General features: G+C 61.5%; 37 protein-coding genes and 1 tRNA gene. 16 read left to right on the forward strand and 22 right to left on the reverse strand.

The window, feature by feature from the left end; all coding sequences use genetic code 11:
* The coding region (locus ACO6VD_RS06520; RefSeq protein WP_422417796.1) for a LysR substrate-binding domain-containing protein at nucleotides 1-918 on the reverse strand (918 nt) is incomplete at its 3' end.
* Between the two features lie 114 nt (nucleotides 919-1,032).
* On the opposite strand from ACO6VD_RS06520, the gene ACO6VD_RS06525 reads away from it, so the two are divergent.
* Together ACO6VD_RS06525 and ACO6VD_RS06530 are read left to right on the forward strand one after the other, a co-directional pair.
* A complete protein-coding gene (locus tag ACO6VD_RS06525) occupies nucleotides 1,033-2,670 on the forward strand; it encodes a 5-guanidino-2-oxopentanoate decarboxylase (RefSeq protein ID WP_422417797.1) in 1,638 nt (545 codons plus the stop codon).
* The gene (locus ACO6VD_RS06530; RefSeq protein ID WP_422417798.1) at nucleotides 2,667-4,106 is read left to right on the forward strand and encodes an aldehyde dehydrogenase family protein; all 1,440 of its coding nucleotides are present in this window, start codon (nucleotides 2,667-2,669) and stop codon (nucleotides 4,104-4,106) included. Before ACO6VD_RS06525 ends, ACO6VD_RS06530 begins: the two co-directional genes overlap by 4 nt.
* 80 nt (nucleotides 4,107-4,186) lie before the next feature.
* On the opposite strand, the gene ACO6VD_RS06535 is transcribed toward ACO6VD_RS06530, so the two are convergent.
* Nucleotides 4,187-5,095: an AraC family transcriptional regulator N-terminal domain-containing protein gene (locus ACO6VD_RS06535; RefSeq protein WP_422417799.1), complete on the reverse strand. Its 909-nt coding sequence runs from the start codon at nucleotides 5,093-5,095 to the stop codon at nucleotides 4,187-4,189.
* Nucleotides 5,096-5,297: 202 nt separating this feature from the next.
* On the opposite strand from ACO6VD_RS06535, the gene ACO6VD_RS06540 reads away from it, so the two are divergent.
* Together ACO6VD_RS06540 and ACO6VD_RS06545 are read left to right on the forward strand one after the other, a co-directional pair.
* Entirely contained in the window at nucleotides 5,298-5,606 is a 309-nt protein-coding gene (locus ACO6VD_RS06540) for an antibiotic biosynthesis monooxygenase family protein (RefSeq protein WP_422417800.1), read from the forward strand.
* Between the two features lie 38 nt (nucleotides 5,607-5,644).
* Nucleotides 5,645-5,875, forward strand: a complete 231-nt coding sequence (locus ACO6VD_RS06545) for a hypothetical protein (RefSeq protein ID WP_422417801.1) — start codon at nucleotides 5,645-5,647, stop codon at nucleotides 5,873-5,875.
* A gap of 1 nt (nucleotide 5,876) precedes the next feature.
* Here ACO6VD_RS06545 and ACO6VD_RS06550 read toward each other — a convergent pair whose 3' ends face one another.
* The 6 genes from ACO6VD_RS06550 to bglX all read right to left on the reverse strand — a co-directional run bounded on the left by ACO6VD_RS06550 (nucleotide 5,877) and on the right by bglX (nucleotide 14,168).
* Nucleotides 5,877-6,488 carry a flavin reductase family protein gene (locus tag ACO6VD_RS06550; protein ID WP_422417802.1) on the reverse strand — a complete coding sequence of 204 codons (612 nt, stop codon included), beginning with the start codon at nucleotides 6,486-6,488 and terminating at the stop codon, nucleotides 5,877-5,879.
* Nucleotides 6,489-6,601: 113 nt separating this feature from the next.
* The gene (locus ACO6VD_RS06555) at nucleotides 6,602-6,967 is read right to left on the reverse strand and encodes a heme utilization protein (protein ID WP_422417803.1); all 366 of its coding nucleotides are present in this window, start codon (nucleotides 6,965-6,967) and stop codon (nucleotides 6,602-6,604) included.
* A gap of 270 nt (nucleotides 6,968-7,237) precedes the next feature.
* Nucleotides 7,238-8,557: an MFS transporter gene (locus tag ACO6VD_RS06560; RefSeq protein ID WP_422417804.1), complete on the reverse strand. Its 1,320-nt coding sequence runs from the start codon at nucleotides 8,555-8,557 to the stop codon at nucleotides 7,238-7,240.
* A 164-nt stretch (nucleotides 8,558-8,721) separates the two neighbouring features.
* Nucleotides 8,722-10,065: a sigma-54-dependent transcriptional regulator gene (locus ACO6VD_RS06565; RefSeq protein WP_422417805.1), complete on the reverse strand. Its 1,344-nt coding sequence runs from the start codon at nucleotides 10,063-10,065 to the stop codon at nucleotides 8,722-8,724.
* Complete coding sequence (locus ACO6VD_RS06570; protein WP_422417806.1) at nucleotides 10,065-11,816, reverse strand: ATP-binding protein; 1,752 nt, start codon at nucleotides 11,814-11,816, stop codon at nucleotides 10,065-10,067. The genes ACO6VD_RS06565 and ACO6VD_RS06570 overlap by 1 nt, the downstream gene beginning before the upstream one ends.
* 60 nt (nucleotides 11,817-11,876) lie before the next feature.
* Nucleotides 11,877-14,168 carry a beta-glucosidase BglX gene (gene bglX / locus ACO6VD_RS06575; protein ID WP_422417808.1) on the reverse strand — a complete coding sequence of 764 codons (2,292 nt, stop codon included), beginning with the start codon at nucleotides 14,166-14,168 and terminating at the stop codon, nucleotides 11,877-11,879.
* Nucleotides 14,169-14,352: 184 nt separating this feature from the next.
* Between bglX and ACO6VD_RS06580 the strand changes: the two genes are divergently transcribed.
* The 4 genes from ACO6VD_RS06580 to ACO6VD_RS06595 all read left to right on the forward strand — a co-directional run bounded on the left by ACO6VD_RS06580 (nucleotide 14,353) and on the right by ACO6VD_RS06595 (nucleotide 17,701).
* Nucleotides 14,353-14,955: a LemA family protein gene (locus ACO6VD_RS06580; RefSeq protein ID WP_422417809.1), complete on the forward strand. Its 603-nt coding sequence runs from the start codon at nucleotides 14,353-14,355 to the stop codon at nucleotides 14,953-14,955.
* Nucleotides 14,955-15,704: a TPM domain-containing protein gene (locus ACO6VD_RS06585; RefSeq protein WP_422417810.1), complete on the forward strand. Its 750-nt coding sequence runs from the start codon at nucleotides 14,955-14,957 to the stop codon at nucleotides 15,702-15,704. Before ACO6VD_RS06580 ends, ACO6VD_RS06585 begins: the two co-directional genes overlap by 1 nt.
* A gap of 27 nt (nucleotides 15,705-15,731) precedes the next feature.
* A complete protein-coding gene (locus tag ACO6VD_RS06590) occupies nucleotides 15,732-16,349 on the forward strand; it encodes a TPM domain-containing protein (RefSeq protein WP_422417812.1) in 618 nt (205 codons plus the stop codon).
* 140 nt (nucleotides 16,350-16,489) lie between these two features.
* Nucleotides 16,490-17,701 (forward strand): class I SAM-dependent methyltransferase, encoded by a 1,212-nt coding sequence (locus ACO6VD_RS06595; RefSeq protein WP_422417813.1) that lies wholly within the window; start codon nucleotides 16,490-16,492, stop codon nucleotides 17,699-17,701.
* Here the strand turns inward: ACO6VD_RS06595 and ACO6VD_RS06600 are convergent.
* From ACO6VD_RS06600 to ACO6VD_RS06620, 5 genes are all read right to left on the reverse strand, one after another.
* On the reverse strand, nucleotides 17,638-18,603 hold the full coding sequence (locus ACO6VD_RS06600) for a DMT family transporter (RefSeq protein WP_422417814.1): 966 nt from the start codon (nucleotides 18,601-18,603) through the stop codon (nucleotides 17,638-17,640). The two genes, ACO6VD_RS06595 and ACO6VD_RS06600, sit on opposite strands and share 64 nt — an antisense overlap.
* Nucleotides 18,604-18,705: 102 nt before the next feature.
* The gene (locus ACO6VD_RS06605) at nucleotides 18,706-21,258 is read right to left on the reverse strand and encodes a TonB-dependent hemoglobin/transferrin/lactoferrin family receptor (protein WP_422417815.1); all 2,553 of its coding nucleotides are present in this window, start codon (nucleotides 21,256-21,258) and stop codon (nucleotides 18,706-18,708) included.
* A 116-nt stretch (nucleotides 21,259-21,374) separates the two neighbouring features.
* The gene (locus tag ACO6VD_RS06610) at nucleotides 21,375-22,325 is read right to left on the reverse strand and encodes a FecR family protein (protein WP_422417817.1); all 951 of its coding nucleotides are present in this window, start codon (nucleotides 22,323-22,325) and stop codon (nucleotides 21,375-21,377) included.
* Nucleotides 22,322-22,861, reverse strand: a complete 540-nt coding sequence (locus tag ACO6VD_RS06615) for an RNA polymerase sigma factor (RefSeq protein ID WP_422417819.1) — start codon at nucleotides 22,859-22,861, stop codon at nucleotides 22,322-22,324. Before ACO6VD_RS06615 ends, ACO6VD_RS06610 begins: the two co-directional genes overlap by 4 nt.
* 86 nt (nucleotides 22,862-22,947) lie before the next feature.
* Nucleotides 22,948-23,970 (reverse strand): DUF4917 family protein, encoded by a 1,023-nt coding sequence (locus ACO6VD_RS06620; RefSeq protein ID WP_422417820.1) that lies wholly within the window; start codon nucleotides 23,968-23,970, stop codon nucleotides 22,948-22,950.
* Between the two features lie 117 nt (nucleotides 23,971-24,087).
* Between ACO6VD_RS06620 and ACO6VD_RS06625 the strand changes: the two genes are divergently transcribed.
* The 4 genes from ACO6VD_RS06625 to ACO6VD_RS06640 all read left to right on the forward strand — a co-directional run bounded on the left by ACO6VD_RS06625 (nucleotide 24,088) and on the right by ACO6VD_RS06640 (nucleotide 28,613).
* A complete protein-coding gene (locus ACO6VD_RS06625; protein ID WP_422417842.1) occupies nucleotides 24,088-25,155 on the forward strand; it encodes a glycerophosphodiester phosphodiesterase in 1,068 nt (355 codons plus the stop codon).
* A 70-nt stretch (nucleotides 25,156-25,225) separates the two neighbouring features.
* Nucleotides 25,226-25,861 (forward strand): LysE family translocator, encoded by a 636-nt coding sequence (locus ACO6VD_RS06630; RefSeq protein WP_422417821.1) that lies wholly within the window; start codon nucleotides 25,226-25,228, stop codon nucleotides 25,859-25,861.
* A gap of 270 nt (nucleotides 25,862-26,131) precedes the next feature.
* The gene (locus ACO6VD_RS06635) at nucleotides 26,132-27,964 is read left to right on the forward strand and encodes a PAAR domain-containing protein (RefSeq protein ID WP_422417822.1); all 1,833 of its coding nucleotides are present in this window, start codon (nucleotides 26,132-26,134) and stop codon (nucleotides 27,962-27,964) included.
* Complete coding sequence (locus ACO6VD_RS06640) at nucleotides 27,957-28,613, forward strand: DUF2931 family protein (RefSeq protein ID WP_422417823.1); 657 nt, start codon at nucleotides 27,957-27,959, stop codon at nucleotides 28,611-28,613. The genes ACO6VD_RS06635 and ACO6VD_RS06640 overlap by 8 nt, the downstream gene beginning before the upstream one ends.
* A 109-nt stretch (nucleotides 28,614-28,722) precedes the next feature.
* Here ACO6VD_RS06640 and ACO6VD_RS06645 read toward each other — a convergent pair whose 3' ends face one another.
* The 3 genes from ACO6VD_RS06645 to ACO6VD_RS06655 all read right to left on the reverse strand — a co-directional run bounded on the left by ACO6VD_RS06645 (nucleotide 28,723) and on the right by ACO6VD_RS06655 (nucleotide 32,513).
* Entirely contained in the window at nucleotides 28,723-30,423 is a 1,701-nt protein-coding gene (locus ACO6VD_RS06645) for a SulP family inorganic anion transporter (protein WP_422417824.1), read from the reverse strand.
* A 110-nt stretch (nucleotides 30,424-30,533) separates the two neighbouring features.
* Nucleotides 30,534-31,502, reverse strand: coding sequence for a hypothetical protein (locus tag ACO6VD_RS06650; protein ID WP_422417825.1), 969 nt, complete (start codon nucleotides 31,500-31,502; stop codon nucleotides 30,534-30,536).
* Nucleotides 31,503-31,568: 66 nt separating this feature from the next.
* Complete coding sequence (locus tag ACO6VD_RS06655) at nucleotides 31,569-32,513, reverse strand: LysR family transcriptional regulator (protein WP_422417827.1); 945 nt, start codon at nucleotides 32,511-32,513, stop codon at nucleotides 31,569-31,571.
* Nucleotides 32,514-32,649: 136 nt separating this feature from the next.
* Here ACO6VD_RS06655 and ACO6VD_RS06660 point away from each other — a divergent pair, with 136 nt between their 5' ends.
* On the forward strand, nucleotides 32,650-33,951 hold the full coding sequence (locus tag ACO6VD_RS06660; RefSeq protein WP_422417828.1) for an NAD(P)/FAD-dependent oxidoreductase: 1,302 nt from the start codon (nucleotides 32,650-32,652) through the stop codon (nucleotides 33,949-33,951).
* A gap of 44 nt (nucleotides 33,952-33,995) precedes the next feature.
* The gene (locus ACO6VD_RS06665) at nucleotides 33,996-35,084 is read left to right on the forward strand and encodes a polyamine ABC transporter substrate-binding protein (protein WP_422417830.1); all 1,089 of its coding nucleotides are present in this window, start codon (nucleotides 33,996-33,998) and stop codon (nucleotides 35,082-35,084) included.
* Nucleotides 35,085-35,147: 63 nt separating this feature from the next.
* Here the strand turns inward: ACO6VD_RS06665 and ACO6VD_RS06670 are convergent.
* The 5 genes from ACO6VD_RS06670 to ACO6VD_RS06690 form a co-directional block, all read right to left on the reverse strand.
* Nucleotides 35,148-35,221 (reverse strand) — tRNA-Gly (locus tag ACO6VD_RS06670).
* Nucleotides 35,222-35,377: 156 nt separating this feature from the next.
* A complete protein-coding gene (locus ACO6VD_RS06675; protein ID WP_422417831.1) occupies nucleotides 35,378-36,262 on the reverse strand; it encodes an alpha/beta fold hydrolase in 885 nt (294 codons plus the stop codon).
* A gap of 319 nt (nucleotides 36,263-36,581) precedes the next feature.
* Nucleotides 36,582-37,274 carry a pseudouridine synthase gene (locus ACO6VD_RS06680; RefSeq protein ID WP_422417832.1) on the reverse strand — a complete coding sequence of 231 codons (693 nt, stop codon included), beginning with the start codon at nucleotides 37,272-37,274 and terminating at the stop codon, nucleotides 36,582-36,584.
* A gap of 27 nt (nucleotides 37,275-37,301) precedes the next feature.
* Nucleotides 37,302-37,523, reverse strand: coding sequence for a cysteine-rich CWC family protein (locus tag ACO6VD_RS06685; RefSeq protein ID WP_422417833.1), 222 nt, complete (start codon nucleotides 37,521-37,523; stop codon nucleotides 37,302-37,304).
* Entirely contained in the window at nucleotides 37,516-39,006 is a 1,491-nt protein-coding gene (locus ACO6VD_RS06690; protein WP_422417834.1) for a sensor domain-containing diguanylate cyclase, read from the reverse strand. The genes ACO6VD_RS06685 and ACO6VD_RS06690 overlap by 8 nt, the downstream gene beginning before the upstream one ends.
* Before the next feature lie 215 nt (nucleotides 39,007-39,221).
* Here ACO6VD_RS06690 and ACO6VD_RS06695 point away from each other — a divergent pair, with 215 nt between their 5' ends.
* Nucleotides 39,222-39,596, forward strand: coding sequence for a hypothetical protein (locus tag ACO6VD_RS06695; RefSeq protein WP_422417836.1), 375 nt, complete (start codon nucleotides 39,222-39,224; stop codon nucleotides 39,594-39,596).
* Between the two features lie 5 nt (nucleotides 39,597-39,601).
* On the opposite strand, the gene ACO6VD_RS06700 is transcribed toward ACO6VD_RS06695, so the two are convergent.
* The gene (locus tag ACO6VD_RS06700; RefSeq protein WP_422417838.1) at nucleotides 39,602-40,708 is read right to left on the reverse strand and encodes an enoyl-CoA hydratase/isomerase family protein; all 1,107 of its coding nucleotides are present in this window, start codon (nucleotides 40,706-40,708) and stop codon (nucleotides 39,602-39,604) included.
* Between the two features lie 127 nt (nucleotides 40,709-40,835).
* On the opposite strand from ACO6VD_RS06700, the gene ung reads away from it, so the two are divergent.
* Nucleotides 40,836-41,528 (forward strand): uracil-DNA glycosylase, encoded by a 693-nt coding sequence (ung, locus tag ACO6VD_RS06705; RefSeq protein WP_422417840.1) that lies wholly within the window; start codon nucleotides 40,836-40,838, stop codon nucleotides 41,526-41,528.
* Nucleotides 41,529-41,597: the final 69 nt, after the last annotated feature.

A 41,597-nucleotide genomic window follows, 5' to 3' on the forward strand; every position in this document is an offset into this window, starting at 1 on the left:
GGTCTCCGCCCCGGTTCCTTCCCTCCCCCCCACCCCCCACCCCCCCCACCCCCCCCCCCCCCACAGCCAGTCGAGCAATTCCTGCAAGGTCGATGAAGCTGAACCTTGCGGCCAGACCAGGTAATAGCCCTGGCCGGTGCTGACCCTGAGCGGGAAGGGCGCTACCAGCCGCCCGCAGGTCAGGTCATCACCGATCAGCGACCAGTCGCCGATGGCCACCCCGGTACCTTGGGAGGCCATGGACATGGCCATATCGAGGGTCTCGAAGTGCTGGCCTTTACCTTGCCGGGGCAGGGCGGCGCCGGCTGCGCCGAGCCAGGTATTCCAGTCGTGCTGGTCGCGGGTCGGGTGCAGCAGCATGTGTTGCTCCAGGTCCGCCAGCTGCTGCAAGGGTATGGGGCCGGCTAGCAACTGTGGTGCGCACACGGGGGTAAGTTGTTCATCGAACAGCTTGAGCCTGTGCAAGCCGTGATTAGGCGCTGCGCCATACACCACCGCCGCATCGAACACTTCACGACGAAAATCCACGCCGTGCTGCACCGTAGTGGTCAGCTCCACCGGCACATCCGGGCGCAATGCCTGCCATTCCATCAGCCGCGGCAGCAGCCAGCGCATCACACACGTAGGTGCCTTGAGTTGCAAGGTGGCGCTGCGTGCGCCGACGTGTTGCACGCCTTCCTCGATCAAGGCGAACACCTGCTGTACTCGTGGCAGCCAGTCCTGGCCTTCGCGGGTCAGGCTCAGGCCGCGGGCCTGGCGCAGAAACAGGGCATAACCCAGATGCTCCTCAAGACCGGCGATCTGCCGGCTGACGGCGCCCTGGGTGATATGCAGCACCTGCGCCGCGCGGGTGAAGTTGCAGCACTGGGCGGTAACCAGAAAAGTGTGCAGGGCGGGCAGCGGCGGCAAGCGTTTCATCGGGCATCAGCCATGATCTGTGGACATGGCTAGTATGAGCTTTTTTGCATTGTGCCGGTAGCGAGGCAGCGGTCCAATAAAGCCTGTTTTCAGCACAATAACAGGCAGACGAACATGGCAACTTGCGGTGAAGTACTGGTCAAACTCCTTGAAGGCTATGGCGTTGACCATGTCTTCGGAATTCCCGGCGTGCATACCGTCGAGCTCTACCGCGGGTTGGCGCGTTCCTCTATCCGGCACATCACGCCACGTCACGAGCAAGGCGCAGGCTTCATGGCTGATGGCTATTCGCGCACCCGTGGCAAGCCGGGCGTGTGCTTCATTATTACCGGCCCGGGGATGACCAACATCACCACGGCCATGGGCCAGGCCTACGCCGACTCGATCCCGATGCTGGTGATCTCCAGCGTCCAGTCGCGCAACCAGCTCGGTGGTGGGCGCGGCAAACTGCACGAGTTGCCGGCCCAAGGCAGTCTGGTCGCTGGCGTGGCGGCGTTCTCGCACACCCTGATGAGCGCTGACGACCTGCCGATGGTGCTGGCCCGTGCGTTCGCCGTGTTCGACGGCACGCGTCCACGCCCGGTGCATATCGAGATTCCATTGGATGTGCTGGTTGAAGACGCCGATCACCTGCTCGCCAGTGCTCCTGTGCGTGTTGTCCGCGCTGGCGCCGCACCGGCACCGGTAGCGCAAATGGCCGCGTTGCTGGCCAGTGCCCGACGTCCGCTGATTCTCGCTGGCGGTGGCGCCATCGATGCCAATGTAGTCCTGACCCGCCTGGCTGAATACCTGCAGGCACCGGTGGCACTGACCATCAACGCCAAGGGCGTGCTGCCGGCCAGCCATCCGCTGCAGATCGGTTCGACCCAGTCGCTGGTGGCAACCCGCGAACTGGTTGCCGAAGCCGACGTGGTACTGGCCATTGGTACCGAGCTTGCCGAAACCGACTACGACGTGACCTTCAAGGGTGGCTTCGAGATTCCTGGCCGCCTGCTGCGCATCGACATCGACCCGGACCAGACCGTGCGTAACTATCCGCCGGAGCTCGCCCTGGTGGCCGACGCTACAGTAGCCACCCAGGCGCTGCTGGTGGCGTTGGCCGAACAGCCCGCGCCGGTACGCGCCAGTGAGTGGGGCGCCTGCCGTGCCGCGCGCCTGCGTGAGCGCCTGCTGGCCGACTGGGATCTGCCGATGCACAGCCAGACGCGCATGCTCAAGACCTTGCTCGACACCTTGCCGAACGCGGTGCTGGTGGGCGACTCGACGCAACCGGTGTACACCGGCAACCTGACCCTGGACATGGATCAGCCGCGACGCTGGTTCAACGCTTCCACCGGCTACGGCACCCTCGGTTACGCCTTGCCGGCGGCCATGGGTGCCTGGTTGGGCAGTGCCGAAGCCATCGAAGACCGCGCACCAGTGATCTGCCTGATCGGCGACGGTGGTCTGCAGTTCACCCTGCCGGAACTGGCCAGTGCCACCGAGGCGCAGGTGCCCTTGATCGTCCTGTTGTGGAACAACCAGGGTTACGAGGAAATCAAGAAGTACATGGTCAACCGTGCCATCGAGCCGGTGGGCGTGGACATTCATACCCCGGATTTCATCGGCGTGGCCAAAGCCCTGGGCTGTGCGGCCCAGGCGGTCGGCGATGTCGAACAATTGCGTGAAGCGCTGCGCCAGGCCTGCGACCGCAAGGGCCCGAGCCTGATCGAAATCGACCAGAACCGCTGGATGCAGGCGGTGCCAGCATGATGAAGCTTCCGGGTGTCTACATCGATGGTGTCTGGCAGCACGGACCGCAGCCGCTCGCGGTGATCAACCCGAGCAATGAGCAGCAGCTGGCCGAAGTCGCCGGTGGTGATGGCGCAGCGGTAGAGCGCGCCACCCTGGCGGCGAAAGCGGCGTTCGCCGACTGGTCGAGCACTAGCGGTGCACAACGCGCCAGCGTGCTGCGGGCCATTGCCGAAGGTGTCGAAGCGCGCCGCGAGCGCCTGGTGTTCTTGCAGGCCAGCAACAACGGCAAGCCGCTCGCCGAAGCGCAGATGGATGTGGACGACGTGATCGCCACCTTCCGCTATTACGCTGAGTGTGCGGATCAGCTTGATGCCGGGCAGGACTGCCCGGTGGCGCTGCCCACTGATGATTTTGTCGCACGGCTGCGGCGTGAGCCTTGTGGCGTGGTCGGGCTGATCGTGCCGTGGAACTTCCCCATGGTCACCACGGCCTGGAAACTGGCCCCGGCATTGGCCGCCGGCTGTTGTGTGGTGCTCAAACCCTCGGAAGTGACGCCGCTGGCGGAGCTGGAACTGGCTAGTGTGATCGCTCAGGCCGGATTGCCGGATGGCGTGTTCAACCTGGTCTGCGGTACCGGTATTGCGGTGGGGGCGGCCCTGGCGGCGGACCCGCGGATCGCCAAGGTTTCCTTCACCGGCAGCAACGCCGTGGGTGTGCAGGTCATGCAGCGGGCGGCGGAGACCGTCAAAGGCGTGAGCCTGGAACTGGGCGGTAAATCCGCCTTGCTGGTGCTCGAAGCGGCAGACCTGGAACTGGCGGTGGAACTGGCCTGTATGGGCGGTTTCTTCAATGCCGGGCAGATGTGCTCGGCCACCAGCCGGGTACTGGTCGCCGAAGCTTTGTATCCGGACTTTATCGCACTGCTGAAGATGCGGGCCGAGGCGATCCGGGTGGGCGAGCCATTTGCTGGCGACAGCGAAATGGGTGCGCTGGTCAACCAGGCGCAATACCAGCGTGTACAGAAGCACATCGCTGTCGGTCTGCAAGCCGGTGCACAGCTGCTGTGCGGTGGATCACGGCCAGAGGCGTTGCCTTGTGGATACTTCATCAGCCCCACGGTATTTACCGAGGTGCCGCTGGAAAGTGCGTTGTGGCGTGAGGAAATCTTTGGCCCGGTGCTGTGCGTCCGGCCGGTGGCCAGCGAAGCTGAAGCAGTGGCTTTGGCCAACGACAGCGAATTCGGTCTGGTAGCCAGTGTCGTCAGTCGCGACCTGGACGCCGCCGAACGGGTGGCCAATGCCCTTGAGGCCGGTCTGGTGTGGATCAATGCGCCACAAGTGATCTTCCCGCAGACCGCCTGGGGCGGCTACAAGCAGAGCAGTATCGGACGGGAGCTTGGGCCTTGGGGGTTGAGTGCCTTTCAAGAGATCAAGCATGTAGTCAGGGCGGTGTAGGCCCAATCGCGGGGCAAGCCCGCTCCCACATACAAGTTCATCAGTACCCTGTGGGAGCGGGCTTGCCCCGCGAAAGCGTACTAAATCGCACTACGCAATCGCGCCAGGTCCCTCACCGGCGGCGCGCCATACAGCCGGCTGTACTCCCGGCTGAACTGCGACGGACTTTCATACCCCACCCGATACCCGGCCACCGCCGCTTCCAGTCCATCATTGAGCATCAGCCGTCGCGCCTCCTGCAGGCGCAGTTGCTTTTGATACTGCAGCGGACTCATGGACGTCACTGCTTTAAACCGATGGTGCAAGGTCGAACTGCTGAGGTTCACTTCCCGAGCCAGATCGTCAATGCGTAGTGGACGGTGGTAGTGCTGGTTAAGCCATTCGATGGCCTGGCAAACCCGGTGGGTCTGGCTGCTGGACATGGCTATTTCATACAGACGGTACCCCTGCGGGCCGCGCAGCAGGCGGTACAGAATCTCACGCCGGATCAACGGCGCCAGGACGGCGATGTCCTTGGGCGTATCGAGCAGGCGGATCAGGCGCAACAAGGCGTCGAGCAGTAATGGATCAGTGCGCTCGACATACAACCCGCGTCCCGACGGCAGCGCCGGTACGCCGATGGGGCCGGCCTCGGCAATCAGGTTGTTGATCTGCGCCGGGTCGATGTTCATCCGTATCCCGAGGCTCGGGTTCTGCGGGCTGGCTTCCAGCAGCACACCACTGATCGGCAATGCCACCGAGAGCACCATGTAGTGCAGCGGGTCATAGACGTAGCGTTCATCGCCCAGGCAGATCTCCTTGCTGCCATGGGCGAGGATGCACAAGGCCGGCTGCGCCAGTGCTGCCATGGAGCGCACGCTTTCCTCGTATTGCACCAGGTACAGGTCTTCGATGGCCGATTCGACGCTGATGGTTCGCGGTGCGTGACAGCGCACCAGATCAGCCAGCTCCTGGCGCTGTTGTTCCAGGGCGGGGTCGAGGGTAGTCATTGCAGCACTTCCGAATAAGGACCTGTGCAGCATAGGTATGTGCAAGCGGCGGCGCTAGCCGGATGCTGTCGTCTGCTTGCCTGATCCTGCCGCGCGCAGGATCAGGCAAGCGTGTGGCAGGAATGACCTAACGCCACGGGCGAGGCGTCGCCTAACCTGTGCAGCCTGGCAATAACAACTGGCTGCTCTAGGAGAGATGCTCATGACCTCGTCGCAATCGGTCACCCACCTTGCTTTTATCCGGGCCAGCAGCGGTCGTTCAGTGGAACTGGGCGAGCGCTTGCGCCAACTGCTCGAACCTTCACGCCAGGCGCCGGGCTGCCTGCACTTCAACCTGCAGCAGTCCCAGGCCGATGCCGATCTGTGGCTGCTCAGTGGTTTCTGGAGCGATCAGCAGGCGATGTGCGGTTACTTTGCCTCGCCCACCCTGGACCTGTTCGGCGAGCTGGTTCAGGCCCAGGTGGTCGCCAGCCTCGATCTGCATACCTTCGGCGAGCCGTCTGCGGGTTAGAATGGCGCTTTCAGGCAATCGATGTGGATCTGAGGCACATGGCACGTAAAGAGTTTTCGCAGTTCGAAGCCGTATCGGCCGCTGTTCGCGGCGAAGAGGGGTATTGCGCGGCGATTGCCGTCAAAGGCCTGGGTGCCAGTGGTGCACCGCGTTTTCACAAAGTGCTGGACGGGCAGACGTTCAAGACCGCCATGGCTGCTGACGAAGCGGCCTGTGCCGAGCTTGAACGCCTGCAGGGCGTCAACGACGACGCCGAGCTGGTCTGGTAATTCAGCCGTTGACCTGCGGCCGGGCCATTTTGAACAGATTGCCCAGCTCGAAATAATCCGCAGGACCACCGCCGCGCAAGATCGGTTGCGCGGCAGCCGTGTCGTAGATGCCATCCTTGAGCAGATGCTCGGCGATATGCACCGCCACCACTTCCCCGAGGATCAGCCAGCTCGGTACCAGCACCTGGTCCGCACGCTGTAGCTGGATGATCTGGGTCACTTTGCATTCGAACGACACCGGGCTTTCCTGCACCCGCGGCACCGCGATGACCTTCGAGGCCACTGGCGTCAGCCCGCTCAGGGCGAATTCATCGACCTCGGCCGGCACCGCTGCGCAGCTCTGGTTCATGGCCTCGGCCAGCGGGCGGGTTGCCAGGTTCCAGGCGAATTCGCCGGTTTTCTCGATGTTGTTCAGGCTGTCTTTGCGCCCGACGCTGGAGAAACCGATGATCGGCGGAATGTAGTTGAAGGCGTTGAAGAAACTGTAAGGCGCAAGGTTCAGGCGGCCTTCGTCATCCTGTGAAGAAATCCAGCCGATGGGGCGTGGACCGACGATGGCATTGAACGGGTCGTGAGGTAGGCCGTGGCCTTTTGCGGGTTCGTAGTAATACATCTGCGCTGGCCTTGTGGCCTTCCCTGTGAGTAGGTGCCTAGTGTGCCAAGGCTTTGCCGCGCTGAAAACGATTAAGCCCGGCCGAAGCCGGGCTGACTGCAGTGCATCAAGAGTTAGCTGATGCGGTGGGCCTGGGTGCGATCGAAGCCGTCTTCGGCGAATTTGGCACCGCCAGTGCGATCAAAACCATCTTCGGCGAATTTGGCGCCGCCGGTGCGATCGAAACCGTCTTCGGCAAATTTGGCGCCGCCGGTGCGATCGAAACCGTCTTCGGCAAATTTGGCGCCGCCAGTGCGATCGAAACCGTCTTCGGCGAATTTGGCACCGCCGGTGCGATCAAAACCATCTTCTGCATACGTAGCCGACTGGGTTTGCACGGCGCTGAAGTTGTGGCCGTTGGTGCGGTCGAATCCGTCTTCGGCGAAAGCGTTGGCAGCCAGTACCGAGAAGGCCAGGGTCAGGATCAGTTTGCTTTTCATGGTCGTTGCTCCGGGGTGGTGAGAGGTTGTTTGTTTCTATGGGTTTGATATTACGCTGATAAAATTGATTAAAAAGCGCAAAAAATGGCGTATAAAAATCGGATTATTAGATGTGTTTGGCGGCGGTAAGGGCCTCATCGCGGGGCAAGCCCGCTCCCACCGGATGTCGCGATGATGAAGATGACAAGACGGGATTAATGCGGCGTTAAACATGAAAAAAGGGGGCGTCCATTGCTGGACGCCCCCTTTCTGTTGACCTCAGGCCATGCCTCAGTCAGTGGTGATCCGCGAATGCGTGCGGGTGTCTTTCATGAACACATACACCAGCAGCGAGCAGGCAATACAGGCGGTCACGTACCAGTAGTAGCCGGTTTCCATGCCGATGCTCTTGAACCACAGCGCCACGTATTCAGCGGTGCCGCCGAAGATCGACACAGTCAGGGCGTAGGGCAGGCCGACACCCAGGGCGCGGATTTCGGTCGGGAACAGTTCGGCTTTGACCACGGCGTTGATCGAGGTGTAGCCGCTGACGATGATCAGCGCCGCCATGATCAGGAAGAACGCGCCCCACCAGGTCTGGATGGTGTGCAGGGTGGTCAGGATCGGCACCGTACACAGCGTACCCAGCACACCGAAGGCGATCAGGATCGGACGGCGGCCGATCTTGTCGGACAGGCTGCCGATCACCGGTTGCAGGCACATGAACAGGAACAGGGTCGCCGCCGAGATGGTGGTCGAGTCGCTGATGCTCATGCCCACCGTGTTCACCAGGTACTTCTGCATGTAGGTGGTGTAGGTGTAGAAGGCCAGGGTGCCGCCCATGGTCAGACCGACCACGGTTGCCAGTTCCTTGGGATGGCGCATCAGGGTGCGCATCAGGCTTTCCTTGGACTTTTCCTTCTTGGTGAAGGAGGCGGTTTCTTCCATGCCACGACGCAGGTACAGGGCCACGACCGCGCACAGGGCACCGATCACGAACGGTACGCGCCAGCCCCACGAGTACAGCTGCTCGGTGGTCAGGGTCTGCTGGAGGATGATCAGCACCGCCAGGGCGATGAGCTGGCCGGAGATCAGGGTCACGTACTGGAAGCTGGAGAAGAAGCCACGACGCTCCTTGGTCGCCATCTCACTCAGGTAGGTGGCCGAGGTACCGTATTCGCCACCGACCGACAGGCCTTGCATCAGGCGGGCGATCACCAGCAGGACGGGAGCGGCAACGCCGATGGTTTCATAGCCCGGGGTCAGGGCGATGACCAGCGAGCCTGCGCACATCAGCAGTACCGAGGCCATCAGGGCGGCTTTGCGGCCTTTGCGGTCGGCGTAGATACCCATCAGCCAGCCACCGATCGGGCGCATCAGGAAGCCCACGGCGAAGATGGCGGCAGTGTTCAAGAGTTGTGCGGTGGTGTCGCCGGCCGGGAAGAAGGCTTTGGCGAAGTACAGGGAGAATGCGGCGTAAACGTACCAGTCGTACCATTCGACCATGTTGCCGATCGAACCGCTGAAAATCGACTTGAGTCGGCTTCGGGTGGTTTTTTCCGCGGCGGGCGCAATGGCCGCCCCGGCGGGCAGGGTGCTGGAGTTATCCATCGAAGGGACCTTCATAGTTGTTTTTGTGGAGCGCGTCGAAACGCAACCTGACAGGGCTATAGCAGGAGCTGTGCCAGGTAGCGAAGGCCCGGTTTAGAAGGGTTGTCACAATTGAATGAGCGGAAATCCGCTCATTCATCGAGGGGTGATCGGCAAGAATCCGCTTATTGCGGGCGATCTACGTCGAGAAAATCTTCCCGCAGCAATCCATGGCGCTGCATTTTCTCGTTGAGGGTGCGGCGGGGCAGTTGCAGTTCTTCCATGACTGCTTTGATTTCGCCCTTGTGCCGGCTCAGGGCCGCGCGCAGGCATTGGGCTTCGAAGGCTTCTTGCTGAGCGGCAAGCGACTGGCCCGAGTCGACCCGGGCAATGCTTGGCTCACCCAGGCCAAGGGCGTGACGTTCGGCGGCATTGGCCAGTTCGCGGACGTTACCGGGCCAGTCGTGGCTGAGCAGATGACCCAGCTGCGCGCCGCTGAGCGGCGCGGCGCTGCGGCCGACGCGTTCGGCGGCCAGGCGGGCAAAGTGGGTGAACAGCAAGGGGATGTCTTCACGGCGGTCACGCAACGGCGCCAGGCGCAGTTCGGCGACGTTCAGGCGGTATGCCAGGTCTTCGCGAAAGCGCCCGGCGCGCGCTTCTTCGAGCAGGTCCGGCTTGGTCGCGGCGATGATGCGCAAGTCGACGCTGATGCTCTGGTTGGCGCCGAGGCGTTCCAGTTTCTGCTCCTGCAACACGCGCAGCAGCTTGGCTTGCTGGGCCAACGGCATGCTCTCGATCTCATCGAGGAACACCGTGCCGCCATTGGCGTATTCCAGCTTGCCAATGCGCTTGCCCTGAGCCCCGGTAAAAGCCCCGCTTTCATGACCGAACAGCTCGGCCTCGAACAGCGTTTCGGGGATCGCGGCGCAGTTGAGCGCCACGAACGCTTTGCCGGCCCGCGGCCCGAAGTCGTGCAGGCAGCGTGCGACCTGTTCCTTGCCGCTGCCGGTTTCACCGCGAATCAGCACATTGACCGGCAGGCTGGCCAGGTCCAACACTTGCCTGCGCAGCTGCTGCATGCCTTGGGACATGCCCAGCAGGTTCAGTTCCAGGCGTGCCTTGAGGTCGGCCTGTTCATGCAGGCGGCGGTTCTCCAGGACCAGCTGACGTTTCTCCAGGGCACGGCGCAGGCTGCCCAGCAGGCTTTCAGGACTAAAGGGCTTTTCCAGAAAGTCATAGGCGCCGTTGCGCATGGCGTCGACGGCCATGGGCACATCGCCATGGCCGGTCAGGAGAATCACCGGCAGGTCGGCATCGCGCGCCTGCAGCTGTTCCAGCAACGCCAGGCCGTCCATGCCGGGCATGCGCACATCGCTGAGGATCACCCCGGGAAAGTGTTCGGGTAACTGGTTCAGGCAGTCTTCGGCGCGGCTGAACAGCTGCACGCTGAAGCCGGACAGGCTCAGCCACTGCTCCACGGCAGTGCGGATGCTGGCTTCATCGTCGACGACCATTACCGAATTGAACATCAAGTCTCCAGATCGCAGGGCAGGGTAAGGCTGAAACAAGCGCCGCCCGGTTGATTATCGACCGTCAGGCGCCCACCGGCTTCATGAATGATGCCATAGGATATCGCCAGGCCCAGCCCCAAGCCTTCACCCACGGGTTTGGTGGTGAAGAACGGGTCGAAGACATTGGCCAGGTGTTCGGCGGCGATGCCACCGCCGCTGTCGAGGACACTCAGGCGCCACTGCTCGGCCTCGGCTTCGATACGGATTTCCAGACGCTTGTAGCTTTTCCCGGTCATGGCGTCGAGGGCGTTGCGCAGCAGGTTGATCAGCACCTGCTCCAGGCGGATGGCATCGCCGCGCACCCAGGCCGGACGGGCCAGGTACTGGGACACTTCCACCTGTTCGGCACGAATCCGCGCATCGAGCAACTGCAAGGCCTGATCGACCACGGTGGCCAGGTCCAGGCGCTCGCGCAGGCCGCTGGGGCTGTTGCGGGCGAAGGTCTTCAGGTGGCCGGTGAGCGCCGCCATGCGGGTCAGCATCTGTTCCAGTGGCTCAAGGGCCTGGCGCGCTTCATCGAAGCGCTGGTTGTCGAGCAGCAGGCGCAAGGTCGCCAATTGCATGCGCTGAGTAGTCAGCGGCTGATTGATCTCATGGGCCAGGGCTGCCGACATCTGTCCCAGCGCGGCCAGCTTGGCTGACTGCACCAGGCCTTCCTGAGCCGTGCGCAAATCGCGGGTACGTTCTTCGACCAGGCGCTTGAGTTCTTCCCGGCTGCGCTGGCGCATGCGTGCCAGGCGCAGTCGCTGGCTGATGAACAACAGGGCGAAGACCAGGCTCAGCCACACGGCTGCGGCGGCGAGGGCGGCATTGCGGCCATCATCGCTGACCTGTGGCTTGCGCAGCAGGTGAAGGGTCCAGCCCTCGGCTTCCAGAGGCAAACTCTCCCACAGGTATTCGGTGCTGCCTTCGGGCCTCTGGACGCGCATCAGGTTGCTGTTGTCGTCGAAATGGCTGAGTACCTGGTGTTGCAGAGGCACCAATTGTTGTTTGTCGTACTGGCGGGTCGCGGCCAGTTCGGCGTGATCGGCGCTGGTCAGGGGCTTGAGCTGGCGGTAACGCCAACCGTCCTGGTTGGCGATGAAAATGATCCCGCGAGCATCGCTGACCAGCAGGATATCGCTGCCCTGGCGCCATTCACGCTCAAGCTCGGGGAACTCGAGCTTGACCACCATGGCACCGAGGAAACGGCCATGCTCATCCTGCACCGCACTGGAGAGGAAGTAGCCCGGCACGCCGCTGGTCACGCCGACGGCATAGAAGCGTCCGCTACCCTGGCTGCGAGTCTGTTTGAAATAGGGGCGAAAGCCATAGTTGGAGCCGACATAGGTGCTAGGCAGACGCCAATTGCTGGCGGCCACGGCAAGACCGGTGCGGTCGAGCAGTTCCAGGGTCGATGAATTGGCGGCGCCGTTGATGCGTTCGAGCTTGCGGTTAAGGGCAACCTGAACCTGCTCGTTGACCGGGCCACTGAGGGCGCTGATCAGTTCCGGGTCCAGGGCCAGCACCGCGGGCAGGGCACGGTAGCGTTCAATCAGGGTGTGCAACGAGGTGGCGTACAGGCCCAATTGCTGGCTGGCCCGCCCGGCATCCTCGACCATCGACTGGCGCTTGGCATGGTGCATGGCCCAGCCGGCGCTGAACAGCGTGCCGGCCAGGATGAAGAAAACGATCAGCCCCAGGCGCAGGGCACGAAAAGAATAAGGCATGGTGCGAATCCCGGCGGAGGGGGAAGGCCTCCTGGCCTTCCCTTGGTGCTTGGCAGTGGCTTACAGCAGTTCGAAACGCTGTTGCTGTACCGCCTGGGAGTCCAGCCCGACCTGGACATTGAACTCGCCGGGCTCGGCCGCCCATTGCAGTTGGGTGTTGTAGAACTTCAGGTCTTCTTCACTGATCTTGAAGCTGACTGTGCGCTCTTCACCGGCCTTGAGCATGACCTTCTGGAAGTTCTTCAATTCCTTCACCGGGCGGCTCATGGACGCGGCAATGTCCTGCAGGTACAGCTGCACCACGGTTTCGCCGTCACGTTTGCCGGTGTTCTTCACGCGAACACTGGCTTCGAGGGTCTGGCCCTTTTTCAGGGTTTTGCTCGACAGGGTCAGTGGCGACAGGCTGAAGTCGCTGTAGCTCAGGCCGTAGCCGAAGGGGTACAGCGGGCCATTGGGTTCCTCGAAGTACTGCGAGGTGTAGTTGCCAGGCTTGCCCGGGGTGAACGGACGGCCAATGCTCAGGTGGTTGTAGTACATCGGAATCTGCCCGACCGAGCGCGGGAAGGTAATGGCCAGCTTGCCCGACGGGTTGTAGTCGCCGAACAGCACGTCGGCGATGGCATTGCCGCCCTCGGTACCGCTGAACCAGGTTTCCAGGATGGCATCGGCCTGTTCGCGTTCCCAGGCCAGCGACAGCGGCCGGCCGTTCATCAGCACCAGCACCAGCGGTTTGCCGGTAGCTTTCAGGGCCTTGATCAGCTCGCGTTGGGCGGCAGGGATTTCCAGGGTGGTGCGGCTCGATGATTCGTGGGACATGCCACGGGATTCGCCGACCACCGCCACGACTACATCGGACTGCTTGGCAGCCTTGACCGCCTCGTCGATGAGTACGGCAGCCGGACGCGGGTCGTCGACGATTTCCGGGGCATCGAAGTTGAGGAAGTTCAGGTAGTCGAGGATGGCCTTGTCGTGGGTGACGTTGGAGCCTTTGGCGTAGATCACCTTGGCCTTGTCGCCCAGCACCTGACGCATGCCTTCGCGCACGGTCACCGACTGGTGTGGACGGCCGGCGGCAGCCCAGCTGCCCATCATGTCGATGGGCGCATCGGCCAGCGGCCCGACCAGGGCGATGGTGCCGGCTTTTTTCAGCGGCAGGGTCTGCTCGCGGTTTTCCAGCAGGACCAGGCTGCGGCGCGCTACGTCACGCGCTTCGGCGCGGTGCAGGCGGTTGTCGGCGTAGGTATCGGCCGGGTCGTCGCTGGCCTTGCCAATGCGCCGGTACGGGTCGGCGAACAGGCCCATGTCGTACTTGGCACCGAGCACTTCACGCACAGCGTTATCGATATCGGCCTGATTGATTTCACCCGCCTTGAGCAGGCTGGCCAGTTCTGAATCGTACAGCGAGTCGTTCATGCTCAGGTCGATGCCGGCCTTGATCGCCAGCTTGGCTGCTTCGCGACCATCGCGGGCGACGCCATGGCGAACCAGTTCGGTAATAGCCCCGTGGTCGCTGACGGTCACGCCCTTGAAGCCCCAGTCCTTGCGCAGCAGGTCATGCATCAGCCAGGTGTTGGAGGTGGCCGGCACGCCATTGATCGAGTTCAGCGCGACCATCACCCCACCCGCGCCCGCATCGATGGCGGCGCGGTAAGGCGGCAGGTAGTCGTTGAACATCTTCGCCGGGCTCATGTCGACGGTGTTGTAGTCGCGTCCGCCCTCCACCGCGCCGTACAGGGCGAAGTGCTTGACGCTGGCCATCAGGCTGGTTGCCTCGGCCGGGCTCTTGCCCTGGAAGGATTCGACCATCACTTTGGAGATACGCGAGACCAGGTAGGTGTCTTCGCCAAAGCCTTCACTGGTACGACCCCAACGTGGGTCGCGGGCGATATCGACCATCGGCGCGAAGGTCATGTCGATACCGTCGGATGCGGCTTCCAGGGCGGAAACGCGACCGACCTTGGCGATGGCGTCCATGTCCCAACTCGAGGCCAGGGCCAGGCTGATCGGGAAAATCGTGCGGTGGCCGTGGATCACGTCATAGGCGAAGAACATCGGGATCTTCAGACGGCTGCGGCTTGCCGCATCCTGCATCGGACGGTTTTCGGCGCGGGTGATCGAGTTGAAAGTCCCGCCGATACGGCCGGCGGCGATTTCTTTACGAATCATTTCGCGAGGCATTTCCGGGCCGATACTGATCAGGCGCAACTGGCCGATCTTTTCGTCCAGGGTCATCTGCCCCATCAGGTCGGCGATGAACGCCTGTTTCTTCTGCAACGGATCGGCAGGCGTGTCGGCAAAGGCCGACTGACTGGCCAGGCTGACGAGAAGGCCCAGCAAACACAGCTTGTTCATGAAGTTCTGTTCTCAAGGCTTGTGGCAGTATTCACGGTGATACTGCCCAGCCGAAGTTGGGGAAGCGGCTATTGTTGTAGTTTGCTGGGGCATCTTTTAGCCGATTGGGCCATCACGATCCAGCGGCGGTTGCGGATTATGCCTCAAGTACACTGATTCACGCTGATCAAGGAGTAGGGCAACTATGCAGGTAATCCAGTTCAAGGGTGTAAGGCTGTGGCTGTTGCTGATGCTCGGCAGCCTGCTCACCGGTTGCGGGATCAACAACATCCCCAACTACGATGAGCAGGTCAAGGCCGCCTGGGCCCAGGTCCAGAACCAGTACCAGCGCCGCGCCGACCTGATCCCCAACCTGGTGGAAACGGTCAAAGGCTATGCCAAGCAGGAACAGGAAACGTTGACCGCGGTCATCGAAGCGCGGGCCAAGGCCACGTCGATCCAGGTGGATGCCAGCACCCTGGACGATCCGAAAAAGCTGCAGCAGTTCCAGCAGGCGCAAGCACAACTGACCGGCGCGCTCAGCCGTCTGATGGTGGTGTCCGAACGCTACCCGGACTTGAAGTCGAACCAGAACTTCCTTGCCCTGCAGTCTCAGCTTGAAGGCACGGAAAACCGTATTGCCGTGGCCCGCAAGGATTTCATTGCCGCGGTTCAGCGCTACAATACCGAGATCCGTACCTTCCCAGGACGACTCTGGCACATGGTGATGTACAGCAGCATGCCGTTGCGGGAGAACTTCGAGGCGACCGCCACCGATGCCGACAAAGCCCCTGAAGTGAAGTTCTGATGCGTCTGCTGCAGTGGGCACTGCTGCTGGCGCTGCTAATTGTCACGCCGCTGCGCGCCGAGCCGAGCTTCCCGACCCTGACCGGACGGGTGCTGGACAATGCCGGGCTGCTCGACGCGGGCAGCCGCGATCAGCTTGAACGTATGCTCACGGCCCATGAACAGGCCACGGGCGAGCAGGTCGTGGTGGTCACTGTGAATGATTTGCAGGGGCTGCCCATCGAGGACTTCGGTTATCAGCTCGGTCGGCACTGGGGCATTGGCCAGAAGGGCAAGGACAACGGCGCGCTGTTGATCGTCGCGCCGCAGGCGCGCAAGCTGCGCATCGAAGTCGGCTATGGCCTTGAAGAGCGGCTGACCGATGCGCAAGCATCGGTGATCATCAATGGCATCATCACCCCGGCGTTTCGCCGTGGCGAGTTCAGCCTGGGCATCGTTCAGGGTACGGCGGCGATCCTGCAGGTACTGGGCGGCAATCCGCTGGCCGAGCCGTCGCGGGCCCAAGGCGGTGGTGGTGAAGAGGGGGCGCCGGCCTGGGCTGTCGGCCTGTTTGTGCTGCTGATCATCGTGGTTTTCGCCGCGCAGTCCATGGGGATCGGCGGCAGTGGTCGTGGTGGCCGTGGCGGTATGGGCGGTATGGGCGGCGGGTTCGGCGGTGGTTATGGCGGTTTTGGTGGCGGCGGTGGCGGTGGCGGATTCAGTGGCGGTGGTGGTGGCTTCGGCGGTGGCGGTTCCTCCGGTGGCTGGTAGAACAATAATCAACGAGATACCCAGTGCATGACATTGCTCAGTGAATTTGAACAACGCCAGGTTGCCGAGGCCATTGCCCAGGTCGAACGGCGTACCGACGCCGAGCTGGTCACGGTGCTTGCCCGCCGTGCCGACGATTACGCCTACATACCCTTGCTGTGGGCCAGTCTGCTGGCGTTGCTGGTGCCGGGTGCGGTCTACTACCTGGGCGGCTGGTTGAGCGTCAACGGCTTGCTGATCGCTCAGTGGCTGACCTTCATTGTCCTGTGTCTGCTGTTTCGCCTGCCCGCGCTGACCACCCGGCTGATCCCGCGGTCGGTGCGCCACTGGCGCGCCTCGAACCTGGCCCGCCGGCAGTTTCTGGAGCAGAACCTGCACCATACGGCCGGCAGTACCGGGGTGCTGATTTTTGTCAGCGAAGCTGAGCGCTACGTTGAAATCCTGGTGGATGAAGGGATTTCCCGGCATCTGGATAACCAGGTGTGGGACGCTATCGTCAAACGCTTTACCGAGCAGGTGCGTCAGGGCCAGACCCTGCAGGGCTTCGTTACCTGTGTCGAGGCCTGTGGCGAGCTGCTGGCCGAGCATGTGCCCATGACCCATGAGCGCAACGAGCTGCCCAACCGTCTGGTGGTGTTGGCTTGAGCCGGGAACGCTGATCGACAAAAGCTGTGCGCAGGCCGGCCATCCACGTAAAATACCGCTCCCACTAAAGGTGAACTCCCTCCGCAACCCGAGGCACCCACTCCCGATGTCCGATTCCCCCACCGCCCAGGCCGCGCCGGATGCGCGTGCGCACCCAGGCCGCGCCGGATGCGCGTGCGCAGTTTCTGAGCCTGCTCGCCACCAGCCTGGAACAGAACGCCCTGATCAAGTTGGTGCTGGCGCGCCATGTCGGCACTGAAGAAGCCTTGCAGCGCATCATCGCCAAGCCGCTGACCGTCAAGGGCCAGGCCTGCCTGTCATTTGTCTACCGCTATCAGACCCGCGACATCACCCGCAACCTGGCCAATGACGAAGCCCTGGCGCTGGTCGCCGAGCTGCTGCCGGGCTCGTTTCGCAATGCCCACCTGCTGAGCCTGAGCGATGAGGCGCAGCTTGAATTCAGCAAGAAGGGCAAGCCGATGCTGCACCGCAGTGCCGTGCAACAGGAGCGTCAGGTGCCGGCGGGTGAGCATGACCGGGAGAAAAAGCGCTACCTGGAACTGAGCCGTCCGTTCCTGCATGACCTGGGCGTCACCGACAAGCAGCAGGCGTTGATCCCGGCGATGTCGCGCAAGTGGAAGCAGATCAACAAGTTCATCGAAGTGTTTTCTCACGCGCTGAACGCGGCGCCGCTGGTCGCCGATCAACTGTTGCGGGTGGCCGATTTCGGCTCGGGCAAGGGCTACCTGACCTTTGCCATTCACGATTACCTGCGCAACACCCTGCAGCGCGAAGCCCAGGTCACCGGCGTCGAGTTGCGGCCGGACATGGTCGAGCTGTGCAATGCCGCTGCCGCGCGCCTGGAGCATCCGGGGCTGGTGTTCGAATGTGGCGATGTACGCAGCGTGGTACCCAGTGCCATCGAGGTGATGATCGCCCTGCATGCCTGTGACATTGCCACCGACTATGCGATTCACACCGGCATTCGCTGCGGCGCGGCGATCATCATGTGCTCGCCTTGCTGCCACAAACAGATTCGTCCGCAATTGCACAGCCCGGGCCTGCTCAAGCCGATGCTGCAGTATGGCCTGCACCTCGGCCAGCAGGCCGAGATGCTCACCGACAGCTTGCGTGCCCTGTACCTGGAAGCCTGTGGTTACGAGACCAAGGTGTTCGAGTTCATCTCGCTGGAGCACACCAACAAGAACAAGATGATCCTCGCGGTCAAGCGTCAGACGCCGGGGGATTCAACGGCGTTGCTGGAGAAGATTCAGCAGTTGAAGGAATTCTACGGGGTCAAGGAGCATTGCCTGGAGACCCTGTTGCGCGCGGATGGCTTGATCGCAGCCTGAAGCTGACCCCTGTGGGAGTGGGCAATGGGTGCCGGATGTACACGGGTCTTGCGCCCCAACACCACGGTACCGATCACCCCCGCAGCAAACACCCAGGTAATTGGCTCGACCTGCTCACCAAAGAACAGCGCGGAAAAGGCGATGGTGAAGAAAATCTGCAGCAGCTGAATCTGGCTGACCCGCGCGATGCCCCCCAGGGCCAATCCGGCATACCAGGCAAAAAAGCCAATGAACTGCGAAAACAGCGACACATAGCCGAACGCCCACCAGGCTTGTGTACTGACGGGCCCCTGGTGTTGCACGGCCAGGTATACCACCGGCCCGATCAGCAGCGGGCTGGACAGTACCAGCGCCCAGCAGATCACCTGCCAGCCACCCATCTCCCGCGCCAATCGCCCACCTTCGGCGTAGCCAAGACCACCGACGGCGATCGCCGCCAGCATCAACAGATCACCCGCCTGGATCTGCCCGGCACCCATGATCATCGCGTACGCCAGCACCAGCGCGCTGCCCAGCGCGGCACAGGCCCAGAAGGCTTTCGAGGGGCGTTCATGGGACAGCCAGGCGGCATAGAAGGCCACGCACAAGGGTTGCAGGCCGTTGACCAGGGCGCCGTGGGAAGCCGGCACCGTCTGCATGGCCCAGGCGGAAAACACCGGAAAGCCGAGGATTACCCCCAGGGCCACCAGGCTCAGGCCTTTGATCTGCTGCCAGGTCGGCCATTTCTCCCGACGCCAGAGCAGCAACGCCGCCGCCGGAATGGCCGCGAGCAGAGCGCGGCCGAGGCCATTGAGCAACGGATGCAGTTCCTGCACGACGATCCGGGTCATGGGCAGGGTCAGGCTGAAGATGATGACACCGAGCAGGCCCAGGGCCATCCCGGTATTTTCGCGGCTGGACATAACAGAAGCCTGTGGCAGATAAGTCCAGTCATTGAGCCACAGCCGGCACGGATGATCTTGTTACAGTTGGTCGCAAGTTCATCCGTACAGTTTGCCGCCGACTCAGAAGAAGCGGGTAATGCTCACCTTTGCATTGCGACCCTGGCTGTAGGCATAGGCGCCACTGAGTTCGGAGCGGTAGTCGTTGTTGAACAGGTTGTCGACGGTCAGGTTGACCTCGGTGCCCTTGAGGTACGGCTGCTGCGGCTTCCAGTTGGCGAACAGGCCGTGGATCTGATAGTCCTCGTTGGCGTAATGATCGTAGTATCGGTCACCCAGCGAACTGGCGGGGCCTTCACGGTAGTTGTCGCTGGGCAGGCGGTCGGTCTTGCGCACGAACTGCGCCTGCCAGCCCACTTTGGCGTCCCAGCTGGGGATCTTCACGCCGAGGGTGGTGATCCATTTCGGCGCAGGAATGTCCTTGGCCCAGACGTCCGGCCCCCAGGGGTTGGTGTAGGCGCCCTCATGGCGGCCAGTGATCCATGAGTACGACACCGACCCGAAGAGGTAGGTGGAGTCGTAGAAGCTTTCGACCTCAAAGCCCTTGATAGTGACGCTGTTGATATTGCGGTAGTTGGACATCAGGCCTTTGCCGCAAGCCTTGGAGATGCTCTGACCGCTGACCAGTTGCTCGGGGCAGCCGATGCCGGTGGCTTTGAAAATTTCGTCTTCGATTTCGTTGCGAAACAGGGTGGTGCGGATTAGCACATTGTCGTTGTCGGTGAATACATCCGAGAGGGTGGTGATGTTACCGGCGCGCAAGGCGGTCATACGCTCCGGGTCGAGGTTGCGGCTGGACGCAGTGCGGCTGCCCAGGCCCTGGATTTCATATTGCTCGTCGAGCACCGGGGCGCGCCAGGTCTTGCTGTAGTCGGCAAAGAACGCGGTCTGTTCGTTGGTCTTCCAGAAAATCGACAGGCGTGGCGTCCAGCCGCTGTAGGTCTTCTCGCTGTAGTCGTGACCCAGCGCCGGGTCGTTGTAGAACGGTGCATCGTTTTCCTTGCCCTTGTTGGCGACGTGGTCGTAGCGCAGGGAAGGGGTCAGGGTCACTTCACCGAGGGTGATGGCGTCCTGGATGAAGTAACCCTGGCTGTCGACGCTACCGCTGGGCATGAAGCTCGGCTGGTAGTGGCCGTAGTTGTACAGGGGCGTGTCGTATTTGCTGCCCGGCATCCACATCTGCGTGTCGCGCTCATGGCGGCGTACCTGGAAACCGCTGGTGAAGGCATGTTCCAGCGGCCCGGTGGCAAACAGGCTGGTGTTGCGCACATCGAGCATCTGGTCGGTGTATTCGGTGTCCATCTTGCGCCCGCCGGTAGCCGGCTGGAAGTAGGCGGTAGCGTCGCGCTCGTCGGTCTGCTTGGTGTCGGATACCGAGTACTTCACTGTCAGGTCTACCAGTGGGTTGTTGATTGGCTGGTATTTGTAGGTGGTCGACCAGGTGGTATCGGTGGTGGTGCGATTGGCCAGGTAACGTCTGACGGCGTTGTCGTAGCCCCACTTGTCGATATCGGACTGGGTCGGTGGCGTCGGGTAAGCGGTGGAGGAGAACGGCGCCCAGCGTTCGCTTTGCGAACGCGACCAGGAAAAGCCCAGGCTGTGCTCATCGGTCAGGTGCATGTTGAACTTCAGGAGCGCACCGTCCAGGTCCAGGGCACTGTTGGGCAGGCGCTGGGGGTTGATCGGGTAATCGTGGTCCGGGTCGGGCAGGGTACCGGCCAGTTTCATGTCGCCGCCGTCACGCTTGGTCAGGTAAACCAGGGCATCCATGCGGCCATCATCGGTACGGCCGAACAGTGCCGAGCTGTAGACCTGCTGATGGTCGTTGCTGGCATAGCCGTATTTGAGCATGGCGCCGCTGTTACGACCTTCCTGCAGCAGGTCCGGGGCATCCTTGGTGATCATGTTGACGCTGCCGCCGAAGCCGCCGTTGCCGGTGTAGATCGAATGCGGACCTTTCTCGACCTCGATGCTCTTGATCAGCTCAGGCTCGATGAAGATGGTGCCTTGCTGATAGCGCTCGAAGCCGCTCTTGGTCGCGCCGTCGACGGTCATCGGCACGTCTTCGGCGTCGCCCAGGCCCCAGATGTTGATGGTCTGCCCGCCGGGTTTGGCCGAACCGCCCATGTTCACCCCGGGCAGGGTCGACAGCACGCTGGGAATGTTGCTCGGCTGGTAGCGGTCGATTTCTTCCTGGGTCAGGGTCGAGCGGCCGACGGTGCTCGGGTCGACCTGCTGGCCGTCACCCACGATGCTCACCGCACTCAGCTGGATGCCGTTGTCGGCGGTCGCGTCGTCTTCGCGCAAGCGCACCACGTAGGTGTTGCCGACCTTGACCACGGCGAAGCGGCTGTTGCGCAGCAGTTGGTCAATCGCTTCCTGGGCTTCGTATGGGCCCTTCAGGGCCGGGGCTTGCACACTGCGCAGCAAGGTTTCGTCGAACAGCAGTTGCACCTTGGCTTGCCGGGCCAACTGGCTCAGCGACACCGCCAGCGATTGCGCGGGCAGGTTCAGCTCCACCGGCGCGGCCTGGGCTTGCAGGCTCAGGGCCAGGCAAGCTGCCAGCAGCGATGGACGGGCAGACAAAGGTGTGAATGGACGAAACGCACGCAACATGAAATCCCCCAGTACGGCAACAAAGGCCAAAAAGGCCTGCAATGACTACGCAGACGGGAGGAAGACGCGGTGCTGCGGAAAACCCTCATATGCGAATGAAAAATATTCTCATATTTTTATTTGCGCTCGATCCGCAAGCGGCCATCGGCCAGGGTCACGGTCTTGACCGGCAGCAGTGCGGGCAAGGCATTGAGCAGGGCATCGGGGTCGTTGACGTCGAGGTTGCCTGAGACCCTGTAGCGGCCCAGGGCGGGATCGGCGAGGAGGATTTCAGCGCGGCGATACAGCGAAAGCTCATCGATCAGGCTGCTCAGCTCGCGGTCGCGAAAGGCCACATGACCGCCGCGCCAGTCGGCCACTTCCTGATCGCTCAGGACCTGCCAACTGAGGCTGCCGCGGGCCACATTGTAGGTGGCGCGCTGGCGTGCGCCGAGCAACGCCGGTGCCTGATTTTCGCCCGGTGTCTCCAGCGCGACCTGGCCATGGGCGACGCTCAGTACCAGTTCGTGGCGACTGCGGCGCAGGTCAAAACCGGTACCCACTACACGCACCCGAGCGGTGCCGGCATCGACGAACAACGGACGCTCCTTGTCGGCGGCAACATCGATATAGAACTGGCCCTTGTCCAGATGAATCACCCGGCGTTCGGCGTTGAAGTCCATGCGCAGGCGGGTATGGGCATTGACGCTCAACTGGCTGCCGTCGGGCAGCGCCAGGGTTTGCGGCGGCTCGCTGGTGACCGCCACGGTCTGCGCGTAGTGAGTGGCTGGCAGCCCCAGATTGCCAGTCAGAAGCGCGCAGACCAGGGCTGCGGCGATCGCCAGCGCCGGCCGCCAGTTGCGTGTCTTGCGCGTGGGCAAAGGGACTGGCTGGTTGAGGCTTTTGAGTGCGGCCAGGTCATCCCAGAGCTGGACGAACTGGGTGTAGGCGCGGGCATGTTCGGGGGTTTGCATCCACAAGGCGAAATCCTTGCGCGAGGCGCGCGAGGGATTATTGCGGTTGTGGGTAAACCAGCTGGCCGCCTGGGCATCGACTGAGCGCTTATCGATTTCTGGGTGGGTGGTCATTCTGGCTGCTCCATGCCGTTGTCACTGTCCAGGCGTTGCTTGCAATGCAGCAGTGCGGCGGCGATGTGTTTCTCCACCATGCTCACGGAGATGCCCATGCGCGCACCGATCTGTGCCTGCGTCAAACCTTCGAAACGGTGCAGCATAAGGGCTTCGCGGCGGCGCGGCGAGAGTTCGGCGAGCACAAGTTTCAATTGCTCCAGGCGTTGTTGCTGCTGGGCGTGGTTCAGGGGGTCGGCGCTGTTATCGACGCTCGCGTGTTCATCGTCCCGGCTTTGCTCATCGAGCGCGGCGTGGCGCACCCGCTGGCGGCGCCAGTGATCGTTGAGCAAGTTGCGTGCGACCTGGAACAGAAAAGCCCGCGGCTGCTCCACCCGTGACCGATCCCGATAGCCCAGCCACTGGGCGAACACGTCCTGGGTCATGTCGGCGGCATCACTGGCATTGTCCATGCGCTTGCGCAGGAAATGCAGGATGTCTGCATAGAACCCGCGGCAGGTGTCATGGGCGAGCGGGTCAGGTTTGGAGCGGTGCATGCAAGCTTTCCAGGGAGGACCGGAGAAGAAAGCCGCGAATGGTATCGATAATAATTGTTATTTACCATGGTGAAATTGTCGCGCTTTCAGCGCCGCTTGCGAACCTGCACAGGCACCGGCACTTCGAGGCCGGGAGCACCGAGGGGGTGGCTGCTGGCGTCGAAGAAATACAGCTTGAGGTCCGGGGCATCGGCGAAGCGCTGGCGGTAATGCTGCTTCTGGCTGATGATCGATGCTTCGCTCAACGGCCGGATGGCAATCGCCACGTGCGCCGGACGGGCCTGCTTGATTGCGTGTAGCAGGTGCCGGTCGCTGGCGTCCAGGTGCTGGCCGAACAGGCACAGGCCACCCTGATGACTCGCCAGTTCACCCAGACACCAGTTCAGGTAGTCGGAGCTGCGGATGGCCTTGAGCTTATCGTCGCTGCTGCCTTCGTTGACAAACAGCGGCACATCACCGGGAGTGTTGACGGCAAAGCCATCGAGCAGTTGGCTGTCGCTGGCACTGCGCTGACGGGTGCTGCCGTCCTGCTGCTTGAGCAAATGCAGACCACCGTGCAGGTAGAGCAGGCGGGTGCCCGGGTTGCGGGTGTGACGGATGTCGAAGCCGCCTTCCTCATCGAACAACGCCTGGAATCCTTCCGGGTTCTGGCTGGCAGCCCAGTGGCAGAGCAGGTCATAGTTGCTCGAGTAGACGCTGTGATAACTGCGCAGTTCGTTATTGATCAACTGCAAGGTCGACACCGGCAGCAGGCGCCAGGGGATGTGCACGCTGCGCACGGCGTGGATCAGCGCTTCCTTGATCGCGTAGTAACGGTTCAAGGGGGCGGACGAGCTGATGGCCAGGGCCGCGTTGACCCGCACCGTGGTGTTCAAGGCGCTGAGCACCGGTTCGAACAGCTCGCTGCCGAGGGATTTGAACAACGCCTGGTCGGTCAGGCTCAGGGGCTTGTGGCGCACCCGCTGGGCTTCTTCGAACAGGGAAAAATAGGTGAACGGACGCCACAGCGCTCGACTCGCGCCATTGCCCAGCAGCAGGCCGCTGCACGGGTGGCTGGCAATCAGTTCAGGCCACAGATGCAGGCTGGCGTCGAGGTCGGTGTCGGGCATGGGTTCACGGTTCCGGGTGGGTCGCTTGATCGGCGCGACTTTAGCATGCCACCGCATTGTCATCAGTGTTGCTGACTATGCTGGTTTCGCGATCAATGAAGAGGAAGCGTAATGATGATGCAAGGAATCCGCCGGTTCGCCTGTCTGCTCCTGCTGCCTTTGGCCGGGCTGGTCGAGGCCGGAGAGGGCCGGGAACTGGCGGCCGCGCAGAAAATTCCGTATCCGGCCGTGATCGCTCATCGCGGTGCATCCTTCGATGCCCCGGAGTCCACCGCCGCGGCCTACCTGCTGGCAAGAGACCTGGGTGCCGATTACCTGGAACTGGACCTGCAGCGCAGTAAGGACGGCATATTGGTGGCGGTACACGACGATAATCTGCAACGCACCAGCGATGTCGCCCAACGCTTTCCCGAGCGCAAGGACAGTCCGGTCAGTGCCTTCACCCTGGCCGAGCTCAAAACGCTGGATGCCGGCAGCTGGTTCAACCAGGCCGCTCCCGAGCGTGCGCGGGAGCGCTTCAAGGGCATGCAGATCCTCACCCTGGACGAGGTCTTGGATATCGCCGAAGGCAACCCGCACATGCGCCCCGGTTTGTACATCGAGACCAAGGTGCCGACGCTGTTCCCGGGGATAGAAGCCGACTTGAAGGCGCGTCTGCAGGCGCGTGGCTGGCTCGATCAGCCTGGACGGGTTGTGTTGCAGAGCTTTGATCGCAACAGCCTGGCGTTGCTGCACAAGGAAATGCCCAAGGTTCCCAAGGTGCTGTTGCTGTGGATTGGCAAGGGCAACATCGAACCAGCCTCTGCACAGAGCTTTGCCGAATCCGGCGAGACCGACAAGGCGGCGTTCTATGCCCGCCAGCAACCCAAGGACAAGGCGGAGTTTGTGCGCTGGCTGGATTACGCCAAGGTCGCCGGGGCTGTCGGCACTGGACCTTCGGCAGCCTTGACCGCAGGCGGGGCGCAGAGCTATGCCGACCTGGTGCAGCCGTGGATGAACCAGCTGGCTCACGACAAAGGCCTGCTGGTGCACGTGTACACCGTCGATGAGGAAGTGGACTTTGCCAAGGTCATGGCGGCCGGTGTCGATGGCATTTTCACCAATCGCAGCGGCCAGTTGTTGCGTTATTTTGCCAGACCGCCAGCGTTGAGCGAGGTGCAGATTCTTCAGGCCCATGACTATTGAGTATCTGGCCTGGTGCCAGCGGCTACCGTAGACTTCGTCCTTTGCGCAACCGCTCAGGATCCAATCGCCAATGACCTTCTCGTTGCTGTTCGCCGTGCTCGCTTCCGGATTTATCTATGGCATCACCCCGGGGCCGGGCGTGCTGGCGGTGCTGGGCATCGGCGCCTCGCGCGGACGCAAGGCGGGTGCCGGGTTTCTCTGCGGTCACTTGCTGGGGGATGTGCTCTGGTGCAGCACGGCACTGGTGGCGATTGTCGGTGCCCGCCAGATCGGCAGCTCGGTGTTCGACATCCTCGGTCTGCTCAGCGGTCTGTATCTGTTCTGGCTGGGCTTGCGCGCGCTGCGCAGCCGCCCGGGCAATGGCCAGGGTGAGCAAGGACCAGTACGCCAACCATTCTGGCACGGCATCGTCTTCGGCCTGACCAACCCCAAGGCCTATCCGGTGGCGGTGGCGACCTTTACCGCGCTGATCTCCAGCCGCGCGGAAACCCTGGAGTGGTCGATGTTGCCGGCGCTGATTGCCTTGAGCTTTCTCGGCGGCCTGCTGGCTTACGTGATTCTCATCGCCATTGTCGGCGCCCGTCACGTGCGCACGCTCTACACCCGTTATGAACTGTGGATCACCCGTGCCTGTGGAGTGATGTTCATTGGCTTTGCCGTCAATGCGCTGATGCATGCCTTGCCGGGGTTGATGCCTCGTTCTTGAGGGCAGGCATAAGGGCGGGTAATCAGGGGCTTTAGTTGTTGTGTCTCCAGAAAGTAGGCTGCTGACTTCCCCTGATACATCGCACCGTTAGGTTTTCTGCCGCTTTGCGGCAGATCTTGGAACAAGACCCACTGGAACGAACCCGAACTTTTACCCCTTGAGCCTGATGCGGGTATCGCTTTGGAAACACTTTTCGGAAACGCCTGACATACCCGGCTACCACCCAACCCATAACCTGCGCATTCCGCACACTTTGGAGAGGGAATTTCAGTGGCTACAGGGCATTTCATTCGTTTGGGCGACAAAACCACCTGCGGTGGCACAGTGTTGGAAGCAGACCAACGCGTCGTCATGTTTGGCCGCGACCATGTGCGCGAGGGCGACCGGGTTACCTGTGGCAAGGATGGCAGTGTTTACCGAATCCTCGGCGGCATCTCGTACATTGAAAGTCACGGCAGACGTGTAGCGGGTAGCCTGGACAGCATCAGCAGTTGCCCTTGCCAGGCCAGGCTGATTCCTTCCCTGGACAGCGCGACCTACCACTCCGAGCAGGCTACCCCCACGACGGCACATTCCCCCTCGCCAGGTGTGACGGCGATGCCACTCGCAGCACGCCCGCCGCCCGTGGTCGACAGTCCGTTGGAAGAAGAGGAGGAAGAAGAGGAGCTGGAGGAGGTTGGCATTGTCCTGCGCCTGGGGCTGTTCTTCGACGGCACCGGCAACAACCAGGCCAACAGCGCCGCCACTGCCGATTGTTATGCCGCCAGTGTTGGTCTGACGACGGAAACCGCCGAGGACATTCGCCAGCACTGCGCGGCTTTTGGTTTTGACGGCGATGGCAACTCGCCGGATAACAGTTATGGCAATGACGTTAGTAATGTTGCGCGTCTCTACAACCTTTATCCGGACCAGGCCGAGGAGCAACTGCCGCCAGGAGCCGAGGAGGCTTATATCAAGGTTTACCTTGAAGGTATCGGTACTAGCAGCGGGCTGGGTGACTCCCTCTACAGCCAGGGGACCGGGCAGGGGAGCACTGGTGTTGTTGCACGGGTTGAACAAGCACCGGCATTGGTTATGGAGCAGTTGCGTCGATTCAGAGCAACGAACCCTCAGGTCAAGGTCCGCCGGATCGAAGTGGATCTGTTCGGCTTCAGCCGAGGCGCAGCCGCAGCACGGCACTGTGCCAACGATCTGCTCAAAGGCTCAGGCAGCTTGCTGGCCCGCTCACTTGCTGCGGGCTCGCCGTTATTGACGAGCGATTTTGCCTGGCGTCATCGCAGCGACTTTGCCCTCAACTTTATTGGTCTGTTCGACACGGTAGCAGGCATCGTGTCGCTGCGTAATCGCGATTTCAGCCCGCACAATGCCGCCAACCCGGGGCTCAACCTGCGGCTCGCGCCGGGGATCGCCCGCAAAGTGGTTCATCTGGCGGCCGACAATGAGTATCGCCACAACTTCTCCCTGACCCAGGCCGAACAGGACATCATGCTCCCCGGCTGTCATTCGGACATCGGTGGTGGCTACTTGCCGTTGTCCCGCGAGAAGCTGCTCTTGAGCAAGCCCGACAGCAGCGTGGAATTCAACGGCCTCCCTAATGAACGCTCCGCGGCCTATGCGCGCACCAAGCAACGCTTCAGTCACGAGTCACGCCACTGGCTGGCCTATGTATCGCCCGAAGGGCTCGACATCGTTACTTGGTCGGTGCAGACCCAACAGCGTAAACGTGATACCCAGGCCGAAAAACGTGTATACGCCGCGATCGTCAGCCAGCGCCAGGTGCGCAACGAGTTGTCGCTGGTATACCTGCGTATCATGCGTGAATGGGGGGTACGCGCCGGTGTGGCGTTCAAAGTGATACCCAGCACCGCAGCGCTTGCAATACCCGTCGAGCTGCAACCCATCGCCGCCAAATTGCAGGCCTTTGCCTTAGGGGAGCCCTACACCTCCCTGACTAGCGAGGAATACTCGCTGTTACGCCGTCGCTACATCCACCTCTCGGCCCACTGGAATGCCGCCAAGGGCTGGAACAACAGCGCGTTGGATGTTGTATTTATCAACCGCCCGGCCGCAGGGATCCAGCGCATGGAGCACCCCAATGAGTAGTTCCAGAACATTGCTCTTGGCGGTGATGATGTTCTGGTTGGCAGGCTGCGCCAACGGTCCCCACCGGCTGCCTTACGACTCGTGGCGACTGGGCTTGTTTGCGCCCAACTACATGGAAGTGTGGATCGAAACCGCCGATGCGGTGGACGTACAGGATCGCGCCTTTCGCCGCGCCATGAGTGGTATTGCCGCAATCAATACTCCGAAAGACCTCAAAGGCAATCCTCGAGGCTGGCCGCAGCGACCGGGGGCTGGTGCGGGCAAACAAGTATTGGGCGCGGACCTTCCGCGCCTGATCTACGTGCGCTGGCAATCGCTGGCTGAGCCGCAAACCTATGAGGCCTACATCATTATCCCCGAGGCCATCCGAGAGGCGATGCTCAAGGGTGAGAAGGCATTCTGCGAAGCCGATGCTAAGTGGATAACTGATTACCGCAAGATGCTGTCGGTTGGTCTGGCGCCGGGTGGTGTTGCCAAGGTCTGGCTCATGGGGCCGTGCTTGTCAGCTATTGATGTAGCTCGAGTACAGGGCAGCGTCGTAAAGAAAGGCCCGGATGGAGGCCGGAGCAACGGTCAATATGCATTGCCATTGGAGCCAGAATCCAAAGCCTACATTGAGAAGTACGGGATTCCCTATGACTCTTGGTGAAACCGCCAGCTTTGTAGGTACACTAAAAGCTGCGTGGTAACTGCCTTGACCTGCAGTTCTGAAAGCAGGCATGACCAGCCGCTCGGTGGCAGCGGGCCTTGCCCCGCGATCAGTCAGGCGCCGCCTCCCTGCGCATGCGGTTACGCCACAAGCGATACGCGCGGATCCCCGAACGCACTGATCCGTACAACATCCCGTTCTCCATTTCCCGGGCTATCCCCGAGCGCACCAGCATGCGCAGAAAACGCCCCCGGGCCCGCGCAATGCCGAAGTGAATACCTCGCGCCTCAAGGGTTTCACGCACCTCGCGTAGTGCGGCAATACCGCTGACATCAATGGAACTGACCGCCTCGGCGTCGAACAGCACGGCCCGCGGCTCGACTTCGCGCTGTACGGCTTCAAGCAGGCGCATTTTGAAATAGTCGGCATTGAAGAACAGGATCGCATCGTCGAAGCGATAGACCACCAGGCCTTTGACCGTACGGGCATCCTTGTGCCCTTCGATATCCACCTGGCCTTCAATACCAGGCACCCAGCCGAGCACCGCATCGGTGGGCTGGTAGATGCTGTAGAGCAAGCGCAGGATCGCCAGGGTCACGGCAATGATGATGCCCGGCAAGACGCCGACACCCAGCACTCCCACGGTGGTCAGTACGCACAGCCAGAACTCGAAGCGGCTGAGCTTGTAGATTTTGCCCAGCGACTTCACATCGATCAGTCCCCATCCGGCCATCAGCAGCACGGCGCCGAGGGCTGCCTGCGGGATCCAGGCCATGGGCGCGGTGAAGAAAAGCAGGATCAGGGCGATCACCAGCGCGGCAATAATGCCCACCAACTGGCTTTTGCCACCGACCATGTCATTGACGGCGGTACGTGAGTCGGCACCGCTGACGGCGAAGCCCTGGGAAACCCCAGCGGCAATGTTGGTCACGCCCAGGGCGAGGAACTCGTGGTTGGCGTTGATTGCATAGCCATGCCGGGCGGCAAAGCTGCGAGCGGTGAGCATTGCGCTACAGAAGCTCACCGTGGCGATACCCAGGGCGTCACGCAGCAGGCTTTTCATCTCTTCAAGGTTGGTTTTCGGCCAGGCCAGCTCCGGCATGCCGGCTGGTACCGGGCCAAGAATCGCCACGCCGAAGCGGTCCAGGCCAAACACACCGACCACCAGGGTCGCGACCACAACCGTCACCAAAGCGGCGGGCAAGCGCGGGAAGCGGCGCGGTAGCCAGATCAGCAGGGCGAGGCCGACCACTCCGATGCTCAGCGTCACCCAGTGGATTTCCCCCAGCCGCTGCAACAGGTTGATCAGGCTGAGAATGAAACCGTTACCTTCGATCTGAAAGCCCAGCACCTTGCCCAGTTGGCCGGCCAGCAGGCTCAGGCCAATGCCGTTGAGATAACCGATCAGAATCGGGCGTGAGAAGAAACTGGCGATAAAGCCGGCGCGGGCCAGCCCTGCACCAATCAGCATCAGGCCGACCAGTATGGTGACAATCACGGACAGCTGCGCTAAACGCGCGGGATCACCCAGCGCCAGTGGCGCAATGGCGCCGGCGACCATAGCGCAGGTTGCTGCATCGGGGCCGACCATCAACTGTCGCGAACTGCCGACCAGGGCATAGACCATCATCGGCAAGATGCACGCATACAGCCCGTACTGTGGCGGCAGGCCAACAATCTGGGCATAGGCAATGGCGATCGGAATCTGGATCGCCGCCACCGATAATCCGGCCTGCAGGTCGGCATGGAGCCACTCGCGGCGATACTGCAGGAGATTGGCCAGGCCCGGGAGCCAGCGAGAGAGCAGCATGAACGGGTCCTTTCGAGAATGTCGCAACAATGCTGAAGAGTACGCAGTAGCGTTAATTAAAGCGCATTGCGTGCCCTCGGGCTGGGTGCCAGGTCAAAAGGTGCTGCTGGTCACGCGCTATGCGCGCGTGTCGGGCGCATGTCCTGGATGACGTGCTGGATCATTGCCTCCGGGCTGTAACCATACAGCGCCTCATGGCTCGGGCGCACCGGCCGTCCGCCGAGAAAGTCCGCCAGCCCGCATAAGGCAGTTTCTTCAATGACATATATGTTTTCAGGGCGATAGATATCCAGCGTCTTGACCGATGCGTTATTGGTGATCAGCCGCTTGTTGAAATAAGCCGCTTCAAGTGTTCGCAGGGTTATGCCGGCCTGACCGGGTTGATTGATTTCCAGCAGTATGTCGGCGGCCATGGAACGGCGAATATTTTCTGCATATGGCAGTACATCATTGATGTAGAAGCGTGACGCAGGTAGCGAGGTGGAGTCGGGTACTAAATGGAAATCAACCTGACAGCCGCTTTTCTCAAGTACCTGGGCGACTGACTCCACCAGCGCTGTACGCCCTTTGTCTCGCCCGAGGAAGAAGCAAACAGGTGCAGCGCGATCGTCGCTAGCCTGCTCGGAGAGACGCAGCGCTTCGTCGAAGCCGAAGGGGAAGAACTGATTGAGGTAGTCCAGCCCGAAGATTTCGCATTGCGCCTTGTCGAAGCTGTAGAGTTTGTCGAAACGCGGCCGCAGGGCATCAATGAACGACGCTGTGACCAGGTCGCGGACCATCAGTACCTTGTAGCCTTTGAAACGTTCCACTATTGCCGGGTTGAGGCCACGACGGAATTGACCTTCATTGCAGATCAGAATGTCATCGTGTTTGACCTTGTGCAGCTTCATCAACTGATCGGCCAGCCAGTGATGTCCTCGCGTTGGACGACTGCGGCCTTTGCGGAATGAATTGAGATAGCGCCCGACACGCTTCATCCACTTCGGAGCCACCAGCATTTTTACGTCGTGGGAAGCAGCCAGATGATGGACCATCCTTTGTTCGTACTGCGCGGTCCACCCTAGGAAAAAAATTGTCATTGCGTTCTCTTTCAGTTACTGCGGGCTCAGGGCCATGAGTCTGCCATCATACAGCGCCGGAGGTCGTCAGGGACGAGGCTGGATCAGTGGGGTGAGCGTACCGCTGGTCGAGGTGGCGGTCTGTTCAATCTGTTCCTCGAACCAATTCAATACTGCATGACAGGCGGGGTGTGTCATGCCGCTATCGCGCAACCACAGGGCATACACAGCGCCGGTCTTCAGCGTATCGCCGAAGGGGACTATCAGGTCGCCGCGCATCAGTGCGTCGTGAGCCAGCATCCTGTCCGTCATGGCGACACCCAGGCCGCGGCTTGCAGCATCCAGAGCCAGGTCGTCGAGGTTGAACATTATATGCTTGAAGCTGCGCTCAGTCTGGTCCTGCTGTGCCTGCAGCCAAACCGTCCACTCATGCCGGCGGGTGGATCCGTGGATCAGGGCGTACTGTTCAAGCTCGTCGAGCGCACGTGGAGGTGTCCGACCATCACCGAAGGTCGGCGCGCAGACCGGGATCAGGTACTCCTCGAACAACAGAGTCAGTGGACGTTCGTCCAGCCCATCGGGCAGATACAGCACATAGGCATCGCAGTCGCCGCCGGTGTCGACCAGTTCGCCACTGACGGTCTCGATCGACAGGCATAGACCGGGATTTACGGTGTAGAACGAGCTCAACCTGGGCAGCAGCCAGCGCACGGCCAGTGATACAAAAACGCGGATACGAAAGGGACGATCGAGTGGCGCCGGTGCCAGGCGTTGTTCCAGCGCTTGCAGTGACTTCAGCATCTCCCGCGCGACTTCATAGACCTCGCGACCGTGGGCGGTGAGGGCCACCTTGCGGCTGGTGCGCTCGAACAGGGTGGTCTGGTAATGCTCTTCGAGTTGCTGGACCTGGCGACTAATGGCGCTCTGCGTCAGGTGCAACTGCCGCGCGGCTTCGGTGAAGTTACTGGTGTCGGCCACCCGAACCATTGTTTGCAGCGCCTGCAAGGAGGGCACACGGAGCATTTTATCCATGCTTTTTCCGAATGGGTGGATGATTTTTTAGCGTTAGAGTCAATGCCCATATGCCCTTAAATTAAAGGTGCATACGGCGCATCAACGGGTTATTGCCAATAACTCCTGCGCATTGATTGTGAAGGAGTGACAGACAATGAACAACCACTGTGGCTGGATTGCACTGGCCGGTGAATCCGCACTGAAGCCGCGGCTCGATGGCAGCCAAAAAGTCGACTGGCTGATCATCGGCGCAGGCATCACCGGCCTTTCTGCCGCGCATACCCTGGCCAACCGTTTTCCTTCGCAGCGCATTGCCTTGCTCGATCGCCAGCGTGTTGCCCAAGGTGCCTCTGCGCGTAATTCGGGCTTCGTGGTCAGCCACGAGCTGCCTGGTGCCGGCGAACTGCTCGGTACTCCGGGGTTTTCAGCCTACCAGGTCGCTTCGCGGATTGGCGTTGCGGCGGGTCTTGAGGTTCGCCAGCGTATCGCCGAACTGGGTATCGAATGCGAACTCAGAGATGACGGCTACCACTTTGCCGTGCACGAGCCCGCTCACCTTGACGCTGTCGAACAGACCCTGGAGACGCTGAAGGCTGTTGGCGCACAGGCGCGTTTCCTTGACGCCGGCGAGCTCAAGCCGCGCCTGGGTACAGCGTTTTACAGTCGAGCCATTCTCTGCGCTGGCGGTAATGGGCTGCTGCAGCCTGCGCGCTATGTAAAAGGACTGGCCGACAGCCTGCCTGCACAAGTGGAAGTCTATGAAAACAGCGCCGTGACCGACCTGCAACGCGTGCCAGGCAAGGGCTGGACAGCACGCACAGACGGCGGCGAAGTGCAGGCGAAACAGGTACTGGTCTGTGTCGGTGCCTTCCTGTCCAGGGTAGGGGTGCAGCGCAGCGGCACCTTCCCGCTGGAACTGAGCGCGAGTATCACCCGCCCGCTGACGGAAGACCGCTGGCAGCAACTGTTCGACGACCAAGGTTGGGGCGTGCTCTCTACCTTGCCTGGCGGTTGCACCCTGCGTTTGCTGCCGGGGCGTCGGTTGTTGATTCGCAACACGGTCGAGTACCGCCAGCACGACATTGATGCCCGAGGGCTGGCGGTGCGCCAGCGCGAGCACCTGCTCGGCCTGCAAAAGCGCTTTCCCGGCATCACCGCAAAAGACCTTGAGTACACCTGGACCGGCCATCTGAGCGGCACCCGCTCTGGTGAACCGTACTTTGCCAGGGTCGCTGACGGCCTGCATACAGTCGCCGGCTGCAACGGTTCTGGCGTCGCCCGGGGCACCTTGTGGGGGCGCTTGCTGGTCGAGATGGCGATTGGCGCCGACTCGGACTTGCTCAGCGATGTTCTCGGCCAAGCCACGCCGGGCTATTTGCCACCCAGGCCGTTCTTCGATATCGGCGCCAAAGCCCGCATGGCCTGGGAAGTCTGGCGGGCCCGCAACGAACGTTGAAACCTTCGGCGCACACGCCGCAACAAAAACAAGAGAGGCACCCCATGTTCAAACGCACCTGCATGACCCTGTTGTCGATGGCGTTGCTGACCGCGACGGCTCAGGCGGCGGAAGCCGTCAACATTGCCAACTGGAGCGGCTATATCGCCGACGACACCCTGAGCGAGTTCACCCGGCGCACCCAGATCCAGACCACCTACGACCTGATCGACAGCAACGAGACCACCGAGGCCAAGCTGATGACCGGCAGCAGTGGCTATGACCTGGCCAGTCCGTCCAACCACTTCCTGCCGCGCCTGATCAAGGCCGGGGCGATTCAGGAGCTGGATCGCAGCAAGTTACCGAACTGGAACAACCTCGATCCCAAACTGATGAAAATCCTCGAAGCCAGCGACCCGGGTAACCGCTATGCGATTCCCTACATGTGGGTGACAACCGGCATCGGCTACAACGTTGACAAGGTCAAGGCGATCTTCGGTAGCACCGACGTGACCCAGTCCTGGGAGATGCTCTTCAAACCGGAGAACATCGAGAAGCTCAGCCAGTGCGGCGTGGCGTTTCTCGACAACCCGACCCAGATCGTCTCCATCACCCTCAAGACCCTGGGCCTGGATCCGCACAGTCAGGATCCTGAAGACCTGAAGCAGGCCGAAGCGGCGTTGATGAAGATTCGTCCCTACATCAGCTACTTCCATCAGTCGAAGTACGTCAGCGACCTGGCCAACGGCAACATCTGCGTGGCCATCGGCTTCAGCGGCGATGTGCTGCAAGCTATGAGCAGTGCACAGCAGGCGAGTAATGGTGTGCACATCGGCTACAGCATCCCGCGCGAAGGCTCCACGGTGGCCGTCGATATGGTGGTGATCCCTAAAGGCGCGCCGCACCTGGAAAACGCCTATGCCTACCTCAATTACCTGCTTGAGCCGAAGGTGATCGCCAACATCAGCAACGCGGTGAAGTACCCCAACGGCAATGCCGCCGCGCTGGAATACATCACGCCTGAATTGCGCGACAACCCGGCGATCTATCCACCGTCTTCGGTGCTCGACTCACTGTTCCCTATCAAGACCTTGTCACCGGCGGGCATGCGTTTGAGTACCCGGCTGTGGACGCGGGTGATCAGCGGGAAGTGAGTCGAAGGTTTTGTCGCCCTGGAATTAGGGCAGGGATGTTCAGGCTGAAAGCCTTGAAGCGTATGGAGCGGGTGAAGGGAATCGAACCCTCGTTATCAGCTTGGGAAGCTGGAGTAATGCCATTATACGACACCCGCTTGCAGGGCTGACTTTGTACCAGAAGTACAGTGCGATTTGAAGCCTCGGCGTGCAAAAAAGCCTGGGTCGGTGGCCGGTAGCGCGAGTTCCCGCATCTCCCTTCTGCCCGTTCGGGCTGCTGATGCAGGAGGCTGCGCTACCGCCAGCCTGGGTGCTCAGATCGCCAGTGCATGGTGATCCTGAACGTGTTGATAACGTACGCGGGATTCGCGGGTAACGGGTTTGAGGAAACTCAACAAGGCGTCACGTGTTTCATTGCAGGCCGACTTGTGTTCCATGTCGAGGAAGTGGCCCGTGGCGCGGATCTCGCGGAAATGGCTGTTGCGCACGTGCTGGCTGAACTGCCGGGCGTCATCCATGGTGGTGTATTCGTCCCACTCGCCGTTCATGAACAGCACCGGAATGTCGATCACGCGGGCGGAGCGCAGAGCGTTGTCGAGGTCGTGATCAAGCACCTGGTTGATGTGAAAGTGCATTTGCGCGTATTCGTGATTGTCCAGGCTGCTGACGTGCCGGTAGTTGAAGCGCTTGAACAACGACGGCAGGTGCTTGCCGATGGTATCGTTGACCAGGTTGCCCACCTGGTAACGGTCACAGGCACTGAGGTACTGGCAGCCGCGTTCGAGGTAGTCGCGCATCGGCTCGTTGATCACCGGCGAGAACGAGCTGACCACCGCCTTTTCGATGCGCCGCGGCTTGTGCGCCAGAGCCAGCAGGGTGCAGGCGCCGCCCCAGGAGAACGACATCACGTGATCGGCGGCGAAGTGCTCGATCAGCTCCAGGAGGATTTGCCCTTCGGTTTCCTTGGTCAGCAGCCGCTCGTGGCGGTTGTGCGCCTTGGACTTGCCCGCGTAGGGCTGATCGTAGAGCACCACGTTGAATTGCGGATGCAGGCTGCGCACTGTCTGGGCAAACGAGGCCGTCGTGGCCAGCGAACCATTGATCAGGATGATCGTCTTCTCAGCGGCGTCTGCGCGATAGAACTCCGTGTAAACCCGATACTGACCTTGTATATCAAGCACAGCAGTTTCTGGCCTCATGTCGTCGACTCCTGGCGCAAAAAGGGTGTTCGCACATGCAAGGATGCGCGTTCTTTATGACAGGTAGGCATACGCCTTGAAGAGAAACCGAGGGCCCTTGTCGATCCTGTTACGCTGGTCGACGGGTATTGTTCTAGGTGGGCAATCTGCAGGACTCCGGTGCTTCGAGGCACAGGTAGCCAGCAAAAAGGTGTCTTGGACTACGAACGTGACTGATGAGTCACATGCAGACCGACGATTGGATTCAAGCAGGCGACGGACTAACCCGCAAGTGCCTTTGGGGAAATTGACGAAATCTTTCCGCCAGGCGGTCGTCGCCTCAGATCGCCAGGATTTCCTCGGGATAGAGGGCTCGGTACTCGCCAGGACGCAAGCCCGGGTCCAGGTGCAGCGGGCCCATGGCTTCGCGGTGCAGGCGCAGGACCTTGTTGTCGTAGTGGCCGAACATGCGCTTGATTTGGTGGTAGCGGCCTTCGACGATGCTCAGGCGCGCACTGCGCGGGCCAAGCATTGTCAGTTCGGCGGGCAGGGTGGTGAGGTCTTCGAAGGCGAAGTAGAAGCCCTGGCGAAATTTCTCGATGTAGTACGGCTCGATAACCTGCTCGGTCTCGACGTAATAGATCTTCGGCAGTTTGGTTTGCGGCTGGGTCAGGCGCCGTGACCACTGACCGTCATTGGTCAGCAGCATCAGGCCGGTGGTGTTGTAGTCCAGGCGTCCGGCGATGTGCAGTTCGTGCTTGTCCGGCTCATCGATCAGGTCCAGGACAGTGCGGTGCTCGGGGTCCTGGGTGGCGCTGACGCAGCCTTGGGGCTTGTGCAACATCAGGTAGCGTGCCGGGCGTCCGGCTTGCAGCAGTTGCTCATCCACCTCGATACGGCTGAACTCCCGCACCTCCAGGCGCGGGTCACTCACGCAGTAGCCGTCCACACGCACCCGCCGCTCTGCCAGCAGCACCCGTACTTGCTGACGGTTGAAGCAGGGCAGGTTGCTGAGGAATCGATCGAGACGCATACAAAGCCAGGAGCAGGGCGTTGCAGTTTAACCGCTGGAAGAGGCCTTTGCCGCTTCCAGTTGTTCCAGCACCTGGGCGCAGGCAGGGCACAGGCAGGTCTTGTTGCGCTGCTCGGCGGGCAATGCCTCGAGCACTTCAGGGGCGATGTTGACGCTGTAGCACCAGCACGCTTGGGCCGCCGTTCGGGGATCGGCGAGGCTGCAGCGGTTGCTGGCGCCACAGGCGGGGCAGCGTCGGGGATCATTCATGGTCGGACCTGGGCATTTCCACGCAGACGCGGTTGCGTCCACTTTGCTTGGCGCGGTACAGCGCGTGATCGGCGCGGGCGATCAGACTGTGCAGGGTATCCTCAGGTTGCAGGCTGCTCAAGCCGATGCTGGTGGTCAATCTGATCACTATGTCGGCGAAGCTGAAATCGCGTTGCTCAGTGTGCAGGCGGATCTTTTCTGCCACCTCTTGAGCCTGTACGCCGTCGGCGTCCTTGAGCAGCACGATGAATTCCTCGCCACCCCAGCGGCAGATGATATCCGCTTGGCGCAGGCTGTTTTCCAGGACGTGGGCGAACTGACGCAGCACTTCGTCGCCGGCCAGGTGACCGTGGGTGTCGTTGAGTTGCTTGAAGTGATCCAGGTCGATCAGCAGTGCGACCAGTGGCTTGGGCTCGCGCTGGGCTTCATGCAGGGCCTGGGCGGCCAGCAGGTCGAAGCCACGGCGGTTGGGCAGGCCGGTGAGGCTGTCGCGGGTGGCCAGGGTTTCAATGTTGTCCTGATGGCGCTTGACCATGGCATTGAGCAGCGACAGCACCACCAGGCCGATGATGGTACAGATCACCAGGTTCAGGTAGAGCGACTGGCGGATGTTGTCGAGGGCACCGTCTTCACGTTTATCGACGAACAGGTACCAGTTCAGCTCCGGTACCAGGCGCACATTGAGAAAGTGACTGTGGCCGTCGCTGCTCAGGTACTCATGGCTGCCGCTGACCGGTTTGGGCATCTGCTTGAGCAGTTCGCGCAGACCGTCCAGCTCACGCAGGGATTGCCCGGTGCGCGCGCCGTGGGCGCCGCCTTTGGACCCGGTCAGGACCACATTGCCTTGCGGGTCAACGAAGTACACCTGGCGCTGGTAGCGCTGTTGGTAGTCATCGATCAGGCGTACCACTGCTTCGACGGTGAGGCCGATACCGGCGACGCCGATGAATTTGTCGTTGTAGTCGAACACCCGGTAGTTGATGAACACCGTGAGCTTGTCCTGGTTGGCCATGTCCAGGTCGACGTTGATTTCGTAGGGGGCGTCCATGTCCCGTACCCGGTAGTACCAGGTGTCGCGTGGTTCCTGCGGGTCGATTTTCTTCAGCACACCCACTTGCGCCTGGTAATAATTGCCGGTGGCGCTGGAGACGAAAAAGGCGGTGTAGGCACGGTATTGATCCATGACTTCGTTGAGGTAACGGGAGATTTGCGCCGGGTCGCGTTCTCCCGCCAGGGCCCAGTCCCGCAGGAAGGTGTCGTGAGCCATCATCGAGGAGATCAGGATTGGTCGTACCAGGTCCTTCTGGATTTCCGAGTAGACCGTGTCGGAGGTGAGCGGCAGTTCGGTGTTGACGATGCTTTCACGGATCGAACTGCGTGAGGCGAAATAGCTCAGCAGCGATGTGGCCAGAAAGCCGCAGCCCAGCAACAACAGCAAGGTCAGAATTAGCGAGCGCTGCGAAAACAGGGCGGAGCGAGGCAATTGACAGTCCCTTGATGTAGGCCAATGCCGTTCATTCTAGTGGTACGGCCGGAAAATAACTGGACAAATATCAAGGGTATCGGCCTTGTATCAATTTATTGCGGCGAGGGCACCGGATCGGCTTTGCAGGGTCTTAATCTGTGTCGATGAACGCTTGCCGATCGACGCCGACCAGCGCCGCTGGGATGGGCAGTTTCGCGGTCCGGGAGGCCGCTATGTATCGCCGACTTTTGCTGATTGCAGTGCTGAGTTTGCTGACCACCGCGTGTGTCCCTTACGGAGGTAACGGTTACTACCATCGCACCGAAGTCTATAGCGCTGACCGTTATGGTTATCCGGGCTATTACCAGCCTGGCTATCAATACAACCGTGGTTACTACGTGGTGCCACAACCGCGATATTATTCGCCGCCCCCGCAGTATTACCGCTCAACGCCTCATTACAACCGCGCAACGCCGCACTATTACCGTTCGGCGCCGGATCGTTACTACAAGCCTTATCCGGGGCGTGGGCATGACCGTTATCGCCAGGGACCTTCTCGCCACGACCGCAACGGTGATGGCCGGCGAGACGGCAACTGGCATCGCTAAGCCATTCAGGCCAGGTCCGCCAGCGGATGGCGGCCTTCCCAGGCTTTGGCAAAGTGCGCATTGATAACTGCCGCTGGCACCTTGGCGATATCCGCCCAGTGCCAGCGCGGCTGCTGATCCTTGTCAATCAGGCGCGCGCGTACACCTTCACTGAATTCCGGGTGCCGACAACAATTGAGGCTCATGGTGTATTCCATCTGGAATACCTGAGCCAGTGACAGGTGGCGTGCCCGTTGAATCTGCTGCCAGACCAGATGAGCGGTCAGCGGGCAGCCTTCTCGCAGGGTTTGTGCCGCTTTGGCCAGCAGCGGGTCGGGGTGCTTGTGCAGCGCAGCGATCGCCCGCCAGGCACACACCGGGTTGGCGACATCGAGCAGCGCATCGATCTGCTGGCGTCGCGGCAACCACTGGGCTTCCGGCATTTCGCCCTGAGCGCGGTGCTGCTGGGCCTTGAGCAGGCTGTTCAATTGCAGGGCGGTCTGTTCCTGCCAGTTCAGCTGCAGCAGGTCATCGATCAACTCTTCCTGCTGGTTTTCTCCCAGCAGGCGATCAGCCAGGCCAAGGTCCAGGGCATCGCGGGCATTCAGGCCGGCGCCGGTCATGCCCAGAAACAGGCCGAGTTTTCCTGGCAGGCGGGCGAGAAACCAGCTGGCGCCTACGTCTGGATACAAGCCAATGCTGATTTCGGGCATGGCCAGGCGGCTGCTCGGGGTCACAATGCGCACGCCGGCCCCCTGCAACAGACCCATGCCACCGCCCAGTACATGGCCGTGGCCCCAGCACAGCACCGGTTTGGGGTAGGTATGCAGGCGGTAATCCAGGCGATACTCGGCAGCGAAAAAATGTGCGGCCAAAGGCGGTACCTCACCCGGATGATTGCGGCACGCCTGCACCAGGCTGCGCACATCACCGCCAGCGCAAAACGCCTTGGCACCCGTGCCACGCAGCAATACGCAGACGATCTCAGGGTTGTCGGCCCACTGGGCCAGTTGCTGGTCGAGCACTTCGATCATCGGTAACGACAAGGCATTCAGGGCCTTGGCGGCGTCCAGGGTGGCGATGCCGATGCGGGCACCGTCGACGCCGGTGAGTTCTTCGCACTGTACGGCCATGAGCGACCTCGTTTGTCTGATCCGCACAAGTATGGCCGCTGTCGGCGAAACTGCCGGTCGCCGGTCGGATCGATTGACAAGCACCGACAGCTTTCCTAGTGTCGCGCCATTGTTTACGGATGGCCCCATGACTGACGACGACCGCATCAAACTTGAACCGAGCTGGAAAGAAGCGTTGCGCGCTGAATTCGACCAGCCTTACATGCAGCAATTGCGTGAATTCCTGCGCCAGGAATATGCGGCGGGCAAAGAGATTTACCCGCCGGGCCCGCTGATTTTCAACGCGCTCAATTCCACGCCACTGGATCAGGTGAAAGTGGTGATCCTCGGCCAGGATCCGTACCACGGCCCGGGGCAGGCGCACGGCCTGTGCTTTTCCGTGCAGCCGGGTATCGCCACGCCACCCTCGCTGGTCAATATCTACAAGGAATTGCACCGCGACCTGAACATCGAGATCCCCAAGCATGGCTGCCTGCAGCACTGGGCGGACCAGGGCGTGTTGCTACTCAACACCACCATGACCGTGGAGCGGGCCAATGCTGCCTCCCATGCCAAGAAGGGCTGGGAGTTCTTCACCGACCGCGTTATCGAACTGGTCAGCGAACATCAGCCGAACACCGTGTTCCTGCTCTGGGGCGCCCACGCACAGAGCAAGCAGAAGCTGATTGATGGCACCAAACACCTGGTGCTCAAGTCCGTTCACCCGTCGCCGTTGTCGGCCTATCGTGGATTCCTCGGCTGTGGGCATTTCAGCCGCACCAACAAATTCCTCGAGCAGCATGGCCTGACGCCGGTGGAGTGGGCATTGCCTGCGCTGTAACCCCCGGTAGGAGCGGGGTTTGTCCCCGACCCCCCCCTAACGGCTGCCTTCCCCCCCCGGGGAAACACC

This window comes from Pseudomonas sp. GZD-222 (genome assembly GCF_049310525.1).
Taxonomy (GTDB): Bacteria; Pseudomonadota; Gammaproteobacteria; order Pseudomonadales; family Pseudomonadaceae; genus Aquipseudomonas.

Bases quoted from the DNA above. Each gene is read 5' to 3' on its own strand.
- ACO6VD_RS06565 (WP_422417805.1), bottom strand. From the start codon at position 10,065: ATGTTCAATTCGGTAATGGTCGTCGACGATGAAGCCAGCATCCGCACT.
- ACO6VD_RS06645 (WP_422417824.1), bottom strand. From the start codon at position 30,423: ATGCTGCTCTCTCGCTGGCTCCCGGGCCTGGCCAATCTCCTGCAGTAT.
- ACO6VD_RS06560 (WP_422417804.1), bottom strand. From the start codon at position 8,557: ATGGATAACTCCAGCACCCTGCCCGCCGGGGCGGCCATTGCGCCCGCC.
- ACO6VD_RS06700 (WP_422417838.1), bottom strand. From the start codon at position 40,708: ATGGCCGTACAGTGCGAAGAACTCACCGGCGTCGACGGTGCCCGCATC.
- ACO6VD_RS06570 (WP_422417806.1), bottom strand. From the start codon at position 11,816: ATGCCTTATTCTTTTCGTGCCCTGCGCCTGGGGCTGATCGTTTTCTTC.
- ACO6VD_RS06655 (WP_422417827.1), bottom strand. From the start codon at position 32,513: ATGGATAAAATGCTCCGTGTGCCCTCCTTGCAGGCGCTGCAAACAATG.
- ACO6VD_RS06680 (WP_422417832.1), bottom strand. From the start codon at position 37,274: ATGCGTCTCGATCGATTCCTCAGCAACCTGCCCTGCTTCAACCGTCAG.
- ACO6VD_RS06660 (WP_422417828.1), top strand. From the start codon at position 32,650: ATGAACAACCACTGTGGCTGGATTGCACTGGCCGGTGAATCCGCACTG.
- ACO6VD_RS06545 (WP_422417801.1), top strand. From the start codon at position 5,645: ATGGCACGTAAAGAGTTTTCGCAGTTCGAAGCCGTATCGGCCGCTGTT.
- ACO6VD_RS06615 (WP_422417819.1), bottom strand. From the start codon at position 22,861: ATGCACCGCTCCAAACCTGACCCGCTCGCCCATGACACCTGCCGCGGG.
- ACO6VD_RS06610 (WP_422417817.1), bottom strand. From the start codon at position 22,325: ATGACCACCCACCCAGAAATCGATAAGCGCTCAGTCGATGCCCAGGCG.
- ACO6VD_RS06605 (WP_422417815.1), bottom strand. From the start codon at position 21,258: ATGTTGCGTGCGTTTCGTCCATTCACACCTTTGTCTGCCCGTCCATCG.
- ACO6VD_RS06600 (WP_422417814.1), bottom strand. From the start codon at position 18,603: ATGTCCAGCCGCGAAAATACCGGGATGGCCCTGGGCCTGCTCGGTGTC.
- ACO6VD_RS06555 (WP_422417803.1), bottom strand. From the start codon at position 6,967: ATGAAAAGCAAACTGATCCTGACCCTGGCCTTCTCGGTACTGGCTGCC.
- ACO6VD_RS06640 (WP_422417823.1), top strand. From the start codon at position 27,957: ATGAGTAGTTCCAGAACATTGCTCTTGGCGGTGATGATGTTCTGGTTG.
- ACO6VD_RS06625 (WP_422417842.1), top strand. From the start codon at position 24,088: ATGCAAGGAATCCGCCGGTTCGCCTGTCTGCTCCTGCTGCCTTTGGCC.
- ACO6VD_RS06685 (WP_422417833.1), bottom strand. From the start codon at position 37,523: ATGAATGATCCCCGACGCTGCCCCGCCTGTGGCGCCAGCAACCGCTGC.
- ACO6VD_RS06585 (WP_422417810.1), top strand. From the start codon at position 14,955: ATGCGTCTGCTGCAGTGGGCACTGCTGCTGGCGCTGCTAATTGTCACG.
- ACO6VD_RS06695 (WP_422417836.1), top strand. From the start codon at position 39,222: ATGTATCGCCGACTTTTGCTGATTGCAGTGCTGAGTTTGCTGACCACC.
- ung (WP_422417840.1), top strand. From the start codon at position 40,836: ATGACTGACGACGACCGCATCAAACTTGAACCGAGCTGGAAAGAAGCG.
- bglX (WP_422417808.1), bottom strand. From the start codon at position 14,168: ATGAACAAGCTGTGTTTGCTGGGCCTTCTCGTCAGCCTGGCCAGTCAG.
- ACO6VD_RS06540 (WP_422417800.1), top strand. From the start codon at position 5,298: ATGACCTCGTCGCAATCGGTCACCCACCTTGCTTTTATCCGGGCCAGC.
- ACO6VD_RS06665 (WP_422417830.1), top strand. From the start codon at position 33,996: ATGTTCAAACGCACCTGCATGACCCTGTTGTCGATGGCGTTGCTGACC.
- ACO6VD_RS06620 (WP_422417820.1), bottom strand. From the start codon at position 23,970: ATGCCCGACACCGACCTCGACGCCAGCCTGCATCTGTGGCCTGAACTG.
- ACO6VD_RS06650 (WP_422417825.1), bottom strand. From the start codon at position 31,502: ATGACAATTTTTTTCCTAGGGTGGACCGCGCAGTACGAACAAAGGATG.
- ACO6VD_RS06595 (WP_422417813.1), top strand. From the start codon at position 16,490: ATGCGCGTGCGCACCCAGGCCGCGCCGGATGCGCGTGCGCAGTTTCTG.
- ACO6VD_RS06535 (WP_422417799.1), bottom strand. From the start codon at position 5,095: ATGACTACCCTCGACCCCGCCCTGGAACAACAGCGCCAGGAGCTGGCT.
- ACO6VD_RS06580 (WP_422417809.1), top strand. From the start codon at position 14,353: ATGCAGGTAATCCAGTTCAAGGGTGTAAGGCTGTGGCTGTTGCTGATG.
- ACO6VD_RS06525 (WP_422417797.1), top strand. From the start codon at position 1,033: ATGGCAACTTGCGGTGAAGTACTGGTCAAACTCCTTGAAGGCTATGGC.
- ACO6VD_RS06675 (WP_422417831.1), bottom strand. From the start codon at position 36,262: ATGAGGCCAGAAACTGCTGTGCTTGATATACAAGGTCAGTATCGGGTT.
- ACO6VD_RS06550 (WP_422417802.1), bottom strand. From the start codon at position 6,488: ATGTATTACTACGAACCCGCAAAAGGCCACGGCCTACCTCACGACCCG.
- ACO6VD_RS06530 (WP_422417798.1), top strand. From the start codon at position 2,667: ATGATGAAGCTTCCGGGTGTCTACATCGATGGTGTCTGGCAGCACGGA.
- ACO6VD_RS06590 (WP_422417812.1), top strand. From the start codon at position 15,732: ATGACATTGCTCAGTGAATTTGAACAACGCCAGGTTGCCGAGGCCATT.
- ACO6VD_RS06630 (WP_422417821.1), top strand. From the start codon at position 25,226: ATGACCTTCTCGTTGCTGTTCGCCGTGCTCGCTTCCGGATTTATCTAT.